The organism is Xanthomonas sp. F4 (assembly GCF_011761895.1).
The window spans coordinates 57126-112458 of sequence record NZ_JAASQX010000008.1 but is presented as its reverse complement, the minus strand read 5'-3'; the positions used below and the strand labels follow the sequence as shown (position 1 = coordinate 112458).

Annotated in this window: 57 protein-coding genes (2 of these 57 only partly in view); 27 read left to right on the top strand and 30 right to left on the bottom strand. The window is 69.5% G+C overall.

Annotated features, from left to right (window positions below):
- Together coq7 and FHR66_RS19655 are read left to right on the top strand one after the other, a co-directional pair.
- On the top strand, positions 1-123 hold the 3' portion of the coding sequence (gene coq7, locus FHR66_RS19660) for a 2-polyprenyl-3-methyl-6-methoxy-1,4-benzoquinone monooxygenase (protein WP_048489304.1). 522 nt of this gene lie to the left of the window's left edge; only the last 123 of its 645 coding nucleotides appear in the window; its start codon lies beyond the left edge, outside the window; its stop codon occupies positions 121-123.
- A gap of 184 nt (positions 124-307) precedes the next feature.
- Positions 308-823, top strand: coding sequence for a hypothetical protein (locus FHR66_RS19655; RefSeq protein ID WP_237475289.1), 516 nt, complete (start codon positions 308-310; stop codon positions 821-823).
- Positions 824-841: 18 nt separating this feature from the next.
- On the opposite strand, the gene FHR66_RS19650 is transcribed toward FHR66_RS19655, so the two are convergent.
- Together FHR66_RS19650 and speD are read right to left on the bottom strand one after the other, a co-directional pair.
- On the bottom strand, positions 842-1159 hold the full coding sequence (locus tag FHR66_RS19650; RefSeq protein ID WP_160966433.1) for a DMT family transporter: 318 nt from the start codon (positions 1157-1159) through the stop codon (positions 842-844).
- A gap of 117 nt (positions 1160-1276) precedes the next feature.
- Positions 1277-2071, bottom strand: a complete 795-nt coding sequence (speD, locus tag FHR66_RS19645) for an adenosylmethionine decarboxylase (RefSeq protein WP_017910332.1) — start codon at positions 2069-2071, stop codon at positions 1277-1279.
- Positions 2072-2218: 147 nt separating this feature from the next.
- On the opposite strand from speD, the gene crp reads away from it, so the two are divergent.
- The 3 genes from crp (at position 2219) to FHR66_RS19630 (ending at position 4902) form a co-directional block, all read left to right on the top strand.
- Positions 2219-2908 carry a cAMP-activated global transcriptional regulator CRP gene (gene crp, locus FHR66_RS19640; protein WP_160966431.1) on the top strand — a complete coding sequence of 230 codons (690 nt, stop codon included), beginning with the start codon at positions 2219-2221 and terminating at the stop codon, positions 2906-2908.
- A 27-nt stretch (positions 2909-2935) separates the two neighbouring features.
- Positions 2936-3694 (top strand): sulfite exporter TauE/SafE family protein, encoded by a 759-nt coding sequence (locus FHR66_RS19635; RefSeq protein WP_160966429.1) that lies wholly within the window; start codon positions 2936-2938, stop codon positions 3692-3694.
- 191 nt (positions 3695-3885) lie between these two features.
- Positions 3886-4902 (top strand): glycoside hydrolase family 5 protein, encoded by a 1017-nt coding sequence (locus tag FHR66_RS19630; protein WP_167088052.1) that lies wholly within the window; start codon positions 3886-3888, stop codon positions 4900-4902.
- Positions 4903-4987: 85 nt separating this feature from the next.
- Here FHR66_RS19630 and FHR66_RS19625 read toward each other — a convergent pair whose 3' ends face one another.
- The 12 genes from FHR66_RS19625 to FHR66_RS19570 form a co-directional block, all read right to left on the bottom strand.
- Positions 4988-5725, bottom strand: a complete 738-nt coding sequence (locus tag FHR66_RS19625; protein ID WP_160966425.1) for a haloacid dehalogenase-like hydrolase — start codon at positions 5723-5725, stop codon at positions 4988-4990.
- The gene (gene trpC, locus FHR66_RS19620; protein WP_160966423.1) at positions 5722-6519 is read right to left on the bottom strand and encodes an indole-3-glycerol phosphate synthase TrpC; all 798 of its coding nucleotides are present in this window, start codon (positions 6517-6519) and stop codon (positions 5722-5724) included. Before trpC ends, FHR66_RS19625 begins: the two co-directional genes overlap by 4 nt.
- A 171-nt stretch (positions 6520-6690) precedes the next feature.
- Positions 6691-7749, bottom strand: a complete 1059-nt coding sequence (gene trpD, locus FHR66_RS19615; protein ID WP_160966421.1) for an anthranilate phosphoribosyltransferase — start codon at positions 7747-7749, stop codon at positions 6691-6693.
- A 53-nt stretch (positions 7750-7802) separates the two neighbouring features.
- Positions 7803-8441 carry a flavin reductase family protein gene (locus tag FHR66_RS19610; RefSeq protein WP_160966419.1) on the bottom strand — a complete coding sequence of 213 codons (639 nt, stop codon included), beginning with the start codon at positions 8439-8441 and terminating at the stop codon, positions 7803-7805.
- 49 nt (positions 8442-8490) lie between these two features.
- Positions 8491-9069, bottom strand: a complete 579-nt coding sequence (locus tag FHR66_RS19605; protein ID WP_160966417.1) for an aminodeoxychorismate/anthranilate synthase component II — start codon at positions 9067-9069, stop codon at positions 8491-8493.
- A gap of 10 nt (positions 9070-9079) precedes the next feature.
- Complete coding sequence (locus tag FHR66_RS19600; protein WP_160966415.1) at positions 9080-9856, bottom strand: SIMPL domain-containing protein; 777 nt, start codon at positions 9854-9856, stop codon at positions 9080-9082.
- Between the two features lie 21 nt (positions 9857-9877).
- Positions 9878-10951, bottom strand: coding sequence for an aminotransferase class I/II-fold pyridoxal phosphate-dependent enzyme (locus FHR66_RS19595; protein ID WP_160966413.1), 1074 nt, complete (start codon positions 10949-10951; stop codon positions 9878-9880).
- Positions 10948-12423 (bottom strand): anthranilate synthase component I, encoded by a 1476-nt coding sequence (gene trpE, locus FHR66_RS19590; RefSeq protein ID WP_160966411.1) that lies wholly within the window; start codon positions 12421-12423, stop codon positions 10948-10950. The genes FHR66_RS19595 and trpE overlap by 4 nt, the downstream gene beginning before the upstream one ends.
- 363 nt (positions 12424-12786) lie before the next feature.
- Positions 12787-13725: a lipid kinase YegS gene (yegS, locus tag FHR66_RS19585; RefSeq protein ID WP_160966409.1), complete on the bottom strand. Its 939-nt coding sequence runs from the start codon at positions 13723-13725 to the stop codon at positions 12787-12789.
- Positions 13726-13945: 220 nt separating this feature from the next.
- Entirely contained in the window at positions 13946-14428 is a 483-nt protein-coding gene (locus FHR66_RS19580) for a GNAT family N-acetyltransferase (protein WP_017910180.1), read from the bottom strand.
- A gap of 1 nt (position 14429) precedes the next feature.
- Positions 14430-15098 carry a ribulose-phosphate 3-epimerase gene (rpe, locus tag FHR66_RS19575; RefSeq protein ID WP_160966407.1) on the bottom strand — a complete coding sequence of 223 codons (669 nt, stop codon included), beginning with the start codon at positions 15096-15098 and terminating at the stop codon, positions 14430-14432.
- A 9-nt stretch (positions 15099-15107) separates the two neighbouring features.
- Positions 15108-15440 (bottom strand): J domain-containing protein, encoded by a 333-nt coding sequence (locus tag FHR66_RS19570; protein WP_010341396.1) that lies wholly within the window; start codon positions 15438-15440, stop codon positions 15108-15110.
- Between the two features lie 141 nt (positions 15441-15581).
- Here FHR66_RS19570 and FHR66_RS19565 point away from each other — a divergent pair, with 141 nt between their 5' ends.
- The 6 genes from FHR66_RS19565 (at position 15582) to FHR66_RS19540 (ending at position 21688) form a co-directional block, all read left to right on the top strand.
- Positions 15582-16508, top strand: a complete 927-nt coding sequence (locus FHR66_RS19565; RefSeq protein ID WP_160966405.1) for a phosphoribosylaminoimidazolesuccinocarboxamide synthase — start codon at positions 15582-15584, stop codon at positions 16506-16508.
- 171 nt (positions 16509-16679) lie between these two features.
- The gene (locus FHR66_RS19560) at positions 16680-17360 is read left to right on the top strand and encodes a hypothetical protein (RefSeq protein WP_237475288.1); all 681 of its coding nucleotides are present in this window, start codon (positions 16680-16682) and stop codon (positions 17358-17360) included.
- Positions 17361-17530: 170 nt separating this feature from the next.
- Complete coding sequence (locus FHR66_RS19555; RefSeq protein ID WP_237475287.1) at positions 17531-18013, top strand: hypothetical protein; 483 nt, start codon at positions 17531-17533, stop codon at positions 18011-18013.
- Positions 18014-18389: 376 nt separating this feature from the next.
- On the top strand, positions 18390-18890 hold the full coding sequence (locus tag FHR66_RS19550; RefSeq protein WP_202394632.1) for a hypothetical protein: 501 nt from the start codon (positions 18390-18392) through the stop codon (positions 18888-18890).
- Between the two features lie 70 nt (positions 18891-18960).
- Complete coding sequence (locus FHR66_RS19545) at positions 18961-20742, top strand: peptidoglycan-binding protein (protein WP_160966403.1); 1782 nt, start codon at positions 18961-18963, stop codon at positions 20740-20742.
- A gap of 463 nt (positions 20743-21205) precedes the next feature.
- Positions 21206-21688, top strand: a complete 483-nt coding sequence (locus tag FHR66_RS19540; RefSeq protein ID WP_152236627.1) for an Mpo1 family 2-hydroxy fatty acid dioxygenase — start codon at positions 21206-21208, stop codon at positions 21686-21688.
- A gap of 127 nt (positions 21689-21815) precedes the next feature.
- Here FHR66_RS19540 and FHR66_RS19535 read toward each other — a convergent pair whose 3' ends face one another.
- A complete protein-coding gene (locus FHR66_RS19535) occupies positions 21816-22751 on the bottom strand; it encodes an NAD-dependent epimerase/dehydratase family protein (RefSeq protein ID WP_160966401.1) in 936 nt (311 codons plus the stop codon).
- 413 nt (positions 22752-23164) lie between these two features.
- On the opposite strand from FHR66_RS19535, the gene FHR66_RS19530 reads away from it, so the two are divergent.
- Genes FHR66_RS19530 through FHR66_RS19505 form a run of 6 tightly spaced genes read left to right on the top strand, consistent with a single transcriptional unit; the run spans position 23165 to position 29068 of the window.
- The gene (locus FHR66_RS19530) at positions 23165-25996 is read left to right on the top strand and encodes a monovalent cation/H+ antiporter subunit A (RefSeq protein WP_160966399.1); all 2832 of its coding nucleotides are present in this window, start codon (positions 23165-23167) and stop codon (positions 25994-25996) included.
- Complete coding sequence (locus FHR66_RS19525; protein ID WP_160966397.1) at positions 25996-26355, top strand: Na+/H+ antiporter subunit C; 360 nt, start codon at positions 25996-25998, stop codon at positions 26353-26355. The genes FHR66_RS19530 and FHR66_RS19525 overlap by 1 nt, the downstream gene beginning before the upstream one ends.
- Positions 26352-27914, top strand: coding sequence for a monovalent cation/H+ antiporter subunit D (locus FHR66_RS19520; protein WP_160966395.1), 1563 nt, complete (start codon positions 26352-26354; stop codon positions 27912-27914). Before FHR66_RS19525 ends, FHR66_RS19520 begins: the two co-directional genes overlap by 4 nt.
- A 1-nt stretch (position 27915) precedes the next feature.
- Positions 27916-28419 (top strand): Na+/H+ antiporter subunit E, encoded by a 504-nt coding sequence (locus FHR66_RS19515; RefSeq protein WP_160966393.1) that lies wholly within the window; start codon positions 27916-27918, stop codon positions 28417-28419.
- Complete coding sequence (locus FHR66_RS19510) at positions 28416-28700, top strand: K+/H+ antiporter subunit F (RefSeq protein ID WP_160966391.1); 285 nt, start codon at positions 28416-28418, stop codon at positions 28698-28700. Before FHR66_RS19515 ends, FHR66_RS19510 begins: the two co-directional genes overlap by 4 nt.
- Positions 28697-29068, top strand: a complete 372-nt coding sequence (locus FHR66_RS19505) for a Na+/H+ antiporter subunit G (protein ID WP_160966389.1) — start codon at positions 28697-28699, stop codon at positions 29066-29068. The genes FHR66_RS19510 and FHR66_RS19505 overlap by 4 nt, the downstream gene beginning before the upstream one ends.
- Positions 29069-29203: 135 nt before the next feature.
- Here FHR66_RS19505 and FHR66_RS19500 read toward each other — a convergent pair whose 3' ends face one another.
- Complete coding sequence (locus FHR66_RS19500) at positions 29204-30154, bottom strand: calcium/sodium antiporter (protein ID WP_160966387.1); 951 nt, start codon at positions 30152-30154, stop codon at positions 29204-29206.
- A 212-nt stretch (positions 30155-30366) separates the two neighbouring features.
- Between FHR66_RS19500 and FHR66_RS19495 the strand changes: the two genes are divergently transcribed.
- The 3 genes from FHR66_RS19495 (at position 30367) to fhuE (ending at position 34587) form a co-directional block, all read left to right on the top strand.
- Entirely contained in the window at positions 30367-31461 is a 1095-nt protein-coding gene (locus FHR66_RS19495) for a catalase family peroxidase (protein ID WP_160966385.1), read from the top strand.
- Positions 31458-32027: a cytochrome b gene (locus tag FHR66_RS19490; RefSeq protein ID WP_160966383.1), complete on the top strand. Its 570-nt coding sequence runs from the start codon at positions 31458-31460 to the stop codon at positions 32025-32027. The genes FHR66_RS19495 and FHR66_RS19490 overlap by 4 nt, the downstream gene beginning before the upstream one ends.
- Positions 32028-32421: 394 nt before the next feature.
- On the top strand, positions 32422-34587 hold the full coding sequence (gene fhuE, locus FHR66_RS19485; RefSeq protein WP_160966381.1) for a ferric-rhodotorulic acid/ferric-coprogen receptor FhuE: 2166 nt from the start codon (positions 32422-32424) through the stop codon (positions 34585-34587).
- A gap of 10 nt (positions 34588-34597) precedes the next feature.
- Here the strand turns inward: fhuE and FHR66_RS19480 are convergent, their stop codons facing one another.
- The 5 genes from FHR66_RS19480 to FHR66_RS19460 form a co-directional block, all read right to left on the bottom strand.
- Positions 34598-36289: a sensor domain-containing diguanylate cyclase gene (locus FHR66_RS19480; RefSeq protein WP_160966363.1), complete on the bottom strand. Its 1692-nt coding sequence runs from the start codon at positions 36287-36289 to the stop codon at positions 34598-34600.
- A gap of 103 nt (positions 36290-36392) precedes the next feature.
- Positions 36393-36995, bottom strand: a complete 603-nt coding sequence (locus tag FHR66_RS19475) for a response regulator (protein WP_160966361.1) — start codon at positions 36993-36995, stop codon at positions 36393-36395.
- Positions 36996-37047: 52 nt separating this feature from the next.
- Entirely contained in the window at positions 37048-38247 is a 1200-nt protein-coding gene (locus tag FHR66_RS19470; protein ID WP_160966359.1) for a histidine kinase, read from the bottom strand.
- Between the two features lie 100 nt (positions 38248-38347).
- The gene (locus tag FHR66_RS19465) at positions 38348-39133 is read right to left on the bottom strand and encodes an ABC transporter permease (protein ID WP_160966357.1); all 786 of its coding nucleotides are present in this window, start codon (positions 39131-39133) and stop codon (positions 38348-38350) included.
- Positions 39130-40032 (bottom strand): ABC transporter ATP-binding protein, encoded by a 903-nt coding sequence (locus tag FHR66_RS19460; protein ID WP_160966355.1) that lies wholly within the window; start codon positions 40030-40032, stop codon positions 39130-39132. Before FHR66_RS19460 ends, FHR66_RS19465 begins: the two co-directional genes overlap by 4 nt.
- Before the next feature lie 251 nt (positions 40033-40283).
- On the opposite strand from FHR66_RS19460, the gene FHR66_RS19455 reads away from it, so the two are divergent.
- From FHR66_RS19455 to FHR66_RS19435, 5 genes are all read left to right on the top strand, one after another.
- Positions 40284-41531 (top strand): efflux RND transporter periplasmic adaptor subunit, encoded by a 1248-nt coding sequence (locus FHR66_RS19455; protein WP_160966353.1) that lies wholly within the window; start codon positions 40284-40286, stop codon positions 41529-41531.
- 1004 nt (positions 41532-42535) lie between these two features.
- Entirely contained in the window at positions 42536-43225 is a 690-nt protein-coding gene (locus tag FHR66_RS19450) for an ABC transporter ATP-binding protein (RefSeq protein WP_160966351.1), read from the top strand.
- 13 nt (positions 43226-43238) lie between these two features.
- A complete protein-coding gene (locus tag FHR66_RS19445) occupies positions 43239-44396 on the top strand; it encodes an ABC transporter permease (RefSeq protein ID WP_160966349.1) in 1158 nt (385 codons plus the stop codon).
- Positions 44397-44460: 64 nt separating this feature from the next.
- Positions 44461-45771 carry an ABC transporter permease gene (locus FHR66_RS19440; protein ID WP_160966347.1) on the top strand — a complete coding sequence of 437 codons (1311 nt, stop codon included), beginning with the start codon at positions 44461-44463 and terminating at the stop codon, positions 45769-45771.
- A gap of 150 nt (positions 45772-45921) precedes the next feature.
- Entirely contained in the window at positions 45922-47064 is a 1143-nt protein-coding gene (locus tag FHR66_RS19435; protein WP_160966345.1) for an alpha/beta hydrolase, read from the top strand.
- Between the two features lie 89 nt (positions 47065-47153).
- Here FHR66_RS19435 and rarD read toward each other — a convergent pair whose 3' ends face one another.
- On the bottom strand, positions 47154-48071 hold the full coding sequence (gene rarD, locus FHR66_RS19430) for an EamA family transporter RarD (RefSeq protein WP_160966343.1): 918 nt from the start codon (positions 48069-48071) through the stop codon (positions 47154-47156).
- Positions 48068-48970: a drug/metabolite exporter YedA gene (gene yedA / locus FHR66_RS19425; protein ID WP_160966341.1), complete on the bottom strand. Its 903-nt coding sequence runs from the start codon at positions 48968-48970 to the stop codon at positions 48068-48070. Before yedA ends, rarD begins: the two co-directional genes overlap by 4 nt.
- A gap of 391 nt (positions 48971-49361) precedes the next feature.
- Here yedA and FHR66_RS19420 point away from each other — a divergent pair, with 391 nt between their 5' ends.
- Positions 49362-49970 (top strand): hypothetical protein, encoded by a 609-nt coding sequence (locus FHR66_RS19420; protein ID WP_160966549.1) that lies wholly within the window; start codon positions 49362-49364, stop codon positions 49968-49970.
- A 129-nt stretch (positions 49971-50099) separates the two neighbouring features.
- Here FHR66_RS19420 and FHR66_RS19415 read toward each other — a convergent pair whose 3' ends face one another.
- The 3 genes from FHR66_RS19415 to FHR66_RS19405 form a co-directional block, all read right to left on the bottom strand.
- Positions 50100-50267, bottom strand: coding sequence for a peptidase (locus FHR66_RS19415; RefSeq protein WP_160966547.1), 168 nt, complete (start codon positions 50265-50267; stop codon positions 50100-50102).
- 108 nt (positions 50268-50375) lie between these two features.
- Positions 50376-51308, bottom strand: a complete 933-nt coding sequence (locus tag FHR66_RS19410; RefSeq protein ID WP_160966339.1) for an MBL fold metallo-hydrolase — start codon at positions 51306-51308, stop codon at positions 50376-50378.
- Between the two features lie 299 nt (positions 51309-51607).
- On the bottom strand, positions 51608-52900 hold the full coding sequence (locus FHR66_RS19405) for a tryptophan--tRNA ligase (RefSeq protein WP_160966337.1): 1293 nt from the start codon (positions 52898-52900) through the stop codon (positions 51608-51610).
- Positions 52901-53012: 112 nt separating this feature from the next.
- On the opposite strand from FHR66_RS19405, the gene FHR66_RS19400 reads away from it, so the two are divergent.
- Positions 53013-53963, top strand: coding sequence for a hypothetical protein (locus FHR66_RS19400; RefSeq protein WP_237475286.1), 951 nt, complete (start codon positions 53013-53015; stop codon positions 53961-53963).
- 71 nt (positions 53964-54034) lie between these two features.
- Here FHR66_RS19400 and FHR66_RS19395 read toward each other — a convergent pair whose 3' ends face one another.
- From FHR66_RS19395 to rocF, 4 genes are all read right to left on the bottom strand, one after another.
- Positions 54035-54250, bottom strand: a complete 216-nt coding sequence (locus FHR66_RS19395; RefSeq protein WP_010341025.1) for a CsbD family protein — start codon at positions 54248-54250, stop codon at positions 54035-54037.
- Between the two features lie 182 nt (positions 54251-54432).
- A complete protein-coding gene (locus FHR66_RS19390) occupies positions 54433-54567 on the bottom strand; it encodes an entericidin A/B family lipoprotein (RefSeq protein WP_160966335.1) in 135 nt (44 codons plus the stop codon).
- A 103-nt stretch (positions 54568-54670) separates the two neighbouring features.
- Complete coding sequence (locus FHR66_RS19385; protein ID WP_160966333.1) at positions 54671-54823, bottom strand: entericidin A/B family lipoprotein; 153 nt, start codon at positions 54821-54823, stop codon at positions 54671-54673.
- 160 nt (positions 54824-54983) lie between these two features.
- Positions 54984-55333: the 3' end of an arginase gene (rocF, locus tag FHR66_RS19380; RefSeq protein ID WP_160966331.1), read on the bottom strand. Its footprint extends 574 nt past the window's final position; the window shows 350 of its 924 coding nt (coding positions 575-924); the start codon falls outside the window, past its right edge; it ends in the stop codon at positions 54984-54986.

The window sequence follows — 55333 nt, the reverse complement described above, 5'->3', positions numbered from 1 at the left end:
GCCGACGAGGCCCGCCACGCCGAGCATGCCGAACAGGCCGGGGCGCGGCGCCTGCCGCCGCCGATCCCCACGGTCATGGCCGCCGCCTCGCGGCTGATGAAGGCGGTCGCCTATCGGCTGTAGCCGCCCGCCGGTCGGGCTGCGACCGGGCCGACTGGCATTGTCGGCCCAATCGGGTTAAAGTGAACGAACGCTGACTGATCCACGTCGACGCACGCCGCTTCCGCCGCAGCATCTCCCCCGTGCCGCAGTCATCCGATGTACCCCCGCCGAGTCACGCCCGCGTGCGCTCCGCCTGCCGATTGCCATGCCCGCCTCTTCGCTCTACCTCCATCTGCCTTCGCCCCGCACCCGCTGGTTGTCGCGCGTGCTGTTCGCGACCCTGTTCGCGCTCGGCGGCGGCGCCCTGCTGCATCACCTGCTCGGCGACTATCGCCAGGCCAGCGCGATCCTGCGCGACCATTCGGTCGCCACCGTGCCGGTGATCGCCGACGGCGCCTTCGGCGTGCAGACCGAGCCGCTGGTGCGCTACCGCTTCCATTACGTGTTCGAGAGCAAGGGCCGCCTGCACAGCGGTGCCTTCGAAGCCAGCGGTGCCGAAGCCGCGCCGCTGCTGCTGGACGGTGCCACCGTCGAGATCGCCTACGCCAATGCCGATCCCTCGCGCTTCGGGCGCCTGGACCAGCTGCAGCACGCCGGCAACCTCGGCAGCGTGTTCACCCGCGCGATGATCGTGCTGTCGATCGTCGCCCTGCTGGCGGTGATCGCGCACCGGATGCTGATCGGCCGGGTGCTGACCCGGCGCCGCACCGTCGTCGCCTGAGCCCAGCGCTGGCCGCGCTCAGTGGCCGACCAGCTTCAGGCCGATCACCCCGACCACGATCAGGCCGATGCAGGCCAGCCGCGCCGGCGAGGCGCTGTCGCCGAACAGGACGATGCCGAGCGTGGCCGTGCCCAATGCGCCGATCCCGGTCCAGATCGCATAGGCGGTGCCCAGCGGGATGTGCTTGAGCGCCTGGGTCAGCAACCACAGGCTCAGGCCGGCACCGGCCAGGGTGGCCACGGTCGGCCAGGGCCGGGTGAAGCCTTCGCTGTACTTCAGGCCGAGGGCGAAGCCGATCTCGAACAGGCCGGCGAGCAACAGGTAGATCCAAGGCATTGTCTTTCTCCGTAGACAAATCCAAATGAAAACGGCCCGATGTCTGCACATCGGGCCGCCGTCGGCAGGGGTCGCAGCGCAGGCTGCGGGCGGGCCGTCCCGCCGGTACGAGGTCGCTTACTCGGACAGATTGCGCCCGTGGAACAGCTCCTCGATCTCGCGCTTGAGCAGCGCTTCGATGCGCATGCGCTCCTTGAACGAGAGGTTCTTGGCCTTCTCCTCGAACAGGTACTGGTCCAGGTCGAAGTCCTTCAGGTGCATCTTGGTGTGGAAGATGTTCTCCTGATAGACGTTGACGTCGAACATCTCGTAGCGCGACTTGACGTTCTTGGCCAGGAAGTTCTGGATCGAGTTGATCTTGTGGTCGATGTAGTGCTTCTTGCCCTTCACGTCGCGGGTGAAGCCGCGCACGCGGTAGTCCATGATCACGATGTCCGATTCCAGGCTCTCGATCAGGTAATTGAGGGCCTTCAGCGGCGAAATCACGCCGCAGGTGGCGACATCGATGTCGGCGCGGAACGTGGCGATACCGTGCTGCGGATGGGTTTCCGGGTAGGTATGGACGGTGATGTGGCTCTTGTCCATGTGCGCGACCACGGCATCGGAAATGATCTCCTTGCCCGCCGCCTTCTTGTCGATGACCGGCTCTTCGGAGATCAGGATCGTCACCGAGGCGCCCTGCGGATCGTAGTCCTGGCGCGCGATGTTGAGGATGTTGGCGCCGATGATCTCGGCCACATCGGTGAGGATCTGGGTCAGGCGGTCGGCGTCGTACTGCTCGTCGATGTACTCGATGTAGCGCTGGCGCTCCTCTTCGGAGATCGCGTAGCAGACGTCGTAGATGTTGAAGCTCAACGCCTTGGTGAGGTTGTTGAAACCTTGCAGCCTCAGACGAGGCAACGGCTTGACCACGGCGTGGATCCTCTGGAAGTGGGTCGGGGGGAAAGCCAATCAATTATGAGCCAAATGACCGCGTCGCGAAACGTGGCGTCCGTCTCTAGTTTGCCGCCGCGAACGCGTCCCGTTAAGCTTCAGGAATTACGCCGTAGCGAAGCCGCCATGAGCCCCGGAAACACATCCACTGCAGCACCTGTGCGCATCGCTCCAAGTCCTTTGACGTTGGACACCGCCACCATCGACCGCTTCCTGGCCCACAGCCACCGTCGGCGCTATCCGGCGCGGACGGACGTGTTCCGGCCCGGCGATCCGGCCGGCACCCTGTACTACGTGGTCAGCGGCTCGGTCAGCATCATCGCCGAGGAAGATGACGACCGCGAGTTGGTGCTGGGCTATTTCGGCAGCGGCGAGTTCGTCGGCGAGATGGGCCTGTTCATCGAGTCCGACCAGCGCGAGGTGATCCTGCGCACCCGCACGCCCTGCGAGCTGGCCGAGATCAGCTACGAGCGCCTGCACCAGCTGTTCCTGGGCTCGCTGTCCTCCGATGCGCCGCGGGTGCTGTTCGCGATCGGCGTGCAGTTGTCCAAGCGCCTGCTGGACACCTCGCGCAAGGCCAGCCGCCTGGCGTTCCTGGACGTCACCGACCGCATCGTGCGCACCCTGCACGACCTGGCGCAGGAGCCGGAGGCGATGAGCCACCCGCAGGGCATGCAGTTGCGCGTGTCGCGGCAGGAACTGGCACGGCTGGTCGGCTGCTCGCGCGAGATGGCCGGCCGCGTGCTGAAGAAGCTGCAGGTCGACGGCATCCTGCATGCCCGCGGCAAGACCGTGGTGCTGTACGGCGCGCGCTGACCGCCATGGGTCGATAGGCCCGGCGCGATGCTGCTGAGCGAGACCTTCTACTGGTTCGTGCTGGTCGGCCTGGCCGCGCAGCTGGTGGACGGCGCGCTGGGCATGGCCTTCGGCCTGGTCTCCTCGTCGGTCCTGCTGAGCCTGGGCCTGCCGCCGGCAGTGGTGAGCGCCAGCGTGCACAGTGCCGAGGTGTTCACCACCGGTGCCTCCGGGCTGTCGCACCTGGCCCTGGGCAACGTCGACAAGCGGCTGTTCCTGCGCCTGGCACTGCCCGGCATGGTCGGCGGCGTCGCCGGCGCCTACGTGCTGACGCAGTTGCCGGGCGAGTTGATCCGCCCCTTCGTCTATCTGTACCTGCTCGCGCTGGCGGTGCTGATCCTGCTACGCGCGGCCGGAAGGGCGCTGCCGCGCCGCGAGGTGCGGCGGGTGCCGCTGCTGGGCTTCGTCGCCGGCCTGCTCGACGCCAGCGGCGGTGGCGGCTGGGGGCCGGTGGCGACCTCGACCCTGCTCGCGCACGGCGGCCAGGCCCGCACCACCATCGGCACGGTCAACGCCGCCGAGTTCCTGGTGACGCTGTCGATCTCGCTGACCTTCCTGCTGACCATGGGCGTGCAGCACCTGGACATCGTGCTCGGCCTGCTGGTGGGCGGCATGCTCGCCGCGCCGCTGGCGGCGCTGCTGGTCAAGCGCGTGCGCGAGCGCTGGGTGCTGGTGTCGGTGGGCCTGCTGGTGCTGGGCATCAGCCTGTATCAGGTGGGGAGCGCGCTGTATCGGTGGGTGGGCTGATGCCCGGGAGTCGGGAGTCGGGATTGGGGATTCGCAGGAGCGGCGTCGGCGGCATCTGACGCGGTGCTGGCTGCGCTGCAGGCGGTCAGGCCGCGTTCGCTTTTCCCGGGGCGGGCCGCGCGATGATCGCGGCAGGGACGCTGCCGCCGATGGCCGCGCGTCTCGCCCCGCCCCTGCCCCGCGAGACCGCCATGCGCCGTGCCGTTCCGCTTTTCCTGGCCTTGCTGTGCCTGGCGCTGCCTGCGCCGCGCGCGCAGGCCGACGACGCCTTCGCCCGGCTCGGGCGCGGGGTCAACATCCTCGGCTACGACCCGCTGTGGACCGACCCGGCGAAGGCGCGCTTCCGCCCGCCGCTGTACCGCACGATCCGCGACGGCGGCTTCCGCACGGTCCGGGTCAACCTGCAGGCCTTCGCGCACATGGACGCGGCCAACCAGCTCGACCCGACCTGGCTGAAAACGCTGGACACGGTGGTCGACCAGGCCACCGCGGCAGGCTTGAACGTGATCCTGGACGAACACGACTTCCACCCCTGCGCCGCCGATGCGGCGGTGTGCCGGACCAAGCTGCTGGCGTTCTGGAGCCAGATCGCCCCGCGCTACCGCCATGCGCCGCCGTCGGTGCTGTTTGAGATCCTCAACGAGCCCAATGGCCAGATGACCAGCGCGGTGTGGAACGACCTGCTGCGCGATGCGCTGCAGATCATCCGCCGCGACAACCCGACCCGTACGGTGGTGGTGGGCCCGGGCAACAGCAATTCCTTCACCGCGCTCGACAGCCTGCGCCTGCCCGACGACGACACGCGCCTGCTGGTCACCGTGCACTACTACAACCCGTTCCGCTTCACCCACCAGGGCGCGCCGTGGGCACCTGCGGACATCCGCGACCACACCGGCGTGGCCTGGGGCAGCGCGGCCGACCGCACCAAGCTGTACGGCGAGTTCGACCGCATCGCGGCCTGGGCGAAGGCGCACCATCGGCAGGTGCTGCTGGGCGAGTTCGGCGCCTACGAGCAGGCACCGCCAGCCGATCGACTGGCCTGGACCGTGGCCGTGGTCAATGCCGCGGAGAAGCGCCACTTCGCCTGGGCGTACTGGGAGTTCGAGGGCAGCTTCGGCGCCTACGACATCGACCGCGGCCAGTGGGTCGCGCCGCTGCACCACGCGCTGGTGGGCAGCGACAGCACGTACGCCAAGTCCGGCGGCTGATCGCCGCAGGCAGCACCCGTACGAACGGCGCTGACGAGGCGCGGTCGTAGACGCTGCGTCGCCGAATGCGACGCGGCGCAGTGACTCACTCGGAGCCGACGGCCTCGCCGGCGCGGTCGCGGCAGCCCCAGTTGAGGATCGGCGTGCCGGACGGCAGCACGCGGCGGAACACCGCCACTGCGCTGTGCTTGGGATTGACCACCACCGCCGCGGCCGCGGCCTGCAGCAGCGGCAGATCGGCGGTGCTGTCGGAATAGGCCATGGCGATCTCGCCGTAGCCCAGTTCGCGCAGCATGCGCATCTTTTCCTCGTTGTGGCAGTGGCGCGTGGCGGTGACCGCGCCCAGGCGCGGGCCGATCAGGCTGCCGACCACCGGCACGTCCTGGTGCGCGACGAAGCCGAGGATGGCGCGCGCCAGTTCCGGCGGCGCGCCGGTGGCGACCACCACGCGGTCGCCGGCGGCGCGGTGCCGGGCGAACACGTCCAGCGCCTGCGGCAGCAGCCGCTGGCGGATCTGCGCCTGGTGCTGCAGCACGTACTGGTCGATGATGCGGTTGAACTCGCGCGCGCGGCGCAGGCCGAAACTGGCGATCCAGACATAGCCGGAGATGCCGGTGCGCCGGGTCGGCAGCATCGCCACCAGCGGCCCCAGCAACGGCGTGGCCAGCACCGCGGCGGCCAGGCGCAGCGGATTGCGCTTGATCAGCCAGGCGAACAGGTGGCTGCCGGAGTCGCCGTCGTACAGGGTGTGGTCGAAATCGAACACCACCAGCGGCGCATCGGCACGCGGCAGCGGATACGCGCTCGGGTCCTGCGCGCTCATGCCGCGAAGAACAGCTGGCGCAGCGCCTCGCCCGGCTCCTCGGCGCGCATGAACGCCTCGCCGACCAGGAACGCATGCACGCCGGCGCCGCGCATCAGCGTCACGTCGTCCGGGCCGAGGATGCCGCTTTCGGTGACCAGCAGGCGGTCGCGCGGCACCGCATCCTGCATCGACAGGGTGGTCTGCAGCGACACCTCGAAGGTGCGCAGGTTGCGGTTGTTGATGCCGATCAGCGGCGCCGGCACCTGCAGTGCGCGCTCCAGTTCGTCGATGTCGTGCACTTCCACCAGCACGTCCATGCCCAGTTGCAGCGCCAGCGACGACAGCTCGGCCAGTTGCAGGTCGTCCAGCGCCGCCACGATCAGCAGGATGCAGTCGGCGCCGAGCGTGCGCGCCTCGTAGACCTGGTACGGATCGATGGTGAAATCCTTGCGCAGCACCGGCAGCGTGCAGGCATCGCGCGCCTGCTGCAGATAGCGGTCGTGGCCCTGGAAGAAGTCCTCGTCGGTCAGCACCGACAGACAGGCGGCGCCGCCGAATTCGTAGCTGACCGCGATGTCGGCCGGGTGGAAGTCGGGCCGGATCACACCCTTGGACGGGCTGGCCTTCTTGACCTCGGCGATCACCGCCGGATCGCCGTTGGCGATGGCGGCCTGCAGCGCGCGGGCGAAGCCGCGGGTGGGCGGCATGGCCTCCGCGCGGGCGGCCAGCTCGGCCAGCGGCACGCGCGCGCTGCGCGCGGCGATCTCGTCGGCCTTGCGCGCGAGGATGGTGCGGAGAATGTCGCTGCTCATGCGGTTGGGATCCTGGGGGATGGCCGGATTATCGGCGATGTGGGGTAAAGAAGGGATCGGGACCCGGGACCCGGGACCCGGGACCCGCAACAGCCTAGGCCGCCATGCACGTGTTGCAACTGACGACTGGATGGCCGGACGCGAATCGCCGCAGATCGGCAAACTGCGCTCTTACCGGGTCCCGGGTCCCGGGTCCCGGGCCCCGACCAGGCCCTGCGTACATGCCACATACGCCTCCAGCTTGGCCCGCGCACGCCCATCGGCGATGGCCGCGCGCGCCAGGGCGATGCCGGCGCCGATGTCCTCGGCCAGGCCGGCCACGTACAGCGCCGCGCCGGCGTTGAAGGCGACGATGTCCAGCGCCGGACCGGGCGCGTTGTCGAGCACGGCGCGCAGCATCGCCATCGATTCGGCGGCGTCGGCGACCTTGAGGTTGCGGCTGGCCGACATGGCGATGCCGAAGTCCTCCGGGTGCACCTCGTACTCGCGCACCTGGCCGTCGCGCAGTTCGCCGACCAGGGTGCCGGCGCCGAGCGAGAGTTCGTCCATGTCGTCGCGGCCCCACACCACCAGCGCGCGTTCGGCGCCCAGTTCCTGCAGCACGCGCGCCTGGATGCCGACCAGGTCAGGGTGGAACACGCCCATCAGGATGTTCGGCGCGCCGGCCGGATTGGTCAGCGGGCCGAGGATGTTGAAGATGGTGCGCACGCCCATCTCGCGCCGCACCGGTGCCACCACCTTCATCGCCGGGTGGTGCACCGGCGCGTACATGAAGCCGATGCCGGTGGCGTCCAGCGCCTGCGCCACCTGCTCGGGCTGCAGTTCGATCGCCGCGCCCAGCGCCTCCAGCGCGTCGGCGCTGCCGGACTTGGAGGAGACGCTGCGGTTGCCGTGCTTGGCGACCTTGGCGCCGGCGGCCGCGGCGACGAACATCGCGCAGGTGGAGATGTTGAAAGTGTGCGAGCCGTCGCCGCCGGTGCCGACGATGTCGACCATGTGGGTGCGGTCGACGACCGGCACGGTGCGCGAGAACTCGCGCATCACCACCGCCGCGCCGGCGATCTCGCCGACCGTCTCCTTCTTGACCCGCAGCCCGGTGAGGATGGCCGCGGTCATCATCGGCGACACCTCCCCGCGCATGATCTGCCGCATCAGCCCGACCATCTCGTCGTGGAAGATCTCGCGATGCTCGATGGTGCGTTGCAGGGCTTGCTGGGGGGTGATGGTCATGGGGGAGGATCTGCTCGTAGGGCTGGAAGTGGGAGGCACAGCGCCGGATGCGCTCAGCGCGCCTGCGTCGGCCGCGGCATGCGCAGGCGCCCTTGCGCCAGCACCTCGAAGTAGTCGGCCGGGCCGCCGGCGCGCAGCAGGGTGGCGACCGCGGCCGGGTCGTAGATCCCGTCCTGCAGCGCGTGCTCGGCGATGTGCACGCCGATCACTTCGCCCAGCACCAGCCAGGTCTGGATCGGCTCGCCGCGCGCGCTCTGCAGCGGCAGCAGCTGGCTGAGCCGGCATTCGAAGCTCACCGGGCTGGCGGCGACCCGTGGCGCGGCGATCAGGCGCGAGGGCGCGGCAACGAGGCCGGCCAGGGCGAACTCGTCGACCTCCGGGGCCACCGCGGCGGAACTGGCGTTCATCGCCTCGGCCAGCGGCCGCGTGGCCAGGTTCCAGGTGAACTCGCCCGTGGCCTCGATGTTACGTACGCTGTCCTTCCAGCCGATGCTGGCGAAGCCGACGATCGGCGGGACGTAGTTGAAGGCGTTGAAGAAGCTGTAGGGCGCCAGGTTGGCGACGCCATCGGCACTGCGCGAGCCGATCCAGCCGATCGGCCGCGGCCCGACGATGGCGTTGAACGGATCGTGCGGCAGCCCGTGGCCATTGGCCGGTTCGTAGAAATGGAAGGCTTCGGTGCGATCGTGCATCGGCAGGGTCCGGCAATGACGGAAGGCGGGCGGCGTCGGCGCAGCGCGCTCAGCGCTCCAGGAAGTTCTTGAGCAAGGCGTGGCCATGCTCGGTGAGAATGGACTCGGGATGGAACTGCACGCCCTCGACCGGGAACTGGCGATGGCGCAGGCCCATGATCTCCTCCACCGTGCCGTCGTCGTGTTCGGTCCAGGCCGTCACCTCCAGACAGTCGGGCAGCGTGGTCTTCTCCACCACCAGCGAGTGGTAGCGGGTGGCCTCGTAGCGGTCCGGCAGGCCGGCGAACACGCCGCGGCCTTCGTGGCGGATGCGCGAGGTCTTGCCGTGCATGATGGTGCCGGCACGCACCACCTGCCCGCCGTAGACCTGGCCGATGCTCTGGTGGCCCAGGCATACGCCCAGGATCGGGATGCGCTGGCCCAGTCGCTCGATCAGCGGCAGCGACACCCCGGCTTCGTTCGGCGTGCACGGCCCCGGCGAGATGACGATGCGCTCGGGCGCCAGGCGCTCGATCTCGTCCACGCTGAGCGTGTCGTTGCGCACCACCTTGACCTCGGCGCCCAGCGCCTGCAGGTACTGCACGAGGTTGTAGGTAAAGCTGTCGTAGTTGTCCAGCATCAGCAGCATGGCGAAGGACTCATTGCGCGATCAGGAAGACCGCATAGACGTTTTCGGAAAGGGTGAGGGTGCCGGCTTCGAGGGATTCGGCCATGCCATCGGCCGCACGCGCTGTGGAGAGGTCAGCTGCCGGCGCCGGTGGCGCACTCACCAACTGCACCGCGACCGACTCGGACGGCCACTGCCCGGCCTGGATGCCATAAGCGAAATTCGGTGCCACCTCGGAGATGGTGTACAGGCCGCCCAGGCGCACGCCGTAGGCCTTGGCCAGGGACTGTGCGGAGCTTCGCGTCTGCTCGGCCGCCTGGCGCTTGAGCTCGGCGCGCAGCGCGGCTTCGCCGCTGTAGCGTGGCGCGATTCCCGACACCTGCACGTCCTCGCTGGTAGCCAACGCGCCCAGCAAGGCGCGCACATCGTCCAACGCGGCGAACTCGGCCGACAGTGTGCGCTGCACGCGAGTGCCTTCGAACAGTTGCTTGTCTCCTTGGTAGCGACGCTCGGGCGCGATCGACAGCGTCGTGGCCTGCACGCTGCCGGCCAGCGCATGGCGCTGTGCGAACGCGGCCAGCACCTTCTCGGCATTGGCCTGCACGCGCTTGCGCGCCGCACCCGGGTCGGCATCCACGGCGCTGAGGGTGATGGTCAAACCGAAGCGATCCGGCACCACCTCGCGCTTGGCTTCGCCCTTCACCAACAGATGCGGCTGCGACGGCAGGCTGTTGACCTGTGCGCTAGCGCACGCCGGCAGCGCCAGCACGGCGGCAAGAACCCATGGACCGATCTTGCTGAGTTTCATCGTCCTCTCCTTGGTGGAAAATCAGCCGGTCGCATGTTGCGTGCCGGACTGGATCAGCGTCGCGAAATCCGCGATCAACGCATCGACCGCCGCGTCCTGCGTGGCCCACGAGGTGACGAAGCGGATCACCCAGCGGCCGTCGTCCAGCAGTTGCCAGCGCTCGAAGTCGTAGCGCTGCGCCAGGGCCTCGACCGCGGCGGCGGGCAGGATCACGAACAGCTGGTTGGTCGGCGAGTCCGAGGCGAACTGCGCGCCTGCCGCGGCCAGCCCGGCGCGCAGCCGCGCGGCCATGCGGTTGGCGTGCGCGGCTAGCTGATAGAACAACCCGTCCTCGAACAGTGCGGCGAACTGCGTACCCAGCACCATGCCCTTGGCCAGCAGCGCGCCGCGCTGCTTGAGCAGGTAGCGGAAATCCGCTTTAAGGGCCGAATCGAGGATCACCAGCGCCTCGCCGAGCAAAGCGCCGTTCTTGGTGCCGCCGATGTAGAACGCATCGGTCAGCGCGGCGACGTCGGCCAGCGTCAGGTCGTTGCCCTCGGCGGTGAGCGCGCTGCCGATGCGCGCACCGTCCAGGAACAGCAGCAGGCCGTGTGCGTCGCAGAACGCGCGCAGTGCCTGCAGTTCGTGCCTGCGGTACAGGGTGCCGACTTCGGTGGTGTTGGACACGTAGACCAGACGCGGCTGCACCATGTGCTCGTTACCGTGCTCGGCGAGCAGCGGCGCGATCCGCTCCGGCGTGAGCCGGCCGTCGGCCGCGTCCACGGTGAGCACCTTGTGCCCGGTGGCTTCGATCGCACCGGTCTCGTGGGTGGCGATGTGGCCGCAGACCGCGGCGATCACCGCCTGGTGCGGGCGCAGGAACGCGGCGATGGCGGTGAGGTTGGTCTGGGTGCCGCCGACCAGCAGGTGCACGTCGGCGTCGGCACGCCCGATCTCGGCACGGATCAGTTGCGCGGCGCGCGCGCTGTGCCGGTCCAGGCCATAGCCGGCGTTCTGCTCGACGCTGGCCGCGGCCAGGGCGGCGAGCAGGCGCGGATGCGCTCCTTCGCTGTAGTCGTTGCGGAAGCCGATCCGCGGCGACGCGGCGGCGCTCACAGCCCCTTCGCCGCTTCGGCGACCGCACGGAACAACGCGCGGCCCTTGTTCATCGTCTCGTCCCATTCGGCCTGCGGGTCGGAGTCGTAGACGATGCCGGCGCCGGCCTGCACGTGCAGGCGGCCATGCTTGATCACCGCGGTACGGATGGCGATGGCGGTGTCGGCGTCGCCGTGCCAGCCCAGGTAGCCGATGCTGCCGGCATAGACGTTGCGCTTGATCGGCTCCAGCTCGCGGATCACTTCCAGCGCGCGGATCTTCGGCGCGCCGCTGACGGTACCGGCCGGGAAGGTGGCGCGCAGCACGTCGGCGTAGCTGAGCCCGGGCAGCAGGGTGCCGGTGACTTCGCTGACGATGTGCATGACGTGGCTGTAGCGTTCGATCACGAAGCGCTCGCCGACCGCGACGCTGCCGGCCTGCGAGACGCGGCCGGCGTCGTTGCGGCCGAGGTCGATCAGCATCAGGTGCTCGGCGCGCTCCTTCGGATCGGCCAGCAGTTCCGCTTCCAGCGCCTGGTCCTGTTCCGGGGTCTTGCCGCGCGGGCGGGTGCCGGCGATCGGGCGCACGGTGACCTGGCCGTTCTCCAGCCGCACCAGGATCTCCGGCGATGAGCCGACCACCTGGGTGTCGCCGACGTCGAGGAAATACATGTACGGCGACGGATTCAGCGCGCGCAGCGCGCGATACACATCCACCGGGCGCGCGCTGAACGGCACGCTCAGGCGCTGGCTCAGCACCACCTGGAAGATGTCGCCGGCGCGGATGTAGTCCTTGGATTTCTCCACCGCGGCAATGAAACCCTCGCGGGTGAAGCCGGAGACGAAGTCGCTTTCGTCCAGCACGTCGCGCGCCAGCGGCGCGGGGTAGCCGGCACCGGGCTGGCGCAGCGTGGTGGTGAGCGCATCCAGGCGCGCCTGCGCGCGTTCCCAGGCATCGGCCTCGGTCGGGTCGGCATGCACGATCAGGTACAGGCGCCCCTTGAGGTTGTCGAAGACCGCCACTTCCTCGGACAGCATCAGCAGGATGTCCGGGGTGTCCAGCTCGTCGCGTGCGACGGCGCCGGCCAGGCGCGGCTCGATGTAGCCGATGCATTCGAAGCCGAACCAGCCGACCAGGCCGCCGGTGAAGCCGGGCACGCCGGCCAGCTTGGGCACTACATGTTGCGCGCGCAGCGCCTCGACCTCGGCGAAGGGATCGGCGACCTCGCGGCGCTCGATCAGTTCGCCATGGTCGCGCACCTCGAGCGTGTGCCCGCGAAAGGTGTACACGCGGCGCACCGGCAGGCCGATGATCGAGTAGCGCCCGAAGCGTTCGCCGCCTTCGACCGATTCGAATAGGTAGGTGTGCGGGGCGTCGGCGAGCTTGAGATAGACCGACAGCGGCGTGTCCAGGTCGGACAGCACTTCGCGGACGACGGGGATGCGGGTGTGACCTTCAGCGGCGTAGCGCTGGAACTGCTCGCGGGTAATCAAGACGGCTTTCCTTCCGGGACTCGGTGACAGGGCGGACGACGGCTGCAGGCCACCATCGCCACGCACGGCGAGCGGAAGTGAAGGAAAGCGGGGTCGTCAGGCTGGACACGGCGGCTACTTTACCGCAACTGCGGCGACTGGCAACGGTTGCAGACGCGACCGATCGATCGCGATGCGCAGGCGCTCGGCGAGGATGTCGCGTCGGGACTGAAGTCCCTCCCACAGGGGGTTGATTGCCTGGGTACATCTCCGTAGGAGCGGCTTCAGCCGCGACGGGCGTTACCGGGAATGCCCGTCGCGGCTGAAGCCGCTCCTACGGAGAGCAATACGCTGGCAGCACGCGAGCAGACGAATGCGTGGCCGCTAAAGCCTGCGCGGCTGCAGCAACGGCGACTCCGGCGGCAGGTGCATGCGCAAGCGCCCGGGCACGCAATCGATGCGGAAGTGGCGCGAGGTTTCCGGCTCGCCGTCCAGGTTCAGGGTCAGCGGCTGCGCCGCCTCGATCTGCAGCCACGGCAGGCGCGCGCGCACCGCCACCCGCTCCAGCGCCGCCTGCTTGCCTGAGGTGACCAGGGTGCCCAGGGTCGCGGCGACCTCGCCGGTCAGTTCCGGCACCAGGGTCAGATCGAGCAGGCCGTCGTCGAGCAATGCGTCCGGGCACAGGACCTGGCCGCCGCCGGCCTGGCGGCCGTTGCCCAGGCCGAGCGCGATGAAATCGCCTTCCCAGGAAAAGTCCGGCCCCGCGAAGCGTGCCCGGATCGGATCGATCCGGCCCAGCCGGCTCATGCCGGTGACCAGGTAGGCCAGCCCGCCCAGCATCTTCTTCAGGCCTTCGTCGGTCTCCACCGTGACCTGGGTGCCGAAGCCGCCGCTGGCGACGTTGGCGCACCAGTGCGAGCCGTGCTCGGCCTCGATGCGCAGCAGGTCGATCGGCAACGCCGGGGTACGTGCGATCAGTTCCAGCGCCTCCAGCGGCGGCAGCGGAATGCCGGTCGCGGTGGCGAAATCGTTGGCCGTGCCCAGTGCGACCAGGCCCAAGGCCGGCAGCTCGGCGGCCGATTCCTGGCGATGCGCTAACGTCGTGGCGACCTCGCTCAGAGTGCCGTCGCCGCCGGCGGCGACGATGCAGGCCGCGCCATCGGCCACCGCCTCAGCCACGTAACGTTCGGCATCGCCCTGCTCCCAGGTGACCCGCACCTGCAGCGCCACGCCGCGGGTACGCATGGCCATGACCGCCTCGCGCAACGCCTCGTCGCCGGCCGACTTGCCGTTGAGGATCAGACGCCAGTGCGCTGCAGCCATGCGGACCTTCCCGGGGTGAGGCGCCCACGCTAACGGGCACGGCATGCGCGATGCGTGAATCCAGGCGCGCACGTTGTCATACGCACGTCACCGAGCGTCCGGAACATGGAAGGCCATAGCAAGGAAGACGGATGGAGGCAGGATCAGCCTCCGATTTCTCTCCCAGGGGCCGCACCGGCGACGGTGCGGTTCTTTTCTTTTGGCCGCCCCGCGCCGCCGCTCAGCCGGCCGCGAATCTGGCCAGCGCCTCGCCCTGCAACCGGTACACGGTCCACTCGTCCTGCGCGCGGGCGCCGACCGCTTCGTAGAAGTCGATCGCCGGCTGGTTCCAGTCCAGCACCGACCATTCGAAGCGGCCGCAGCCCTCGGCCACCGCCTGCCGCGCCAGATGCTGCAGCAGCGCCTTGCCGGCGCCCACGCCGCGGTGCGCCGGGTCCACGTACAGGTCTTCCAGGTACAGGCCGTTGCGGCCGAGCCAGGTGGAGTAGTTGTAGAAGTACACCGCGTAACCGATCGGCTGGCCATCGGCCTCGCAGATCAGCGCCTGCGCGCGGGCGTCGGCGCCGAACAGGCTGGCGCGCAGGCCGGCCTCGTCGGTCTGCACCGCGTCCTCGGCGCGCTCGTAGCGCGCCAGGTCGCGGATCAGGCGCAGGATCAGCGCCGCGTCGTCGGCCACCGCCGGGCGGATGTGCAGGGCCGCCACCTCAGCGCGCCGCCACCGCGGCGCGCATCTGCGCGATCACCGCGGCGTAGTCCGGCGCATTGAAGATGGCCGAGCCGGCGACGAAGGTGTCGGCGCCGGCGGCGGCGATCGCGGCGATGTTGTCCGGCTTGACCCCGCCGTCGATCTCCAGCCGGATCGGCTTGCCGCTGGCGTCGATGCGGGTGCGGATCGCGCGCAGCTTGTCCAGCGCCGAGGGAATGAAGGCCTGGCCGCCGAAACCCGGGTTGACCGACATCACCAGCACCAGGTCCAGGTCGTCCAGCACCCAGTCCAGGATGTCCACCGGCGTGGCCGGATTGAGCACCAGGCCGGCCTTGCAGCCGTGCGACTTGATCAGCTGGATGCTGCGGTGCACGTGGCGGCTGGCCTCGGGGTGGAAGCTGATGATGCTGGCGCCGGCCTCGGCGAAATCCGGGATCAGCCGGTCCACCGGCTCGACCATCAGGTGCACGTCGATCGGCGCGGTGACGCCGTGCTTGCGCAGCGCCTGGCAGACCATCGGGCCGATTGTCAGGTTAGGCACGTAATGGTTGTCCATCACGTCGAAGTGGATCCAGTCGGCGCCGGCGCGCAGCACGGCATCCACTTCCTCGCCGAGGCGGGCGAAATCGGCGGACAGGATGGACGGGGAGATGATGCAGTCGGACATGGTGGGATCTCAGCGCTTGCGCAGGGTGCGGATACGGTCGTAGGCGGTGTTGAGCTGGCTGGCCTTCTTCTCGGCGCGGGCGCGCAGCTCGGGGCTGGCGCTGGCGACCTTGTCGGGGTGGTACTGGGACATCAGCCGGCGATAGGCCAGTTCGATCTCGGCGTCGGTGGCGTCGCGGGTCAGGCCCAGTTCCCGATAGGGATCCTCGCGCTGGGACAGCTTGAACCAGTCGGCGTCGAAGGCATGCCCGATCAGCAGCCCGATCAGCGCGCCCAGCACCGGCGTGGGCCGCAGCAGCAGGGCCCCGGCGATGGCGCCGAGCAGTTTTCCGTACCAGGGCATGGGCGAGGGCGGGCGCGGCGTCAGGGCCGGCCATTTTACGGCACAGCGGGGCATTCCGGCCGTACACTACGCGGCCCGCCGTCCGCCGCGGGCCCGCCGGGTCCCGGGACGGTCGCCATTGCGAAGTCCGTAGGAGTGCCTGTGTCCACCACGCTGTTGCAATCCGATCTGCCCGGCCTGCCCTTGCGCCACCGCGGCAAAGTCCGCGACGTGTTCGATATTCCCCGCGAGCGCCTGCCGGCCGACGCGCCGCCCGGCGACTACCTGCTGATGGTCGCCACCGACCGCCTGTCCGCCTTCGACGTGGTGCTGCCCGACCCGATCCCCGGCAAGGGCGAGATGCTGTGTCAGGTCTCCAACTTCTGGTTCAAGAAGACCGACCACCTGATGCCCAACCACCTCACCGGCATCGACGTGGCTGCGGTGCTGCCCGAGGGCGTGGACAAGGCCCTGTACGCCAAGCGCGCGCTGGTGACCCGCAAGCTCAAGCCGGTGCCGGTGGAAGCCATCGCCCGCGGCTACCTGATCGGCAGCGGCTGGAAGGACTACCAGCGCACCGGCAAGGTCAGCGGCATCGAATTGCCCGACGGCCTGCGCCAGGCCGAGAAGCTGGCCGAACCGATCTTCACCCCCTCGACCAAGGCCGCCGTCGGCGACCACGACGAGAACATCGACTTCGACGCCATGGTCAAGACCGTGGGCGCCGAACTGGCCGAGCGCGTGCGCGACGCCACCCTGCGCATCTACCGCTTCGCCGCCGACTTCGCCGCCGAGCGCGGCATCCTGCTGGCCGACACCAAGTTCGAGTTCGGCACCGACGCCGACGGCCGCCTGTACATCATGGACGAGATGCTGACCCCGGATTCCTCGCGCTACTGGCCGGCCGACGAATACGAAGTCGGGACAAGCCCGCCGAGCTACGACAAGCAGTTCGTGCGCGACTACCTGGAGACGCTGGACTGGGGCAAGACCGCGCCCGGCCCACGCCTGCCGCAGGACGTGATCGACCGCACCCGCGCCAAGTACGCCGAGGCGCTGCAGCGGCTGGCGGGGATTTCGGTCGACTGAGTGGGGTGCTGCCATGCGCCGGTGTGCCGGCGCATGCGGGTGGTCGCGGAAGGCGGCCACCTTGCGGTCACGCGCCGCTCTGCCTGTTGCTTCACCAGCTGATAATCCTGGCCAACTAGACTCGGTCATCCGCGCGAGCGCTCGTGCGTCCGACCTGATCAGGAGGATCCGTTGGCCAGTTCGCCCCCGCTTTTTGCCGCCCTTGCGCTTTTCATGACACTGGCAGCCTGCAACTCTAGGCAGGCCGACGCCTCAACGACTGCGAGCCCCGTCGCTGACGCAGCCGCTCGCACTGCATCTTCGGACAAAGCCACTTCCGGTCGCGCGCCCAGCGCATCACAGGCTGCACGCCAGGATGACGGCGTTGCAGCGCTGGCCGAGTCCTTGCACCTTCGCTGTGAAAATGCGGCCAAGGGCAGCAGCTGCGTGGCGGGCAATATGGACGCCGGGGATTTCTACGATGTCGATGTGTCTCCAGGCTGTGGCGCAGACGGAAACTTCGCAGGCGTGGCCGAACGCGACGCGACACTTCTGGATGCCTTGCCAGTGACCGGCAGCAAGGTGCAGGTCGCCGCCAGGCTGTCGGACGGGCAATTCGTCTGCATCCTGGCCACCGCGCACGCGGGTCAACGGGCGGCCTACTACTACGTGGTCGCCATTCCCCCTGCCAGCGTAGGCGCGTGTAAGGGAAAGCCCATTTGCACTCAGTATGGCGAGCGTCCGGTTGACTTCGTGACACAGCGCAAGCAGGGAAAGCCCTGCGCCGTTGCAGGCAAGGCGCGCCCTGAGGGCGACTGTGCGCAGGGGTGGATCGAACCGCAGAAGCTGGACGTATTTTCGGAAGGCCTGTGATCCGCCGTGAGGCGAAGGCGCTCGACAGAGGTTGATCACCGCGCTGGCGTTAGGCGCTGGTAGATTCCGTCGCAATGCCCCGCCGCGGCTTCACGACGTGATGATCCTGCTCGACTAAACTCAGCCGCCCGCAGGGCGATTGCCCCGCCCGACCCGATCAGGAGGATCCGTTGGCTATCGCACGCCCCATTCTGACGTCCCTCGCCTTGGCAGCGACCCTGGTCGCGTGCAAGGCGCAACCGACCGGCTCCACGGTGGCTGCGGCCACGGCCGCGCCCTCGCAGACCACAGGTGCCGCAGCCGCGCCGCGCTGCCAGGACGCCGATTTCGATGCCTTCCTCAAGCGCTTCAGCGCCGACATCGCGGTCCAGGAAAAGGCCACCGCCGATCCGTTGACGATGATCCATATCGATCCGGACGCGCAGCCGGAGCCGGCGCCAGTCACCCGCAACGTGCCGCTCGCCGAAGTCGAATGGCCGGTGATCCCGAACCTGGACGCGGCCCGCAAGGGTGGGCGCGAGGTCGTGGTGACGCAGAACGCCGAGGGCCGGCAGGTCTTGGTGCGCACTCCCGATACCGGCGACCAGCAGGTCTACCAGTTCGCGCAGAAACCGTGCTGGACGCTGGTGAAGGTCGACGACCAGGCGTTGTAGCGGCGCCCCCAAGGAGACACCGCATGGATGCTTTTCGCCAGCGCAACGCCATCTGCCACATCGCGCGACAAACGCTCATCTTCTACCCGACCCTCGCCCAGTAACGGCCAGGCAGCATGTATCTGCCCGCATCGCAGGGTGGCAATTGAAACTAGCAGAGGAAATTCACGTGCATTTCCTGAAACTCTCTTCTTCTTCGCTTCTCGCTCTGGCATTGGCAGCCTGTGGAGGCACAACCGCGGACGGAAAACCCGCCGACGCGCAACAGCCGTCCCCCGTTCCCAGTCAGCAAAACCAGGGGCAGCACGCTCCCACTACGCCCACTCAGCAAGGGAATGCCACCGTGCAAAACGTCGCTTCTTTCGTCCCTTCGGGCATGGAAACCGTGGACACGCTTCGGGGCGACCTCACCGGCATTGGTCGGTCAGATGCATTACTGGTCGTTTCCCCTCCATCGTCGGCTGGCGAGAAGTTGGGTCAGGGCGCACCAAGAACGGTGATCCTGCTGACCCAGGATGAAAGCGGAGAGCTGCACAAGGCCGCGGAGAATGCGCATATCGTCCCATGCGCGAACTGCGGCGGCATGGCCGGCGATCCATATGCGTTTTCGCGGATCGAGAAAGGGCAGTTCACCATCTCCATCTCGGGCGGCTCGCGCGAGCGCTGGGCTGATGACTTCACCTTCCGCTATGCGCCCGCCACTAAAAGCTGGCTGCTGGAGAAGGTGGTGCGCGAGCTCACCGATACGCAAACCGATCAGCACAAACAATTGGAGTTGACGGCCAAGGATTTTGGACAGGTGGCATTCGCGGATTTCGATCCTGCCAAGCTGCCCAAGGTCGCCCCACTGGAAGAGGGCGAGTCGAGCACGAATTAAAGGGAAGTAATGGTTTCCGCGGACATGGATGGTCCGTCCATCACGTTGCTGAGAAATGAGGAGCTACACCATGGCAACAGACAGAGAGAACCAGATGCTCCGCGCCGCATACGCGGCCGGCATCACACAGCCCAGGGAACTGGCGAATTTTATGGCGCAGGTGGGCCATGAATCCGGCGGCCTTTCCAGGCTTGAGGAAAGCTTCAATTACACCAAGGGAATCGGACAAATCACTGCCAACGTGCGTTCTGCTTTGCGCGAAGGTCCGGAGGCACTGGAAAGCGCGCGCATCGAGGCACTCAGGGGCCGGCCCGAACGGCTCGGCGAACTCATGTACGGCAATCGCCGGGATCTCGGCAATGATCAGCCGGGGGACGGCTATCTCTATCACGGCCGTGGCTACATGCAATTGACCGGCAAGGCACAGTACAGCGCGGCTGGCGAGGCGTTGGGTCTGGACCTGGTCAATCGACCAGAGTTGGCATCTCAGCCTGAGAACGCCTCGCGCATCGCCACCTGGTACTGGCAGCAGAAAGTACCCGAGGAGCAGCGCAACAGCGCCCGAGACGCGGGTGCCGCCATCAACGGAGCCAACCCGCCGAACGGGTTGGCAGACCGCGAGAGGCGCTTCGAGCACTGGCAACGAACGCTGACACCCGAATTGATGCAGAACCTGGCCACGGGACGGCTGGGTGAAGCCGTCGCTGCACCCACGCAGGGCCATCGGCCGGCTACCGCTAACGCCGGGGGGTCTCACAGCAACTTCCAGCAGACGATGGAGCGCATGCTGCCGAGCCAGGGCAAGGTCGATCCGCACATCACCGGGCACTATGGCGAACACCGCGCCCGCGGTCCGCACGGCGGCACCGACTTCAACTACGAAGGCGGCCAAACCGGCATCAACCGGCAGCATCCGACGGTGCACGCGCCGATCTCCGGCACGGTGACCTTCTCCGGCGGCCAGTACGGCACGGTGAAAATCCGCGACGCGCAGGGCAATTCGCACGAAATCCTGCACCTGGATTCGCGCTCGGTGAAAGAAGGCGATACCGTGCGCGCCGGCGATGCGATCGGCACCATGGGCGGACGTGGCCCGAACGGGGCGAACCAGTACGCGCAGCACGTGCATTACCAGATGCACGATGCGAACGGGAAGGCGGTCAGTCCGGAGACGTGGTGGAACCGCGGCCAGCAGGTCGACGCGCATGGCCGCGATCAGGCGCAGCATGGCAATGGCACGCTGCGCCAAGGCGACCACGGCCAGGAGGTGCGCGAGTTGCAGCAGCATCTCAACCGCCTCGGCATCCGCGACGCGCAAGGCCGTCCGCTGGCCGAGGACGGCCGCTTCGGGGACAACACCCACGAGGCGGTAACGGCTTTGCAGAAACAGCGCGGCCTCACCCAGGACGGCATCGTCGGCCGCGATACCCGGGCCGGGCTGGCGGCCGCCGAGCAGGCACAGGCCAAGCCGGCGAAGGGTCCGCAGCTCGGCGAGCCTGGGCATCCGGATACGCCGCTGTACGACAAGATGCGCACGGAAGCCGATCGCGGTGCGGAGAAGGCCAATCCGCCGCACGCCAAGCTGTCGAACGAGGCGGTAGCCAACCTCACCCTGCAGGCTAAGCAGGCCGGGATCGATAGCCCCGACAAGCTGAAGGAGGTCAATGTCGCCAACGACAAGGCCTTCGTCGCCGGGACCACGCCGGGCTTCCGTGCGGTGGTGGACCTGCAGCAGCCGGCACCGCCGCTGGAGCAGACCAGCGCGCAGTTGGCCCGCCAGTCCGCACAGCAGCAGGAGTCGGTGCAGCGCGAACAGCAGCAGGAGACGAACAGGAGCATGGCGCGCGCCTGAGCCGCCAAGCCGTGGCGGGGCGGTCGTGCCGACAGCGCGATCGCCCCTGCTCGGCGACTCCACCGCTTGCCTGCGACGACCGCTCAGGCGGCGCCCGACGCCTCTAGGACGCCGTTCGTCGAAACGAAAAAAGCACCTCTCATCCCCTGCATCCGGCACGATCGAACCAGATGCAAGTTGCCTTGTGAAAGCGACGGGGCGTCCCCGGTAAAGCCCGTCGCGGCTGACGCCGCTCCCACAGGACATTGCCCGACGTTTTGCAGGACCCCGAAGGTCGCTCCGCTGGGGACGGCTGCATGCGTGCTGCGCTGGGCGAGGACATGGACGGTGTCGGGCGCGACCAGCAAACGGGCAAGGCGTCCGTGCTGCTGGCAACGGCTGCCCGCGTCGCCGGATGCACGGCCCGGTGTCTCCGCATCGCACCGACGATGGCGCTATGCTGGGCCGGTTCCTGGGAGGGAAGATGGATACCACCGCCTACGCGCGCCCGATCGACCGCTATTTCGCCAGCTATTCCGACGATCACCGCAATGCCGCCAACCAGCGCATCCACGTGGTCGCGGTGCCGGCGATCCTGTGGTCGGTGGTGGCGCTGCTGTGGTGCATCCCGGTCGGCGGCACCTGGTTCCAGAGCGGGCTGTGGGCGGCGCTGGGCATGTTCGCGGCGTGGATGTACTACAACCGCCTGTCGCGTCCGCTGGGCTACGGCATGTTGGCGGCGTTCTTCTTCTGCGGCTGCCTGTGCCGGCTGCTGGAGGCGCACCTGGGCCTGCAGGGGCTGCTGTGGCTGGCGATCGGCGTGTTCGTGGTGGCCTGGATCGCGCAGTTCATCGGGCACGCACTGGAAGGCCACCGACCCAGCTTCCTCACCGACCTGACCTATCTGCTGATCGGCCCGGCCTGGGTGCTGGCCAAGCTGTACCGGCGCATGCACTGGCGCTACTGAGCGCGACCGCCCCACACGGCAGCACAGCCGCCGGGCACGCGCGGACGCTGCCCGGACCCTCCTCCCCTCGTTCGCCGCGGCGCCTGCGCGCCGTCCGCACCCGCAGGCGAGTACGCACGGCCTTGCGTCAGCCCTGCTTCGCCGAGTCCCCAAGGTCCAGGCCCAACATCGCCGCATCCGGCGCGAAGGCGCGCGGCGCGTAGCCGAAATCCTGCCGCGCCGGTTGCAGATCGAACGCCAGGTCCTCGCGCATGCGCTGCAGCGCGGCGCGGTTCATGCCCTGCAGGCGGCCGCAGGCGTGGGCCAGCGCCAGCGTCGACGCGAACAGCGCATGCGGCAGCGTCAGCAACCGCGCTGGCGGACGCAGTACGGCCAAGACCCGCCGCACCATCTCGCGATAGGTGAGCGTCTCGCCGCCACCGAGGGCGTAACTTCGCCCGTGCGTGGCCGGATGCGCCAGCACCGCCAGCGCCGCGTCGGCCAGGTCCTGCACGTGCACCGGCTGGCGCAGGCCGCTGGCGCTGCGCGGCAGCACGAACCAGCCGGTGCGCCGTGCCAGCGCCGCGATCGCGCTGAGGGTGCGGTCGCGGCCGGCGCCGTAGACCAGGGTCGGCCGCAGCACCGTCGCCGCCGCGCCGCGCTCGGCCGCGACCGCGAACACGATGGCTTCGGCCTCGCGCAGGCGCCGGGCGACGTCGCGCTCGGCCGGATCCAGCGAGTCGCGCTTGACTTCCAGGCTGGTGGAGCCGAACGCGACCACGCGCGCCGCGGCGACTGGCGCGCGCCGGTACCAGTCGGCGAAGGCGTCCAGCGGCCCGCAACTGAACACCACGTCGGCCGCCACCGGCGGCGCCTGCAGCGCGCTGAGTTCACCAGCATGCCAGTGCAGGCCGGATTGCGGCGCGCGCGTCTGACGGGAGTAGGCATGCACCTCCCACCCGTCGGCCAGCAAGCGGTGCAGCAGGCGCTCGCCGATCTGGCCGCTGCCGCCGAACACCAGCGCGACGCGCGGGGAGGCGACGGACGGAGGGGAAGCGGACGCAGCGGCAGGCGAATCGGTCATCGACACAGAATAGTGCGTGCACGGCCGTTTGCGGCCGGGAGCATGCGGGATCGGGCCGCTGCACAGCACGCCACGGCGGATGGAGGCGCGCGATTACGCGGCGCTGGCATACGCAATCACCCACGATCGCCACGCTCACGGCGCCCTCGCCCTACGCCGCACGTGCCCGTGCCCGCGCCCGCATCGAGAGCGACAGGCCCCTCCGCTGCAGAACAACGCTCGTGCCACACGCATGGCGCACGCCCTGCACAGTCGGCAGTCGACAGCCCCGCGCACCGCTTACTCGCAGGCACATCACCTGCCTGCGGCTATGCTGTGCGCATGACCGTGCACGCCTTTCGTTCCCGCGCCGGCCAACGCCGTGACGCGCCTGTTACACTCGGGCTCCTGCTCGCGAATCTCGTATTCCCTGCATGATCCCAGCCCTCGACCTCCTGCTGGCCTTGCCGTTTCTGATGGCAGTGGCCGTGGTTGCCCTGCGCCACCGCTCGCGTGCCACCCTGGCCTGGGCCGCGGCGCTGGCGCCGTTGGCGGGCTTGGCAATACTGGGCGCGCTGACGCCGACCGTGCTCGAGGGCGGCATCGTCCGCGCCGACCACGCCTGGCTGCCGCAGATCGGCCTGCAGTTCTCGCTGCGCCTGGACGGGCTGGCCTGGATGTTCGCCGGCCTGGTGCTGGCGATCGGCGCGCTGGTGGTGATGTACGCGCACTACTACCTGAGCGCACGCGAGAACGCGGCGCGCTTCTACGCCTATCTGCTGCTGTTCATGGGCGCGATGCTGGGCATGGTGATCGCCGGCAATCTGTTGCTGCTGATGGTGTTCTGGGAATTGACCAGCATCAGTTCGTTCCTGCTGATCGGTTTCTGGTCGCACCGCCAGGACGCGCGCGACGGCGCGCGCATGGCCCTGGTGATCACCGGCGGCGGCGGCCTGGCGCTGCTCGGCGGCGTGCTGCTGCTGGGGCGCATCGTCGGCAGCTACCAGCTCGACGCGGTGCTCGCCGCCGGCGACGTGATCCGCGCCAGCCCGCTGTATCCGTGGGCGCTGGGGCTGGTTTTGCTCGGCATCTTCACCAAGAGCGCGCAGTTCCCGTTCCATTTCTGGCTGCCGCATGCGATGGCCGCGCCCACCCCGGTGTCGGCCTACCTGCACTCGGCGACGATGGTGAAGGCCGGCGTGTTCCTGCTGGCGCGGCTGCATCCGGCGCTGGCCGGCAGCGACCTGTTCTTCTACACGGTCAGCGGCATCGGCGCGGTCACCCTGCTCACCGGCGCCTGGTTCGCGATCTTCCAGCACGACCTCAAGGGCCTGCTGGCGTATTCCACGATCTCGCACCTGGGCCTGATCACCATGCTGTTCGGGCTGTCCACGCCGATGGCGGTGGTGGCCGGCGTGTTCCACATCCTCAACCACGCGGTGTTCAAGGCCTCGTTGTTCATGGCCGCCGGCATCATCGACCACGAGACCCACACCCGCGACATGCGCCGGCTCGGCAACCTGCGCCGCTGGATGCCGATCACCAGCGCGCTGGCGATCACCGCCTCGCTGTCGATGGCCGGCATCCCGCTGCTCAACGGCTTCCTGTCCAAGGAGATGTTCTTCGCCGAAGCGCTGGGCGCCGACGGTCCGGCGGCGATGCGCCTGTTCACCGCGACCTCGGCACTGCTGGCCGGCGTGTTCGGCGTGGCCTACAGCCTGCGCTTCGTCTACGAGACGTTCTTCGGCAAGGGCCCGCGCGATCTTGAGACGATGCCGCACGAGCCGCCGCGCTGGATGAAGATCCCGGTGGAGATCCTGGTGCTGGTGTGCGTGGCGGTCGGCATCGTGCCGGCGCTGACCGTGGCGCCGGTGCTGCGCAGCGCCGCCGGCGCGATCCTCGGCAACGCCCTGCCCGATTACAGCCTGGCCGTCTGGCACGGCTGGAACGCGCCGCTGGCGATGAGCATCGCCGGCGTGGTCGGCGGCGTGGCGCTGTATTTCGGCCTGCGCCGGTTGACCGCGCTGTACACCGAGGTGCGCCACTCGCTGGGCAAGCGCGTGTTCCACTGGCACGTGCAGACCCTGTTCGGCGTGGCCGCGCGCTTCACCCGCGTGCTCGCCAACGGCAGCCTGCAACGCAGCCTGCGCTGGCTGGTGCTGGCCGCGGTGGTGGTGGTGGCCGCGCCGCTGTTGAACGCGCCACCGTTGTGGCAGCAGTGGCCGGCGCCGCAGGGCATGCCGCTGCTGGGCTGGGGCCTGTGGCTGCTGATCCTCAGTTGCGCGCTGTCCACACTGTTCCTGTACCACCAGCGCCTGCTGGCGGTGCTGGTGCTGGGCGGCAGCGGGCTGGGCGTGAGCCTGGTGTTCGTGTTCCTGTCGGCACCGGACCTGGCGCTGACCCAGTTGTTGGTGGAGATGGTGACCCTGGTGCTGATGCTGCTGGGCATGAACTACCTGCCCAAGGCCTCGCCGCCGGAACCGCAGCGCTGGCGCCGCTGGCGCGATGCGGCCTTGGCGATCGTCGCCGGCGGCGGCATGGCGCTGCTGGCGTACTCGGTGATGACCCGGCCGGCAACGACCATGGCCGGCGAGCTGCTGCAGCGCGCGCTGCCGGAAGCCTACGGCCGCAACGTGGTGAACGTGATCCTGGTGGACTTCCGCGGCTTCGATACCTTCGGCGAGATCACCGTGTTCGGCATCGCCGCGCTGGTGGTGCACGCGCTGCTGCGGCGCGCGCGGATGGCGCCGGAGAAGGTGATGCCCGGGCCGCCGATCAAACTGCCGGTGCCGGCCGACCTGGCGCAGCTGATGTTCCCGCTGACCCTGACGGTGTCGATCTTCCTGTTCCTGCGCGGCCACAACGCGCCCGGCGGCGGCTTCATCGCAGGGCTGGTGCTGGCGGTGCCGCTGCTGATGCAGTACGTGATCCAGGGCGCGGCCTCGGTGGAGTCGCGCTTCGGCTTCGACTACATCCGCTGCATCGGCCTGGGCCTGCTGCTGGCCACGCTGGGCGGCATGGCCTCGATGCTGTTCGGGGTGCCGTTCCTGACCAGCGGCCATCTCGACCTGGCGCTGCCGCTGATCGGCAGCGTGCCGTTGGCCAGTGCGCTGATCTTCGATACCGGCGTGTATCTGGTGGTGTTCGGCGGGACCATGCTGTCGCTGTCGATGATGGGCACCATCAAGCCCTCGCGCACCCGCGATTCACAGCGCGGGCAGATCGACCCGGCGCAGCGTTCGCCCATCACCGGAGAGATGCACTGATGGAACTGGCACTGGCGAGCGCGATCGGGGTGCTGACCGCGGTGGGCGTGTACCTGCTGCTGCGGGCGCGCAGCTTCGACGTGATCCTGGGCATGACCGTGCTGTCCTACGCTACCAACCTGCTGATCTTCGCCGGCGGCCGGCTGGTGCAGGGCAAGGCGCCGGTGCTGCGCGACGGCATCGCCCCGACCCTGGCCGAACACGCCGATCCGCTGCCGCAGGCGCTGGTGCTGACTGCGATCGTGATCGCCTTCGCGATGACCGCGGTGAGCATCGTGCTGGCGATGCGCAGCCGCGGCGACAACCACAGCGACCACGTCGATGCGCGCCAGGATCCGGCCGAGGGCCAGGCGCCATGACCCATCTGCTGATCCTGCCGATCCTGATCCCGTTGCTCGGCGCGGCGCTGTCGCTGTTCGTGGAGCACCGCCGCTACGGCCGCAAGGTGCGCCGCGTGGTGGCCTGGACGGCGATGACGGCGCTGGCCGCGACGGTGCTGGCGCTGTGCGTGCAGGTGAGCGACGGCCAGGTCCACGCCTACCTGCTCGGCGACTGGCCCTCGCGGCTGGGCATCGTGCTGATGGCCGACCGCCTGTCGGCGTGGATGCTGGCGACCACCACCCTGCTCGCCGGCGCCTGCCTGCTGCACGCCTGCGCCGGCTGGGACCGGCGCGCGCCGCATTTCCACGCGCTGTTCCAATTCCAGCTGGTCGGCCTCAACGGCGCGTTCCTGACCGGCGACGTGTTCAACCTGTTCGTGTTCTTCGAGGTGATGCTGATCGCCTCCTACGGCCTGCTGCTCAGCGGCGGGCGCGGCCTGCGCCTGCGTGTGGGCTTCCACTACGTGGTGTTCAACGTCACCTCCTCCACCGTGTTCCTGATTGCGTTGGGCCTGCTGTACGCGCTACTCGGCTCGCTGAACATGGCCGAGCTGTCGCAGCGCGTGGCGCAGGCGCCGCCGCAGAACGTGGCGCTGATCAAGGCCGCGTTCGGCCTGTTGCTGCTGGTGTTCTGCGCCAAGGCCGCGCTGCTGCCGCTGTACCTGTGGCTGCCTGAAACCTATGCACGCGCGCCGGCGGCGGTGGCGGCGCTGTTCGTGATCATGACCAAGGTCGGCCTGTACGCGGTGCTGCGGGTGAGCACGCTGATCCTCGGCAACCAGGCGCAGGCGCTGGACGGCTATGGCCGCGACTGGCTGCTGTGGCTGGGCCTGGCGACGCTGCTGCTGGCCGCGCTGGGCGTGCTGGCGGCGGTGCGCCTGCGGGTGCTGATCGGCTACCTGGTGATCGTGTCGGCGGCAACGCTGTTCGTGGCCTTCGCCCTGGATGCGCCCGGCACGCTCGGCGCCGGCTTGTACTACCTAGCGCACAGCAGCTTCGTCGCCGCGGCGCTGTTCCTGATCGCCGACCTGATCCGGCGCCGCCGCGGCGGCGCCAGCGACCGTAAGGAGATCATCGCGCCGCTGCCCGGCAAGACCGTGCCCGGCGTGCTGTTCCTGATCGCGGCGATCTCGGTGGCCGGGCTGCCGCCGCTGTCCGGCTTCCTGGCCAAGGTGGCGATCCTCAGCGCGACGCCGGGCGGGCTGACCGGGCCGGTGTGGGCCGCGGTGCTGCTCAGCAGCCTGATGGTGATCATGGGCCTGACCCGCGGCGGCGTGCGCCTGTTCTGGCGCGTGCCCGGCGACCAGGAAACGGCCGAGGACGATACCGTGGAGCTGCCGCGCCCGGCCCCGCGCAAGGCGCCGGCGCGGCCGCTGGAAACCGCCGCCACCGTGCTGCTGCTCGGCTACGGCGTGGCGATGACCGTGGCCGCCGGGCCGCTGCTGCGCTACAGCGAGGCCGCCGCCGCGCAACTGCTGCGCCCGGCCGACTACACCACCCAGCTGCGCGGTACCGCGCCGATCCTGCGGGAGCCCTGACATGTCCGCCCGTCCCTGGTCGCGCCGCCTGTTCCCGTCCTGGCCGTTGAGCCTGACCGTCACCGCGTTCTGGCTGCTGATGAGCGACAGCTTCAGTCTCGGCCAGCTGCTGCTGGGCGCGATGCTCGGCGTGGCGGTGCCGCTGTTCGCCGCGCGCCTGGACCGCGAGTTCGCGCGCATCGGCTCGCTGCGCTCGGTGCCCAAGATGCTGTGCGTGGCGGCCTGGGACATCGTGCGCTCCAACGTGGTGGTGGCGCTGCAGGTGCTCGGCCCGGAGAAACGGATCCACCCCGGTTTCATCTGGGTGCCGCTCGACATCGCCAACATCCACGGTATCGCCGCGCTGACCAGCATGATCACCCTGACCCCGGGCACGGTGTCGGCGGCGTTGTCGGACGACCGCAAGTACCTGCTGGTGCACGTGTTGCACCTGGACGATGCCGAGACCGTGATCCGGCAGATCAAGACGCGCTACGAGGCGCCGTTGATGGAGATCTTCCCATGACCAGCAACATGTTCATCGAGACCACGATCGTCGTGTGCATGCACGTGGTGGCGCTGGCGATGCTGCTGGCGCTGTGGCGGCTGCTGCGCGGGCCGACCGTGCCCGACCGCATCCTGGCGCTGGACACGCTGTCGGTGACCGCCATCGCCGAGCTGATGCTGTTCGGCATGTACCTGGATTCGCCGGTGTACTTCGAGGCGGCGCTGATCATCGCCATGCTCGGCTTCGGCAGCACCGTGGTGCTGAGCAAGTTCGTGCTGCGCCGGGACATCGTCGAATGATCGCCGCACTGCAGGTCGGGCTGTCGCTGCTGTTGATCGTCGGCTGCTTCTTCATCCTGGTCGGCGCGCTGGGGCTGGTGAAGCTGTCGGACTTCTTCAAGCGCCTGCACGCGCCGACCAAGGCCAGCACCCTGGGCGTGGGCTGCGTGCTGCTGGCCTCGGTCGGCTACCACCTGTTCCTGGGCCAGGACCCGCAGCCGCGCGAGCTGCTGATCACCGCGTTCCTGTTCATCACCGCGCCGATCAGCGCGCACATGATGGCCAAGGCGGCGCTGTCGTTGATGCTGGAACAGCGGCCGCAGGTGCCGGGCAGCGACCACGCCGATCAGGAAGGGCTGCCGCCGCCGGAGCAGCCGGACGAGCGCTGAGCGCGCAGGTCTGCGTAGGAGCGGCTTTAGCCGCGACAGGCTTTAGCGGGAACGCCCGTCGCGGCTGAAGCCGCTCCTCCGACTGAAGCCAGCCGCTTTTTCCAATCCCCACTCCCGAATCCCCACTCTCGGCACTCAAGCCACCAACGCCAACTCCAGGCCCACCCAGGCCAGAAACGCCACCAGCAGCACCGCACCTTCGCCGCGGCTCAAGCGCATGTCGCCGCGCAGCATCGGGTACAGCACCACGGCCAGCGCAATCGCCGCCGGCAGCTCCAGCCGCACGAAGGAGGCCGGCAACGGCAGCGGCCGCAGCGCCGCCATGCCGCCGATCACCACCAGCAGGTTGAACAGGCTCGAACCCAGCACGTGGCCGACCACCATGTCGCCCTGGCCACGGCGTGCCGCGGCCACCGCGGCGGCCGCTTCCGGCAGCGCGGTGCCGATCGCCACCGGCAGCAGGCCGACCAGCAGCGGCGACAGGCCCCAGGCCGCACCCAGCTGCGGCGCATGCGTCACCACCAAGTTGGCGCCGGCGTTCAACAGCACGATGGCGATCAGCAGGCGCAGCAGGTTGAGCACCAGTCCGGTGCGGGTCACCGCGTAGCCGGACACGCCGAGCTGGCGCGCGGCCGGTTCGTGACGCGCGCGCAGCAGCAGGAACGCGACCACGCCGACGAAGGCCAGCAGCAGCGCCACGCCTTCGACGCGCGAGATCGCCCCATCCAGGCCGAAGCCGATCAGCGCCAGCGTCGCCAGGGTCAGCAGCACCAGCAGCGGCGGCAGCAGGCGGGTACGCAGCAGCAGCGGTGCCGCCAGCGCGGCCAGGCCCAGGGTCAGGCCGAGATTGGCCAGGTTGCTGCCGACCGCGTTGCCCAGCGCCAGATCCTGCGCGCCGGCCGCGTAGGCGCGCACATTGACCGCCAGTTCCGGCAGCGAAGTGCCGAAGGCCACCAGCAGCAACCCGGCCACGAACGGCGAGGCGCCGCAGCGCTGGGCCAGGCCGGAGGCCGCTTTCACGATCGAGTCCCCGCCCAGCGCCAGGAACGCCAGCCCCACCAGCACCCACCCGATCGCACCAGCCATCGCCGACTCCTGCCCGCAAGATGCGGCGATTCTATGCGCAGCGTCGATGATGCCGCCGTGGTCGTGCCCCGCCGCCCATGGCACGCTACGGCGGCCGACCGCGCGCAGCCCGCCCGCCACGACTGCACCGCGTTCATGCCCGACCGTGTCTGCTAGCGCCTGCCACGCGCCCGACCGCGTCCCTCCCTCGCCATCGCCACAGGAGCCGCCCCATGTCCCGTCCCGATCCCACACCGCCGCGGCGGCCCTGGCTGGCGCTGGCGGGCATCGCCGCGATCGCCGCCGTGCTCGCCGCCGCCTTCGCCTGGAGCGCCGGCTGGCTGGGCGGTCCGCAACGGCTGACCGCGCAACGCATGACCGACGCCATCGAAGCCGGCGGCCCGCCGCATCCGGGCTTCCGCCGCGCGCACAGCAAGGGCGTGTGCGTCAGCGGCCATTTCGAGGGCAACGGCCAGGGCAGCGCGCTGTCCTCGGCGCGGGTGTTCGCGCAATCCTCGGTGCCGGTGCTGGGCCGCCTGTCGATCGGCGGCGGCGACCCGCACGGCGCCGACGGTGCGGCGCGTGTGCGCAGCATGGCCCTGCAGTTGCGCAGCGACGACGGCCAGGAATGGCGCACGGCGATGAACAGCTTCCCGTTCTTCGTGGTCGCCAGTCCCGAGGGTTTCATGGCGCAGACCCTGGCCGCACAACCCGACCCGGCCACCGGCAAGCCGGACCCGGCGAAGATGGCGGCGTTCGTGCAGCGCTACCCGGAGGCGAAGAAGTTCCAGGAATGGGCCAAGACCGCGCCGTGGTCGAACAGCTGGGCCAACACCCAGTACAACGGCGTCAACGCGTTCCGCTTCACCGCCGCCGACGGCAGCACGCATGCGGTGCGCTGGTCGATGCGCCCGCAGACCCCGTTCGCGCCGTTGTCGGCCGAGCAACGCGCCAAGGCCGACGCCGACTTCCTCAGCGAGGACCTGCAGGCGCGGCTGGCACGCGGGCCGCTGCGCTGGGACCTGGTGCTGACCGTGGCAGCGCCCGGCGACCCGGTCGACGACCCGTCGCAGCCGTGGCCGCAGGACCGCCAGCAGGTGGTCGCCGGCACCCTGGTGCTGGACCATGCCGAGCCGCAGGCCACCGGGCCGTGCCGCGACCTCAACTACGATCCGCTGATCCTGCCGCGCGGCATCGCCGGCTCGGACGATCCGATCCTGGCCGCGCGCTCGGCGGTGTACTCGCAGTCCTTCAACCGCCGCGAGCGCGAGATCGCCCACGGCCAGGCCCCCGATGCCACCGGCACGCCGCATGGAGGTGCGCAATGAACCGCGACGACCGCTCCGCGCACTTCAACCTGCCCGCGCGGGTGCTGCACTGGCTGATGGCGGCGATGATCCTGACCATGCTGTTCGTCGGCGTGGGCATGGTCGCCTCGGTGTCGCAGCGGCCCTGGCTGCTGGACCTGCATCGCCCACTGGGCATCGCCATCCTGCTGCTGGCGCTGGTGCGCCTGGGCAACCGCCTGCGGCACCGGCCGCCGCCGCTGCCGGCCGACCTGCCGCGATGGCAGCAGGCCGCCGCGCATGCCTCGCACTGGCTGCTGTACGCGCTGATGCTGGCGATGCCGCTGCTGGGCTGGTCGATGCTCTCGGCCGGCGGCTACCCGATCGTGCTGTGGCCGGGCATGCAGTTGCCGCCGATCGCCCCGCACAGCCCGGCGCTGTACGCCTGGCTGCGCAGCGCGCACGGCTGGCTGGCCTACCTGCTGTTCGCCACGGTGCTGGCGCACCTGTGCGCGGCGCTGTTCCATGCCTGGGTGCGCCGCGACGGCGTGTTTTCGAGCATGGCGCGCGGCCCGGCGACGCCAGTCGCGCCGCACGACCAGACGTAGTCCCCCGGACACGCAGGCGGGGCCGCGCGAGCGGTGCCTGCGTGCACGCAGGCGCCGCCGCCGCGCCGCACTGGCCCCGCTCGCGCGCAGCGGCCGCCGCGGGGTCGCCCGCATCCGGGCCGCGCCAGGCATTTGTGTCGGCAACGACATGGTCCCGGCGTCGGGCCGCCGTTACACTTGTCGGCGGACGGGCACGCTCGTCCGCCCCCAGTTCTTCCCGCGCGCCGGTCGCCCCCATGGGAATCCGGCGCCGCGACCGCGCCAGCCAGCGCCGATGGTCCGCAGCCGCCACGCCGGCCTGCGGGCGCCCGCGCCAAGCCAGCTCACCATCCGATCGTCGTCCGGCGCTGCGTCCGCGCCGGCGATGGCCATGCCTGCTGCCTTGGAGTCCGCGATGTCCCGTGTTGCCCCCGCCTGCCGTTTCCCGCACCGTTCGGCCCTGGCCGTCGCCTGCCTGCTGGCCGCCGTGCCGACGTTCGCCGCGACACCGACCGCGGCCGCTGCAGACGGCGCCGACGACACCGAACGCGACGTCACCACCCTGGACAAGATCAGCGTCAAGGGCGAGCGCGCCGAGGGCTACAGCGTGCGCAAGACCAGTGCCGGTACGCGCTTCGAACTGGCGCCGCGGGAGATCCCGCAGTCGGTGAGCATCATCAGCCACCAGCGCATCGAGGATCAGGGCCTGGACGACATCATCGACGTGCTGGAGAACACCACCGGCGTGTCCAGCACGCGCTCGGACAGCGAGCGCTTCGAGTTCTACGCGCGCGGCTTCTACATCGACAACTACCAGTTCGACGGCATCCCGACCACGATGGTGCAGAACTGGAGCTACGGCGATTCGGCGCTGGACCTTGCGCTGTACGACCGCGTGGAAGTGGTGCGCGGCGCCACCGGCCTGCTCACCGGTGCCGGCAACCCCTCGGCCTCGGTCAACCTGATCCGCAAGCACGCCGACAGCGCCGAACTGACCGGCAGCGTCACCGTCAGCGCCGGCAGTTGGGGCCGCACGCGCTCCACGGTCGACGTGACCACGCCGCTCAACGCCAGCGGCACGGTGCGCGCACGGGTGATCGGCAGCTACCTGGATACCGATTCGTACGTGCAGCGCTACAGCCAGCGCAAGTCGCTGGGCTATGCGGTGATCGATGCCGACCTGACCCCGGACACCCAGCTGAGCGTGGGCTACGACTACCAGAACAAGCAGTCCGACGGCGTCACCTGGGGCGGCTTCCCGCTGTGGTACGCCGACGGCAGCCGCACCGACTATCCGCGCTGGTTCAACCCGGCCGCGGACTGGACGTTCTGGGACACCACCAGCAAGCGCGCCTTCGCCACCCTGCAGCACGCCTTCGGCAACGGCTGGCAACTCAAGCTCAACGCCACCCACGACCAGACCGACGTCACCGACAAGCTGTTCTACCCGTACTACACGATCTACGGTTTCGACCGCCAGACCGGCGCCGGCGTGGTGCCGTATTCGGGCTACTACATCATCGGGCGCAAGGTCGACGGCCTGGATGCCTACGCCGAAGGCCCGTTCCAGCTGGGCGGACGCGAACACGAACTGATGGCCGGGCTCAGTTACAACCGCCGCCGCTACGTGAACACCGGCGCCTTCGACTTCCCCGGGCCGCTGCCCAGCTATCTGGGCTGGACCGGCGCCTATCCGGAACCGGCCTGGTCGCCGATCAGCGAGTTCAGCCGCGGCACCGTCACCCAGAAGGCCGGCTATGCGGCGGCGCGATTGTCGCTGGCCGATCCGCTGAAGTTGATCGTGGGCGCGCGCTACACCGACTGGAAGGTGGACGGCGCCGAGAGCGGGGTGGGCTATGTGCTGCACCAGGAGAAGACCACGCCCTATGCCGGCCTGGTGTACACGCTCGACGACGTCTGGTCGGTCTACGCCAGTTACACCGACATCTTCCAGCCGCAGACCGCGCGCACCGCCAGCGGTGCCTACCTGGACCCGGTGATCGGCAAGAGCTACGAGGCCGGGATCAAGGGTGCCTGGTTCGACGACCGCCTCAACGCCGCGCTGTCGGTGTTCCGCATCGACCAGGACAACGTCGCCCAGGCCACTGCCGGATTCGTGCAAGGCACCACCGAGACCGCCTACGTCGCCGCGCAGGGCACGGTCAGCCGCGGTTTCGAGCTCGAGCTCAACGGTGAGCTGGCGCCGGGCTGGAACGCGACCTTCGGCGCCTCGCGCTACGTCGCCAAGGACGTTGCCGGCGCGGACATCAACAGCCAGCTGCCGCAGACCACGCTCAAGCTCTACAGCAGCTACACGCCACGCAGCCTGAGCGAACTGACCTTCGGCGGCGGCGTCAATTGGCAGAACCGCATCTACTACGTCGACCCCACCTATGGCCGCTTCGAGCAGAGCGGCTACGCGCTGGTCAGCGCCTTTGCGCGTTACCGCTTGTCGCCGGCGTTCTCGGTGCAGCTCAACCTCAACAACCTGCTCGACAAGCGCTACTACGCGCAGATCTACGGCTACGGCGCCTGGGGCGAACCGCGCAGCGGCGCGCTGAGCTTCAGTTGGTCGTTCTGAGCCAGCGCGGTCAGGCCTCGACGACGCACAGCGGCACATCGCCGGCGGCGGCGACGCGGTTGCGGCCGCTGCGCTTGCCGCGGTACAGCGCCGCATCCGCGCAGCGCAGCAGTTCCTCGGTGCTGCGGCCATGGTCCGGATAGGCGGCCACGCCGATCGACACGGTCACCGGCGGCAGCGCCTGGCCCTGGTGCTGCACCTGCAGCGCCGCCACCGCGGCGCGGATCTGCTCGGCGCGACGCTGCGCCGCGGCGGCGCTGGCGCCGGGCAGGATCACCGTGAACTCTTCGCCACCGTAGCGGCAGGCGATGTCCTCCGGCCGCACCAGCCCGGTCAGCAACTGGCCGAACGCGGCCAGCAAGGCGTCGCCGCCGGCATGGCCGAGGCGGTCGTTGAGCGCCTTGAAGTGGTCCAGGTCCAGCATCATCAGCGCCAGCGGCTGGTCGCGCCGCTCGCAGCGGGCCAGCTCGCGCACCAGCGATTCTTCCAGATAGCGGCGGTTGTACAGCCCGGTCAACGGATCGCGGATCGACTGCGTCTGCAGGCGCTGGCGCAGTTGCAGGTTGTGCAGCGCCATCGCCAGTTGCTCCGCCACCACCTCCACCAGGTGCAGCCGTTCGAGCAAGCCCGGATCGCGGCTGGACAGGTGGATCAGCCCCAGCGGCTCGCCCTGCACCATCATCGGCACGCAGGTGCCATGCCGCGTGGCGCCGGCGGCGTGCGCGCAGGCCGGCGCTGCGCCGGGCCGCTGGATCTGGGTGGCGCGGCGGCGCAGGCCTTCGCAGCCGCTCAGCGTCAGCGCCGGCGCGCACACCGCATCCTCGCCCCAGTGGGCCACGCAGACGGCCTGCTCGCCCGTCGCGTCGGTGCAGTACACGCTGCAGCCGGCGTCGCCGAGCAGGCGTTCCAGCGCCTGCCGTGCGACCTCCACCGCCTCGTCCTGCTGCACGCAGCTCTGCAGCCCACGGCTGCACCGGTTGAGTGTGCGCAGATCCTGTTCGGTGCGCTGCATCTGCTGCACGGTGCCCACCAGTAGCGCATTGGCATGGTGGCCGCGCTGCTCGGCCTGGCTGCGGCGGCCGATCTCGCGGCGCAGCAGCAGGTACAGGCCCAGGGTCAACGCGCACACCGCCGGGATGCCGACCACCGCCAGCCGGCGCAGCAGGTCGGCGTTGGCGGCGGTGGAGCGGGCGCTGCTGGCCAGCGCCGCGCGTTCGCTGCGCACCATGCTGTCGGTGTTGCGACGGATCGCCTGCGACAGCGCGCGGCCGTGCCGCGCGCGTTCGGGGTCGGGTTTGAGCAGGCCCGCGTCCTTGCCCTGGAAGCGGGCCACGGCGCGCGCGCTGTCGCGCATGCGCGCCTGGATCTGGGCCCGGACCTCCTGCAACCGCTGCTGCTGGGCCGGCTTGCCCTGCAGCAGCGTGGCCAGCTGCTGCAGCCGCGGCGGCAGCGCGCGCTGGCACTGCTGGAAGTCGACCAGATGCTCGGGGGTTTCCAGCAGCAGGAAGCCGCGCAGCGAGGCATCGCAGTCGGCGAGGTTGAGCTGCAGGCCATTGATCTCGGCGATGACCTGGTGGCTGCGCTGCACCGCGGCGGCATCGTCGAGGAAGCGCTCGCTGCCCACCAGTACCCCGCCACTGATGCCCAACAGCAGCAGCAAGGCCAGCGGCACGCCATAGCGGTTGATCATGGTGGAATGCATGGCGTCGGCCAGTGGGAAGGAGGGAGGCCGCGCGCGCCCCGCACGGCGCTGCGCAGTCAAGCGCAGGGAGCCATGCAAATTCCGGGCCGAACCGAGTGTGGCGTCACAGCCAGCCCTTCTGCCGGGCCAGCCGCGCCGCCTCGATGCGGTTGCCGACCCCGAGCTTGCCGATCGCCTCGGACAGGTAATTGCGCACCGTGCCCGCCGACAGTCCCAGCTGCGTGGCGATATCGCCGGCCGAGGCGCCCTCGCCGGCCAGGCGCAGCACCTGGCGTTCGCGGTCATTGAGCGGGTCGGCCTCGGACCAGGCTTCCAGCGCCAGTTCCGGATCGATCGCGCGGCCGCCGCGATGCACCTGGCGGATCGCCTCGATCAGCCGCTGCGGCGGCGCATCCTTGAGCAGATAGCCGCCGACCCCGGCGTCCAGCGCGCGCCGCAGGAAACCGGGGCGGGCGAAGGTGGTGACGATGATGACGCGCACCGGCAATTGCTGGCGCTGGATGCGCTGGGCCAGTTCCAGGCCGCTGAGGCCGGGCATCTCGATGTCGGTGACCAGCAGATCCGGCGCATGCGCCTGCAGCGCGCGCCAGGCGGCCTCGCCATCGGCCGCACTGGCGACCAGGTCCAGATCCGCTTCCAGGCCCAGCAGTGCGCCCAGCGCACCGCGCACCATCGCCTGGTCCTCCGCCAGCACTAAACGAATCACGGCACCCCCCGGTCCTTGTCGGCCCATTGTAGTGCCCGGCCCGGGCCGGCGCTCAGCCGAGCGCGGCGTCCTGATCCGCCGGGGCCTGCGTCCGCGGCGCCAGTGTGGCCTCCGGCACGGCCACCTCGGCCCGCGGCAACGGCGCGGCGGCGACCAGACAGGTGCCCAGGCCGCGCTCGGAGGCGATGCGCAGGCTGCCGCCCACCGCCTCCAGCCGCTCGCGCATGCTGCTCAGCCCGGTGCCCGGCTGCAGCGCGCCGCCGCGGCCGTCGTCGCGCAGTTCCAGCAAGGCCTGGCCACGCTCGCACCACAGCCGCAGCTGCGCGTTGCGGGCAGAGGCATGCCGCTGGATATTGGTGGCGGCCTCGCGCAACACCAGCGCGAACACCGTCTCCAGCTGCGGGCACGGCGGCAACGCCTCGACCTGGTAGCGGAAGGTCACCCCCGACGATTCCAGCAGCAGCTTGGCCGAGGCGATCTCCGCCGCCAGCTGCGCCGCGCGGATGCCACTGACAGCGCGTCGCACCTGGCCCAGCGCCTCGCGTGCGACCTGGCCCACCTCCTCCATCTCGCGCTGCGCTGCGGCGGCGTCGTGGGCGAGCAGACGCGTGGCCAGGTCCGATTTCAGCGCCACCAGCGACAGGGTGTGGCCGAGCAGGTCGTGCAGGTCGCGGCCGATGCGCTCGCGCTCGGCCACCGCCGCCAGGCGCCGCACTTCCTCGTGGCTCAGGCGCAGTCGCGCCTCGCCGCGCGCACGCCGCTCGAAGCTGATGTTCATCAGCCCCACCGACAGGCCCACCACCACCGCGCTGACCATGTACAGCGGCGACCAGCCACGCAGCGTCCACGCCAGCGCGAACACCGCCAGTACCAGCAGCATCGCCACCACCGCACGCACCGGCTCCAGGCAGAACGCCAGGAAGGCACAGGCATAGATGATGTAGCACTGCGCACCAGGGTTGTACGGCAATAGCACCAATGCCAGCGCCGTCATGCCCGCCACGCACCAGGGCAAGTAGCGCCGGTGGCGGTAATAGGCCACGTAGTACAAGGCGAGGAACACCGCATAGCTGGCCAGGGTCGGCGCGACCCAGTTGCGGAAGTAGTGCGGTTCGTACAACGGGGTGACGAACAGCCAGATCGACCACACCAGCGACAGCCACACGAACCAGTGGGTGCTGGACTTGGCCGAGCTCCAGCCGATGCGGCGGGCGATCAACGAGTCGGGCGAGGCGTGCAGCAAGGCGATCACGTCGGGCTCCCAGGGCGGCACGGCTGCCGCGGCGCATAGCTTAGCGAAGGCGCCGGCGCGCAGAGCCGCGCGACGGCGCCGGGATCGGCAGGGCGCACCATCAGCCGCGGCGCAGGCGCCGCTGCGCCAGTGCGTAGAACACCACCGTCACCGCCAGCAGTGCGGCGACATGGCCGGCACTGCCATGGCCATCGCCCTGTCCGACCACGCGCAGCGCCAGCTGGCCCAGGTGATAGGACGGCCACAGCGGCGCCAGCGTGGTCAGCCACGCGGGCAGCAGCTGCAGCGGGATCCACAACCCCGACAGGAACGCCATCGGCAGGTAGATCAGGTTGACCAGCGCCGGCGCGCCGCTGCCGCCGGCGTAGGCACCCAGCGCCAGCCCGATCGCGCAGAACGGCAGCGTGCCCAGCACGTCCACCAGCAGCAGCCCGATCCGCTGCATCGGCGTCAGCATGACCCCGCCAAGCAGTGCGGCCAGCGCCTGCAGCACCACCCCGATCGCCAGCGCGAACGCCATCGCCAGCGCGGTGCGCGCCAACAGCAGCGCCAGCGGCGGCACCGGCATCGCCCGCTTCAGCGCCAACAGCCCGCGCTCGCGGTCCAGCGCCAGGCCGACGCCGAAGCCGAACAAGGCCGGCGCCATCACCCCGAACACGCTGTAGCTAGCCATCAGGTACACCGCCGCATCGTGGCGCCCATGATTGAGCAGCACGCCGAACAGCAGGTAGAACAGTGGCGGGAACAGCAGCGTCGGCAAGGCGAAGGATGGCGTGCGCAGCCAGCGCACCACCTCGTAGCGGATTTCGCGCAGCAGCAGCGCGAGCTGGTCACGCAACGACCAGGCGGCCGCCGGCGGGGCAACGGAAAGATCGATCGGGTTCATGCAGCCTCCGCACGGGTGATGGCGAGAAAGGCGTCGGCAAGGCCGGCACGGCGGACTTCCAGTGCCTGCAGCGCTGGATCGCTGGCGAGCAGCCGCGCCACCACCGGCTCGGCCGGCTCGGCGACCACCTCCAGCACGCCATCGCGGTTGTCGGCGCGGCGCACTTGCGGCCACTGCGCCACCTGCGCGGCCGGCAGCGCGCTACGGCAGCGGATGGTGCATTGCTCGAAGCGTGCGCGCAGCTCGGCGACGCTGCCCTCGGCGATCAGCGTGCCGCGCTGCAGCACCGCCACCCGATCGGCGAGCGCCTCGGCCTCTTCCAGATAGTGCGTGGTCAGCAGCACCGCGCAGCCATCGGCGACCAGTTCGCGGATCGCCCGCCACAGGCCCTGCCGCGCCTCGATGTCCAAGCCGGTGCTGGGCTCGTCCAGGAACAGCACCTGCGGCCGCCCGCAGATCGCCATTGCGAACTGCACACGCCGCTGCTGGCCGCCGGACAACTGGCCGTAGCGGCGTGCCATCAACCCGTCCAGCCCGGCCAGCGCCACGCAGTCGGCGACGCTGCGCGGCGTCGGGTAATAGCCGCGCGCCTGCAGCAACAGTTCGCCCACGCGCAGCGTCTCCGGCAGCCCAGCGGTCTGCAGCATCGCCCCGGCCTGGCGGCGCGCCGCCAACGACCGCGGATCCTGTCCGCACAGGCGCACGCTGCCGGCGTCGGGCGTCTGCAGCCCGAGCAGCAGGCTCACCGCGGTGCTCTTGCCGGCACCGTTGGCGCCCAGCAGCGCCAGCAACTGGCCGCGGCGCAACTGCAGGTCGACGCCGTCGAGCGCAACCAGCGCGCCGTAGCGCTTGTGGACGCCGCTGAGCTGCGCCAGCGGCAACGCATCGTGATCGGACATGGGACGCTCCCGGAATGGCAAGGAGCGTCTAGGCTGCGCCGCGACGGGGCCGCCGCCCAGTGTGGCGCGTCAACTGCAGCGGATGACATCTGTCACTGGCAGCCCCGGCACGATTGCCGCATGCTGCGATCCACGCCGAGGGGCGGCGTTCTCCCGCGACATCGCACCGCAGAAAGTGACTTCCGGCCATGCCCACGGCGACCGGACGCTCGCACACTGCAGCGCGCCGACCGTTTTCGATCAAGGACACGATGAGTACTTCCTCCGACCTGCTCAAGGAACTCCGTATCGACCGCAAGGCGCCGCCGAGCGAACCGCCGTCGCGGCGCGGGCTGTGGATCGCCGTGGTCCTGCTGGTGGTGCTGCTCGCCCTCGGCGCCGGCGCCTGGCTGCTGTTCGGCCGCAGCAAGCCGCTGGAAGTGCGCACCGCCGCGGTGGTGGCGATCGCGCCCGGCAGCAGCAGTGCCTCGGTGCTAGACGCCAGCGGCTACGTGGTGGCGCGGCGCATGGCCACGGTCTCGGCCAAGATCACCGGCAAGGTCCGCGAGGTGCGCATCGAGGAAGGCATGCGCGTGGAGGAAGGCCAGGTGATGGCGACGCTGGACCCGATCGACGCCAACGCGCAGCGGGTGCTGTCGGCCTCGCAACTGGATGCGGCGCGCAGCCTGGTGGCCAACATGCAGGCGCAGGTGCGCCAGGCCGATGCCGACGCGCAACGGCTGCAGACCCTGGCCGGCCAGCAGTTGGTCTCGCGCTCACAATACGAGCAGGCGGTGGCGCAGCGCGACGCCCTGCGCGCGCAGTTGCAGAACGCGCAGCGCAACGTCGCGGTGGCCGGCAACCAGTTGTCGATCTCCGATCTCAACGTCGACAACACCATCGTGCGCGCACCGTTCTCCGGTGTGGTCACCGCCAAGGCGGCGCAGCCGGGCGAGATCGTCTCGCCGCTGTCGGCCGGCGGCGGCTTCACCCGCACCGGCATCGGCACCATCGTCGACATGGAGTCGCTGGAGATCGAGGTCGAGGTGGGCGAGTCCTACATCGGCCGGGTCAAGCCGGGCATGCCGGTGGAAGCGGTGCTCAACGCCTACCCGGACTGGAAGATTCCGGCCGAGGTGATCGCAATCATTCCCTCCGCGGACCGCGGCAAGGCGACGGTGAAGGTGCGCGTGGCACTGAAGCAGAAGGACGCGCGGATCGTGCCGGAGATGGGCGTGCGGGTCAGCTTCCTGGAGGCGCCGCAGCCGCAGGCGCAGGACAAACCGCAGGGCGTGCGGGTACCGGGCGCGGCGATCGTCAAGCGCGAGGGCCAGGACGTGGCGTTCGCGGTCAAGGAGGACAACACGGTCGAGCAGCGCGCGCTGAAGACCGGCATCGCCCTGGGCGACGATCGCCAGGTGCTGTCCGGCCTGGCCGCAGGCGACACGGTGGTACTGGATCCGCCGGAGGTTTTGCATGCCGGCATGCAGGTGAAGACGGCGGAGGCGGCTGCGCAGTAGCGCGCCGCCGTCTTCGCCTGACGTATTCGATGTCCCCGCTGCGGCAGACCGCAGCCGCACGACTCTGGCTTTAGCTGTTGCTTTAGCTGTTGCTGTTGCTGTGGCTGTGGCTGTGGCTGTGGCTGTGGCTGTGGCTGTGGCTGTGGCTTTGGCTTTGGCTTTGGCTGTGGCTGTGGCTGTGGCTTTGGCTTTGGCTGTTGCTCTTGCTTTTGCTATACCGGGTTCCCTTCCGCAGCGGCGGATGGACCGGGGAAAAACCCGAAGGGCGGCGTACATGGATGTACGCCGTTCGCGGCAGGGGCAGGATGCCCCTTCCGCGAATCCCCGGTGCATCCGCGGACCCGGAGCGCGCAGCGCGGAGGGCGCAAGGCAGGGCGCGCTTTCTTTTGGTTACTTTTCTTTGCGCGAGCAAAGAAAAGTGACTCGCCCGAAAGGGCGAAAGCCTTTGCTCCAAGCTTTGGTGTCATATGAGAAAAACTGTAGGAGCGGCTTTAGCCGCGACAAACGTAATTGGTCATGTCTGTCGCGGCTAAAGCCGCTCCTACGATCCAGCGGTCGCCACCGTAGCAGCAAGAGCAAGTGCAAGTGCAAGTGCAAAGCTTTCGCCTGACGGCGAGTTACTTTTCTTTGCTTGTGCAAAGAAAAGTAACCAAAAGAAAGCACACCCTGCCTACGCGCCCTCCGCGCTAACGCGCTCCGGGTCCGCGTCCATCACGGGGATCCGCGGAAGGGGCATCCTGCCCCTGCCGCGGACGGCGTACATCCATGTACGCCGCCCCTTCGGGGTTTTTCCCCGTGATGGCCGCCGCTTCGGAAGGGAACCCGGTAAATCAAAAGCCGGAGCAACCGCAACGGCAGAAGCAACAGCAACAACAAGAGCAACAACTGCACCTGCACCTGCATCGCACCTGCAACCGCAACCGCAACCGCAACCGCAACGGTACCCCCGCGCCGCCATCTGCGACCGCATCGCCTCCACCTCGTCCACCGCCAGGAACACCACCATGTCCACCCTCGTCACCCTGCGCAACGTCACCAAGACCTACCAGCGCGGCCCCGAGAAAGTCCAGGTCCTGCACGGCATCGACCTGGATATCGCCCGCGGCGACTTCGTCGCCCTGATGGGACCGTCCGGCTCCGGCAAGACCACCTTGCTCAACCTGATCGGCGGGCTGGACTCGCCCAGCGGCGGCGAGATCGAGATCGAAGGCCAGCGCATCGACCGCATGAGCGGCGGTCAGCTCGCCACCTGGCGCAGCCACCACGTCGGCTTCGTGTTCCAGTTCTACAACCTGATGCCGATGCTCACCGCACAGAAGAACGTCGAACTGCCGCTGCTGCTGACCTCGCTCGGCGCCGCCCAGCGCAAACGCAATGCCGAGATCGCGCTGACCCTGGTCGGCCTGGAAGACCGCCGCAACCACAAGCCCAGCGAGCTGTCCGGCGGCCAGCAGCAGCGCGTGGCCATCGCCCGCGCCATCGTCTCCGACCCCACCTTCCTGATCTGCGACGAACCCACCGGCGACCTGGACCGGCGCTCGGCCGAGGACGTGCTGGGCCTGCTGCAGGAACTCAACCGCAGCCACGGCAAGACCATCGTCATGGTCACCCACGACCCCAAGGCCGCCGAGTACGCCACCCATACCGTGCACCTGGACAAGGGCGAGCTGGCCGACGCGCCGGCCGCGCACTGAGCGAGGCGATGCCATGAAGTATTTCTCGTTGATCTGGGCGCAACTGTTCCGCAGCAAGACGCGGACATTACTGACCCTGTTCTCGGTGATCGTCGCGTTCCTGCTGTTCGGCCTGCTCGACTCGGTCCGCGTCGCGTTCACCGCCGGCGGCTCGGTGGAAGGGGTCAACCGCCTGGTGGTGGCCTCGCGCCTGTCGATCACCCAGTCGCTGCCGGTGCGCCTGGAGTCGCAGATCCGCAGCGTGCCCGGCGTGCGCGACGTGACGTATGCGATGTGGTTCGGCGGCATCTACAAGGACCCAAAGGACTTCTTCCCCAACTTCTCGGTCGCGCCGAACTTCTTCGACGTGTACAGCGAGTACGAGATGCCGCCGGAGCAGCTCAAGGCCTTCCGCGACACCCGCACCGGGGCGGCGGTGGGCGAGGCGCTGGCGAAGAAGTACGGCTGGAAAGTCGGCGACGTGATTCCGCTGCAGGCCACCATCTTCCCCCGCGGCGGCAGCAACGACTGGCCGCTGGAGCTGAAGGCGATCTTCCGCGCCAAGGACCGCGCCAACGTGCAGGCGGAAAACCAGTTGATGATGAACTGGAAGTACTTCGACGAGAGCAACGACTACATCAAGGGCAAGGTCAGCTGGTACACGGTGCGGCTGGACAACCCCGAGCACGCCTCGCGGGTGGCGCAGGCGATCGATGCGCTGTCGGCCAATTCCGACCACGAGACCAAGTCGCAGACCGAGTCGGCGTTCCAGCAGGCCTTCGTGAAGCAGTTCGCCGACATCGGCCTGATCGTCACCTCGATCATGGGCGCGGTGTTCTTCACCCTGGTGCTGCTGACCGGCAACACCATGGCGCAGGCAGTGCGCGAACGCATCCCGGAACTGGCCACGCTCAAGACCCTGGGCTTCCAGGACCGCACCGTGCTGACCCTGGTGATCGTGGAGTCGGTGCTGCTGATCGTGCTCGGCGGCCTGCTCGGCATGGCGCTGGCGGCGGCGGCGATCCCGGTGCTGGCCAGCGCCAGCCGCGGCGCGCTGCCGGTGCACGCGGTGCCGGCGCAGACCTGGCTGATCGGCGCGGCGCTGATGCTGGTCATCGGCGTGGTGGTCGGCCTGCTGCCAGCGCTGCGCGCGCAGCGGCTGAAGATCGTCGACGCCCTGGCCGGGCGCTGAGCCCGCGCCTTCTCTCCAGCACATCGATGCCACGGACGGCAAAGCAGACCCGAGGAACAACGCAATGAAGATGCAATGGTTATGGAATGTCCTGGCGATCGCGGCGCTGGCGATCGGCCTGGGAATCTGGATCGCCCTGCCCTGGTTCCTGGTCCTGGCGTTGGTGGCGGTGCTCGCCGTGTTGCTGCTGGCCACCCGCAGCGGCCGGCTGTCGCTGGCCGCCGCACGCATCGGCATCGCCAGCCTGCCGCAGCGCTGGGGCGCCAGTTCGGTGATCGTGGTCGGCATCGCCGGCGTGGTCGGCGTGCTGGTGGCGATGCTGGCGATGGGCCAGGGTTTCCAAGCGACCCTGGACAGCACCGGCGACGACACCACCGCCATCGTGCTGCGCGGCGGCTCCCAGGCCGAGACCAACTCGGTCATCCTCCGCGACCAGGTGCCGCTGATCGCCGGCCTGGCCGGGGTGGCGCGCGGGGCCGACAACCGCCCGCTGGTCTCGCCGGAGCTGTCGCAGGTGGTGAACCTGCAGTCCAAGTCCGACGGCACCGACGTCAACGCGCAGTTCCGCGGCGTCGGCGAGCAGGGCTGGGCGGTGCACGACAAGGTCAGGATCGTGCAGGGCCGTCGCTTCACCCCCGGCCTGCGCGAGATCGTGGTCGGCAAGGGCGCGCAGTCGCAGTTCCGCGGCCTGCAGCTCGGCCAGCGCCTGACCTTGGGCAACCAGGCCTGGACCGTGGTCGGCGTGTTCGCCAGCGGCGACGCGCACGACTCGGAACTGTGGACCGACACCCAGACCCTGGCCACCACCTACAACCGCAGCGCCTACCAGTCGATCAGCGTGCGCACCCAGGGCCAGGACGGCTTCCGCCAGTTCAAGGCGGCAATGGACGCCGACCCGCGGCTGAAACTGGACGTGTTCACCACCCGCGAGTACTACCGCAAGCAGGGCGGCAACCTCAGCAAGGTGCTGGAGGTCCTGGGCACCTTCATCGGCACCATCATGGCGATCGGCGCGGTGTTCGGCGCGCTCAACACCATGTACGCGGCGGTCGCCACCCGCGCCCGCGAGATCGCCACCATGCGCGCGCTGGGCTTCCGCGGGCTGCCGGTGGTGGTGGCCGTGATGCTGGAGACCATGCTGCTGGCGCTGCTCGGCGGGGTGCTGGGCGGGCTGATCGCCTGGGCGATCTTCAACGGCTACAGCGTGTCCACGCTGGGCAGCAACTTCAGCCAGGTGGTGTTCCAGTTCAAGGTCTCCCCGCCGCTGCTGTGGACCGGGCTGAAGTGGGCGCTGGGCATCGGCCTGGTCGGCGGCCTGTTCCCGGCGCTGCGCGCGGCGCGGCTGCCGATCACCACCGCCCTGCGCGCGCTGTAGCGCCACGGCTGAACGCGCCGGGTCGGGACCCCTGTCCCGGCCCGGCCCAATGGCCGCTGACGCGTCATCGTTTCGTCATCGAAACGCGGTAGAACGGCCGCCGCCGAGGCGCTAGCCTGCGCGGCCATTTGGTTCCACGCCGCCACCCCCATGTCCTCGCGCCTGCGCCTGTTGCTCGTCCTCTGCGCCAGCCTGTGGCTGAGCGCCTGCTCTTCCACCTCGCTCAGCGACCGCCTGGTCGCGCCGGGCGGCGTGTCGCCGCTGATGGACGAGGAGCGCATCCAGAGCCTGCTGGCGACCCTGCCCAACCGCAGCGGCCACGTGCTGGTGCCAGGCGGCATCCCGATCTTCTGGCGCGCCATCGATCCGGGCGACTACCACATGCGCTACCGCTACGAGCACGCCGGCCGCGACGCCAGCGGCCACGAGCACGCCGACTTCGCCATGGACGTGGCGACCCCGGCGCCGGCCACGCAGATCGCCCCGCGCGGCACCGTGGTGTTGCTGCACGGCTGGATGATGGACGGCGACTCGCTGCTGCCATGGTCGCTGGACCTGGCCCAGGCCGGCTACCGCAGCATCAGCATCGACCTGCGCAACCACGGCCGCTCCGGCGGCGGCCCGGCCGGCTACGGCACCCGCGAGTCGGACGACGTGGTCGCGGTGATCCGCGCGCTGCGTGCCAGCGGCGAGGTGCAGGGTCCGCTGTACCTGTTCGGCGTGTCCTATGGCGCGGCCACCGCGCTGTTCGCCGCGCAGAAGCTCGGCGACCAGGTCGATGGCGTGGTCGCGATGGAATCCTTCGCCAACGCCGGCCGCGGCATCCGCGACATGATCCCGCACATGCTCGCCAGCCGCCCGCGCGGCTGGATGGCCAGCGCGGCGATGGACCTGGCGCGCTGGCGCTACGGCAGGCAGAACCTGGACGCGGTGATCGCCAACGCCAACCAGCGCCTGGCGCTGAACCTGGACCAGGTCGACGTCACCGCCGCCGCGCGCGCCGCACCGGCCTGCGTGCTGCTGCTGCACGGCAGCGCCGACCAGCACATCCCGGTGGCGCACGGCCGCCTGCTGGCGCTGGACGCACCGCGCGCGCACTACCTGGAGATGCCCGGCGAGAACCACCTGAGCCTGCCGATGCGGCTGGACCTGCTGGCACCGACCGTGGAGGACTGGTTCGCGGAGCTGCCGGCACAGCGTCACGATGGCCGCTGCCCGCAGCCGCTGCCGCCGCGTGCGGACCCCGAGCTGCAGCTGACCGGTGGGCCGGCCGCGAGCGGTAGCCGCGGCTGAGCCGGGAGTGGGAAGTCGGGATTGGGGATTCGTAAGAGCGGCTGCGCTGGCGACCTAGGCGGGCGCCGGCTCTTGCCAATCCCGAATCCCTAATCCCGAATCCCCGCTCGCCGCCACACACCCGACCGCCATAGACTCTCGCCCGCGAACAGCAGCAACCCGATCCAGATCGCGGCGAAGCCGATGGCCTTGCCGGTGTCGAACGGCTCGCGGAAGAACCACACGCCCAGCAGCAACTGCAGGCTCGGCGCGATGTACTGCAGCAGCCCGACCAGCGACAGCGGGATGCGCCGCACGCCGTAGGCGAAGCCGATCAGCGGCACCGCGGTGACCACGCCGCCGAACACCAGCAGCAGGTCGTTGCGCCAGCCCCACTCGCCGGCGAAGCCGCCGCCGTGGCCGGCCTCGCCCCACAGCACGAAGCCCAGCGCCGGCAGGAACAGGTACAAGCTCTCCACGCCCAGCCCGGCCACCGCATCCACCTGCACCAGCTTGCGCAGCAGGCCGTACAGCCCGAACGAGCCGGCCAGGCCCAGCGCGATCCACGGCAGCGTGCCGGCGTCGACGGTGAGCCACGCCACGCCCAGCGCGGCGCAGGCCACCGCCAGCCACTGCAGCGGGCGCAGCCGCTCATGCAGCACCAGCACCCCGAGCAGCACGTTGACCAGCGGATTGATGAAATAACCCAGGCTGGTCTCGATCACATGGCCGGCATTGACCGCCCAGATGTACAGGCCCCAGTTGAAGGCGATCGCCAGGCTGCTCAGCACCAGCGTGGCCAGCGCGCGCGGCTGCGCGGCGATGCGCCGCCACCACTGCATGCGCGCGCTGTATACCAGCCACGCCACTACCAGCAATGTGCTCCAGACGATGCGGTGAGCGATGATGTGCGGCGACGGCACCGCCTGCAGCAGGTGCCAGTACACCGGCACCACGCCCCACAGTGCGAAGGTCGCCGCGGTGATCCACAGGCCGCGCCGGGCCTCCTGCTCGGCGACCGCGGTCATCGCCGCGTCCTCGCCACGGTGATCACCACCACGCCGGTCAGGATCACCGCCATTGCGCCGAAGTCGCTGGCGCTGAAGCGCTCCTGGCCGAGCCAGCTGCCCAGCGCCACCGCGATCACCGGATTGACGTAGGCATAGCTGCCGGCCAGCGCCGGGCGCACGTTCTGCAGCAGCCACACGTAGGCGGTGAACGCGACGATCGAGCCGAACACGCACAGGTAGGCCACCGCCAGCATCCCCTGCGCGCTCGGCAAGGTGTGCAGGCGCTCGCCGCTGAGCAGGCCGATCGCCACCAGCATCACGCCGCCGCACAGCATCTGCCCGGCGGCGGCCATGAACGGCATCGGCAGATCGCGCCCGCGCGACCACACCGAACCGAACGCCCAGCCCACCGGCGCGATCAACAGCAGCACCAGGCCCAGCGGGCTGGCATTGAGGCTGCTGCCGGCATTGAGCCACACCACCCCGGCGAAGCCGACCACGATCCCCAGCCATTCGCCGCGGCTGGCGTGGTGCCCGCGCAGCGTGCCGAACAGCGCCATCCACAGCGGCACCGAGGCCACCGCCACCGCTGCCAGCCCCGAGGACACCTGGCGCTCGGCCAGCACCACCAGGCCATTGCCGCAAACCAGCATGAGCGCACCGAGCATGGCCAGCGGCCGCCACTGCGCGCGCGTGGGCGCGGCCACCCCGCGCCAGCGCAGCACCGCGTACAGCACGCTGCCGGCGATCACGAAGCGGGTTCCGGACACCACGCTCAGCGGCGGCGCGCCGCCTTCCAGGGCGAAGCGGATCGCCAGATAGGTCGAGCCCCAGACGACGTAGACCAGGAACAGGGCGAGAACGACGAAGCCACCGCGCGCAGGTGCGGCGGCGGCCGTGGAAGAAGGGGAAGACATGCGTGCACGCGGAACGGGTATGGCGCAATTCTAGGCCAGCGGCCACGGGCGGCGACAGCCGCGCACCGGCGCCAATGGCGGCACGCTGTTTTGCGCAATTCCGATGCGGGACGGGTGCCTGTGCTTCGTCCCTCCTTGGCGACAGGCGCGCGCGCATCGGCAGGTCGCCCCATCGCCTCGCCATGCTCGGGCGGGGAAATGGAATCGACGTCGCGTCCGCAGCGTGCCGGGTGATGCGGTTCAGGTGCTCCGGCCTCCCCTGCGCCGGGACGTCCATGGCAGCGCGGCCGCCGCCTGTGCCGGCGCGTCGCGACGCCCGGAAAGACCTAAGAGTCCGTTCAGCGGCATGGGCGTATCAGTGCGCCAATCCCTCTGCTCGCTGGGCACCACCATGGCCATCGATACCGCACTGTCGCCGCTGGGCACCGTCTCGCCTTACGGGGCGTCGCCGTATGGCTTTCCGGCAACGGGCGCCTCCAGCGATTCGACCCAGGCCGGCAACCCGATCGTGGCCAGCAACGACCCGGCGGCGGTGCAGCAGGCGGTGGAATTGTCCGGCGACGCCTCGGTGATCTTCAGCCTCGGCGGCCTCGCGGGAAGCACCCCGGCCGACACCGGACTGACCTACAACGCGGCCGGGCTGTTCAACAGCATCGTCAGCGCCGGCCCGACCGATGCGGCCTCGACCTCGTCTGCCGGCAGCTCCACCTCGACTACCGGCGCATCGACCTCGTCCACAGGCACGTCGACCTCGACCGGCACCGCGCCGTATCCCACCCTCGACCAGGCCACCCAGACCTACGACCAGGGACTGCTCGGCACGATCACCGCGCCGCCGTCGACCCCGGGCCTGTACAACGCCTCCGGCGTCTTCAGCAGCCAGGGCCTGACTCCGCAGCTGTCGTCGCTGCTGCAGTCCAATCCCAGCCTCAGCGGCACAGTGACCGGCGATCTGCTCAACCAGGGCATCATCGGCGGGTTGATCGATACCACTGCCTGAGCAGCGCTGTCTGGCCGCCTCGGCGGCTTGCGTGCGGCTCTTCGGCTTCGCCAAGCGCGTGCAGGATGACATCGCGGCGCTCGCATGCGCCTGGCCTGCGTAGAAAAAAAGCGCCTCCCCGCCGATCGCTCAGCCCGGCATCCCCGGACCACAGGCCTCGGAGGAATCGCAGGGCGCAGGCAACGCATGCCGCTCCAGCGCATCGGCGTCGCCGCCCGCATCGCCGGCCAGCGCATCGTTGGCCGCCTGTGCCGCACCTCCCATGAACAGGGAAGCGGACAGCAGCAACATGCGCATCGGGTTCACGGTCACGACCTGGCAACAAGCGGGCCGCACAGTGTAGAGAATGGCGTCGTGCCGAGACAGCACGGCGACGCATTCGCGTGCGTGCGACCGAAGCGCCGTTCAGCGCGCGGGACGATCCAGCCAGCAGGCCAGGCCCTGCGCGTTGAGCTTGATGTCCATGTGCAGCACGCGCTCCACGCCGGCATCGTCCAGCGGACAGCCATGCAGCCGCGCCCGCTCCAGATACAGCGCGGTCAGCGCCGCGACCAGGCAGCGATGGCGATCGGAGCGCCCATCGCAGCCGCGCGCGATCGCCACCATCGCCTCGAGTTGTTCCAGCAGTTCCGCCGCCAGCGTGTCGGCGCCCTCCACCGGACCGTAGTGGGTGAGATACAGCGTCTGCGGCGCGTACCCGAGCATGCGCTGGATCGAGGCCTGCATCGCGTCCGGCTCGAACTGCACCGGCGACGAAGTCGGGATCGCGAAAGCGCCGCGCGCGCTGTCCAGTTCGCGGTAAGACAGGCCGAAAGTGTCGCCGCTGAACCAACTGCGGCTGCGTGCGTCCCACACGCACAGGTGATGACGGGCGTGCCCCGGCGTGTCGATGCACAGCAACTCGCGCCCAGCCAGCGACAGGCGATGGCCGTCCTCGGCCACGACGACGCGTTCTGCCGGCACCGGCACGATGCTGCCGTAGCTGCGCGCCATCTCCGCCTCGCCGTACACCGCGGTGGCACCGGCGATCAGCCGCGCCGGATCGATCATGTGCGGCGCGCCGCGCGGATGCACCAACAGGCGTGCGTTCGGCAACTGCTGCAGCAGCGCACCGGCACCGCCGGCGTGGTCCAGGTGCACGTGGGTGAGGATCAGCCAGTCCACGTCGCCCGGCGCCAGGCCGGCGCGCGCCAGCGCATCCAGCAACAGCGGCACGGCATGGCTGGTGCCGCAGTCGACGAAGGCGCCGCGCCCGTTCTCCACGATCAGGTAGGCGGCATCGAACTGCGCGCGCTGGAAGCCGGTATCGACGAGATGGATGCTGGGATCGCGTGGCATGGCGCAGAGCGTGGCTGGGCGAGCCACCATTCTAGGCGGTATGGAGAGCGCTGCCAGTACTGCGCGGCAGCGGCCGGATGAGGACGAAGGACGGAACCGACCCGACGACCGCGAGGGTTCACCGTGGGAGGGACTTCAGTCCCGACTGCATGCGTCCGGCAAACACACGCGCTCGAGGTGTCGCACCAGGACGCGTCGTATGCCTTGTAGGATCTTGTAGGAACGGCTTCAGCCGCGACGCTTTGCCGTTGAGGCGTCGCGGCTGAAGCCGTTCCTACGACGGACCGCCGTGCGAGCGCTCAGCCCGCCTCACGCAGCCGTGCCAGCGCCGCCAGCACCGTCTCGGCCGGTGCCTCCAGGGTCACCGGCGCGGCCTGCAGCGCGTCGGCCTGCGCGGCCTGCTTGAGCGCGGCGATGGTCTGCCCCGCGTCGCGCGGCGAGGCGAAGCCGCCGCTCTGCAACAGCAGCACGCCCTCGCCATCGAGCAGCTTGAAGTAGAACTGGCCGTCGGCCTCGCGGTACTGCTTGAAGCTCGGCAGCGCCTGCTTGGCCGTCGACGCTTCGGCGGCGCCGCCGGCCTGCGCCGACAGGTCGCGCAGGCCCACCGCGTGCCGCAGCTCGGCCAGGAACGGGATCGCATAGCGCTCGCGCAGGCGCTGCGCGTTGTCGCGCAGGATCGCCTCGATGTCCTGCGGGCGCGCCATCAGCGCCTCGTAGCGCACCCGCATCGGCGCGATCTCGGCATCGATGCGCTCGAACAGCTGCTGCTTGGCCTCGCCCCAGCCGATGCCGGCGGCGAACGCCTGCGCGAACGCGGCCGTCTCCTCGGCGCTGGCGAAGGCCTGGTACAGCTGGAACAGCGCCGAGCCCTCGGTGTCCTTCGGCTCGCCCGGCGCGCGCGAATCGGTGACGATGGCGAACACCCGCTTCTTCAGCTCCTCGCGCGGGGCGAACAGCGGAATGGTGTTGTCGTAGCTCTTGCTCATCTTGCGCCCATCCAGCCCGGGCAGCGTCGCCACCTGCTCGTCGATCAGTGCGTCGGGCAGCACGAAGTGCTCGCGGCCATAGACGTGGTTGAAGCGCTGCGCGAAATCGCGCGCCATCTCGATGTGCTGGATCTGGTCGCGGCCCACCGGGACCTGCTGCGCCTTGAACAGCAGGATGTCGGCGGCCATCAGCACTGGATACATGAACAGGCCGGCGGTGACCCCGGCATCGTCGTCCTCGCCGTCGGCGCGGTTCTTGTCCACCGCCGCCTTGTAGGCATGCGCGCGGTTGAGGATGCCCTTGCCGGCGACGCAGGTCAGAAACCAGGTCAGCTCGTTGGTCTCCGGCACGTCCGACTGGCGGTAGAACCACACCTGCGCCGGATCCAGGCCCGCCGCCAGCCAGGTCGCCGCGATCTCCAGGGTCGAGCGCTGCGTGCGCGCAGGATCCTGCGCCTTGATCAGGCTGTGCAGGTCGGCCAGGAAGAAGAAACTCTCGATGCCGGGACGGCGGCTGGCCTGCAGCGCGGGACGGATGGCGCCGACATAGTTGCCCAGGTGCGGCGTGCCGGAGGTGGTGATGCCGGTGAGAACGCGGGTGGTCATGCGAAAAGGACGGTCCGGGGGGGGGAAACCCGGCGAGTTTACCCGCTGCGCGACAACCCCGTTCCGGCGCATGGCGCGTTCAATCCGGCGTCCCCGTTCTGGAGTCGCCATGATGCATCCTCTTTCTCCGCTCCTGTCCCGCCGTTCCCGTTCCCTCGCCGTCCTCGCCTTCGCCCTGGTGTGCATCGGCGGGCTGTGCGGCTTCCGTCCCTGGCCTTCGCCGCCGGCCTCGGCGCCGGCGGTGCAGTTGCAGGTGATCGATCGCGATGCCGGCGAGGCGCCGCTGCCGGCGCATGCCTGGCGCGGCGAGCGTTGGATCGCCGCCACGCCCGGCCACCGCTATGCACTGCGCCTGACCAACCTGACCGGTGCGCGGGTGCTGGTGGTGCTGTCGGTGGACGGCGTCAACGCGGTCAGTGGCCAGACCGCGGCCAGCGACCAACGCGGCTATGTGCTGGCGCCGTGGCAACGCACCGAGATCGCCGGTTGGCGCAAATCTTCCGAGGATGTGGCGCAGTTCGTGTTCACCGATCTTGAAGACAGCTATGCGGCACGCACCGGCCGGCCGCGCAACGTGGGCGTGATCGGCATGGCGGTATTCGACGAAGCGCGGGCATGGCCCGATACCGTCCTGGGGGACGCAGGCGTCGACGCCGAGAGAGCTGCCAACGCAACAGCGCGCGCGGCAACGCCCGTCGTCCCGGCGCCGGACGCGATGCCTGCACCGGCGCTGGCCGCCGACATGCCGCAACGCAGTGCGGCTGCGCCCCTCGCGGCGGCGCCGTCCGCGGACGCGCGGGCGTATGCGCGCGAAGGCACCTCCGCTGCCCGCGTGCAGCAGCGCCTGGGCACCGGCCACGGCGCGCGCGAGTGGTCGCCATCGCGGGTCACCGAATTCGAGCGCGCCAGCGACGTGCCGATGCAACGGACCGAGTTGCGCTACGACAGCCGCGCACGGCTGATCGCACGCGGCGTGCTGCCGCGTGACCTGCTTCCGCGGCGCGTGGCGGTTGCGCCAAGCGCGTTTCCCGGCGACTACGTGCCCGATCCGCCGGAGCGCTGAGCCTCCCCGGCGCCCAAAAAAGCACGGGCCGCAATGCGGCCCGTGTCGACGACGCTGCGGCGGTGTGCGCCTCAGTCGTGGTATTCCTTGCCCAGGCTGTCGCGGAACGCGTGCACTTCCTTCTCGGCGCGATCGCGCGCCCAGCCGTAGCGCTCCTGCAGCTTGCCGGCCAGGTACTGGGTGTTGCCCTCGGCGACATCGAAGTCGTCGTCGGTCAGGTCGCCCCACTGCGCCTTGATCTTGCCCTTGAGCTGGGTCCACTTGCCGGCAATGATGTCTTTGTTCATGGAATCTCTCGTGATGTGTAAGCGGCGCTGCACGCCGCTCGCGCAGCATCGCGCGGCCTGCGTCGCGAACCGATCAACGCAGCGTCAGCGATGCATGAGCATCGCGAACCGTTATGCATCGCCGACGATCGCGCAAAAAAACGGGTCGGCAAGCCGACCCGTTTTGGTGACCGAGCCGAGGCTCAGTTCTTGGCGGCGTCTTCGACCTTCTCGCCCGCCTTCTGCACGTCCTTGCCGGCACCGGCAACGGTGTTGCAACCGGCCAGCAGGCCCACCGAGAACATCGCCAGCAGCATCCACGCAAACGTACGCTTCATAGGTTCACTCCTTCATGGTCATGGAACGCGGCCAGCACGGCCGCAGGAAACTCGTGGATCGGTCGTCCGCGGGGCGCGTCGCCGCCGCGATCGACCGGGGCGCTCAGCACTTGCCCGCGCTGCAATCGTCCGCCTTGTTTTCCACCTTCTCGCCCGCCTTCTGCATGTCCTTGCCGGCGCCGGCAACGGTGTTGCAGCCGGTCAGAACGCCAGCGCAAAACAGGGTCAGCATCAACAGGGTGGTCAGTCGCTTCATCGTGGTCGTCCTCGGCAATCGCAGGTGGTCGGGTGGGCGGCGATAGGCGTCGCCGCGCTACCGTCTGGCGGTGAATCTGCCGTCACGACTGTGGATTTCACGTGAATGAACCGGCACCCCATTCAGGCAACGGCGGCGCCACCCAGCCAGGCCGGGCCTCTCAGTCCCGCATCAGCGTCGACTTGCCGAACAGGCTTTCCACCAGGTCCACCGCCAGTTCCGCGGTCAGGTTGCGGTGGTCCAGCACCGGATTCAGCTCCACGATGTCCAGCGAGGCCATACGCCCGCTGTCGGCGATCATCTCCATCACCAACTGCGCCTCGCGGTAGTTGGGACCGCCCGGAACGGTGGTGCCCACGCCCGGGGCGATGCTGGGGTCGAGGAAGTCCACGTCGAAGCTGACGTGCAGGTGGGTATCGGCATCGAGCCCCTCCAGCGCCGCCTCCATGGTCCGCTTCATGCCCATCTCGTCGATGTAGCGCATGTCGTACACGTCGACGCGGTGCTGCT

Coding starts and splice junctions, on each gene's coding strand:
- FHR66_RS19480 (WP_160966363.1), bottom strand. CDS start 36,289: ATGCATTCCACCATGATCAACCGCTATGGCGTGCCGCTGGCCTTGCTG.
- FHR66_RS19625 (WP_160966425.1), bottom strand. CDS start 5,725: ATGAGCGCGCAGGACCCGAGCGCGTATCCGCTGCCGCGTGCCGATGCG.
- trpD (WP_160966421.1), bottom strand. CDS start 7,749: ATGACCATCACCCCCCAGCAAGCCCTGCAACGCACCATCGAGCATCGC.
- FHR66_RS19630 (WP_167088052.1), top strand. CDS start 3,886: ATGCGCCGTGCCGTTCCGCTTTTCCTGGCCTTGCTGTGCCTGGCGCTG.
- FHR66_RS19635 (WP_160966429.1), top strand. CDS start 2,936: ATGCTGCTGAGCGAGACCTTCTACTGGTTCGTGCTGGTCGGCCTGGCC.
- trpC (WP_160966423.1), bottom strand. CDS start 6,519: ATGAGCAGCGACATTCTCCGCACCATCCTCGCGCGCAAGGCCGACGAG.
- FHR66_RS19605 (WP_160966417.1), bottom strand. CDS start 9,069: ATGCTGCTGATGCTGGACAACTACGACAGCTTTACCTACAACCTCGTG.
- FHR66_RS19510 (WP_160966391.1), top strand. CDS start 28,416: ATGACCAGCAACATGTTCATCGAGACCACGATCGTCGTGTGCATGCAC.
- FHR66_RS19400 (WP_237475286.1), top strand. CDS start 53,013: ATGCATCCTCTTTCTCCGCTCCTGTCCCGCCGTTCCCGTTCCCTCGCC.
- FHR66_RS19455 (WP_160966353.1), top strand. CDS start 40,284: ATGAGTACTTCCTCCGACCTGCTCAAGGAACTCCGTATCGACCGCAAG.
- FHR66_RS19390 (WP_160966335.1), bottom strand. CDS start 54,567: ATGAAGCGTACGTTTGCGTGGATGCTGCTGGCGATGTTCTCGGTGGGC.
- FHR66_RS19450 (WP_160966351.1), top strand. CDS start 42,536: ATGTCCACCCTCGTCACCCTGCGCAACGTCACCAAGACCTACCAGCGC.
- FHR66_RS19420 (WP_160966549.1), top strand. CDS start 49,362: ATGGCCATCGATACCGCACTGTCGCCGCTGGGCACCGTCTCGCCTTAC.
- FHR66_RS19460 (WP_160966355.1), bottom strand. CDS start 40,032: ATGTCCGATCACGATGCGTTGCCGCTGGCGCAGCTCAGCGGCGTCCAC.
- FHR66_RS19415 (WP_160966547.1), bottom strand. CDS start 50,267: ATGCGCATGTTGCTGCTGTCCGCTTCCCTGTTCATGGGAGGTGCGGCA.
- FHR66_RS19405 (WP_160966337.1), bottom strand. CDS start 52,900: ATGACCACCCGCGTTCTCACCGGCATCACCACCTCCGGCACGCCGCAC.
- crp (WP_160966431.1), top strand. CDS start 2,219: ATGAGCCCCGGAAACACATCCACTGCAGCACCTGTGCGCATCGCTCCA.
- FHR66_RS19545 (WP_160966403.1), top strand. CDS start 18,961: ATGGCAACAGACAGAGAGAACCAGATGCTCCGCGCCGCATACGCGGCC.
- FHR66_RS19445 (WP_160966349.1), top strand. CDS start 43,239: ATGAAGTATTTCTCGTTGATCTGGGCGCAACTGTTCCGCAGCAAGACG.
- yegS (WP_160966409.1), bottom strand. CDS start 13,725: ATGGCTGCAGCGCACTGGCGTCTGATCCTCAACGGCAAGTCGGCCGGC.
- fhuE (WP_160966381.1), top strand. CDS start 32,422: ATGTCCCGTGTTGCCCCCGCCTGCCGTTTCCCGCACCGTTCGGCCCTG.
- FHR66_RS19535 (WP_160966401.1), bottom strand. CDS start 22,751: ATGACCGATTCGCCTGCCGCTGCGTCCGCTTCCCCTCCGTCCGTCGCC.
- FHR66_RS19650 (WP_160966433.1), bottom strand. CDS start 1,159: ATGCCTTGGATCTACCTGTTGCTCGCCGGCCTGTTCGAGATCGGCTTC.
- rarD (WP_160966343.1), bottom strand. CDS start 48,071: ATGACCGCGGTCGCCGAGCAGGAGGCCCGGCGCGGCCTGTGGATCACC.
- FHR66_RS19570 (WP_010341396.1), bottom strand. CDS start 15,440: ATGCCCTGGTACGGAAAACTGCTCGGCGCCATCGCCGGGGCCCTGCTG.
- FHR66_RS19655 (WP_237475289.1), top strand. CDS start 308: ATGCCCGCCTCTTCGCTCTACCTCCATCTGCCTTCGCCCCGCACCCGC.
- FHR66_RS19610 (WP_160966419.1), bottom strand. CDS start 8,441: ATGCACGATCGCACCGAAGCCTTCCATTTCTACGAACCGGCCAATGGC.
- FHR66_RS19525 (WP_160966397.1), top strand. CDS start 25,996: ATGGAACTGGCACTGGCGAGCGCGATCGGGGTGCTGACCGCGGTGGGC.
- FHR66_RS19435 (WP_160966345.1), top strand. CDS start 45,922: ATGTCCTCGCGCCTGCGCCTGTTGCTCGTCCTCTGCGCCAGCCTGTGG.
- rpe (WP_160966407.1), bottom strand. CDS start 15,098: ATGTCCGACTGCATCATCTCCCCGTCCATCCTGTCCGCCGATTTCGCC.
- FHR66_RS19500 (WP_160966387.1), bottom strand. CDS start 30,154: ATGGCTGGTGCGATCGGGTGGGTGCTGGTGGGGCTGGCGTTCCTGGCG.
- FHR66_RS19490 (WP_160966383.1), top strand. CDS start 31,458: ATGAACCGCGACGACCGCTCCGCGCACTTCAACCTGCCCGCGCGGGTG.
- yedA (WP_160966341.1), bottom strand. CDS start 48,970: ATGTCTTCCCCTTCTTCCACGGCCGCCGCCGCACCTGCGCGCGGTGGC.
- FHR66_RS19410 (WP_160966339.1), bottom strand. CDS start 51,308: ATGCCACGCGATCCCAGCATCCATCTCGTCGATACCGGCTTCCAGCGC.
- FHR66_RS19515 (WP_160966393.1), top strand. CDS start 27,916: ATGTCCGCCCGTCCCTGGTCGCGCCGCCTGTTCCCGTCCTGGCCGTTG.
- FHR66_RS19440 (WP_160966347.1), top strand. CDS start 44,461: ATGAAGATGCAATGGTTATGGAATGTCCTGGCGATCGCGGCGCTGGCG.
- FHR66_RS19395 (WP_010341025.1), bottom strand. CDS start 54,250: ATGAACAAAGACATCATTGCCGGCAAGTGGACCCAGCTCAAGGGCAAG.
- FHR66_RS19495 (WP_160966385.1), top strand. CDS start 30,367: ATGTCCCGTCCCGATCCCACACCGCCGCGGCGGCCCTGGCTGGCGCTG.
- FHR66_RS19505 (WP_160966389.1), top strand. CDS start 28,697: ATGATCGCCGCACTGCAGGTCGGGCTGTCGCTGCTGTTGATCGTCGGC.
- FHR66_RS19600 (WP_160966415.1), bottom strand. CDS start 9,856: ATGAAACTCAGCAAGATCGGTCCATGGGTTCTTGCCGCCGTGCTGGCG.
- FHR66_RS19520 (WP_160966395.1), top strand. CDS start 26,352: ATGACCCATCTGCTGATCCTGCCGATCCTGATCCCGTTGCTCGGCGCG.
- FHR66_RS19465 (WP_160966357.1), bottom strand. CDS start 39,133: ATGAACCCGATCGATCTTTCCGTTGCCCCGCCGGCGGCCGCCTGGTCG.
- FHR66_RS19550 (WP_202394632.1), top strand. CDS start 18,390: ATGGAAACCGTGGACACGCTTCGGGGCGACCTCACCGGCATTGGTCGG.
- FHR66_RS19385 (WP_160966333.1), bottom strand. CDS start 54,823: ATGAAGCGACTGACCACCCTGTTGATGCTGACCCTGTTTTGCGCTGGC.
- FHR66_RS19540 (WP_152236627.1), top strand. CDS start 21,206: ATGGATACCACCGCCTACGCGCGCCCGATCGACCGCTATTTCGCCAGC.
- FHR66_RS19530 (WP_160966399.1), top strand. CDS start 23,165: ATGATCCCAGCCCTCGACCTCCTGCTGGCCTTGCCGTTTCTGATGGCA.